Below are 57,671 nucleotides of genomic sequence, written 5' to 3' on the forward strand. Positions count from 1 at the left end.
ACAGTACCCATGAAACCAAGCATCGGCGCAATTGCAATAAATAATGATATCCAAGAAACATTCTTTTCAAGTTGTCCCATTTGCACACCACCGTAGGCAACTACAGCTTTTTCAGCAATATCGATTCCTTCGTGAGCTCTATCTAAACCTTGGTAATAGATTGAAGCAACTGGCCCTTTTGTATTTCTGCACACTTCTTTAGCAGCTTCAATTCCACCGCTGTTAAGAGCATCTTCTACTTCTTGAGCTAATTTTTGGGTGTTGGTAGTTGAAAGATTAAGGTAGATAATTCTTTCAATAGCAATTGCCAATCCTAGAATTAAACACAATAGTACAATCCCCATAAAAGCAGGACCACCTTCCACGAAGCGCTCTTTAAGCTCTTGGTGAAAACCTTTGTCTGCTGCAGCTGGAGCTGTTTCATCTTGAATAAAAGAAACTGTGGCTGCTGTAACCAAAGCTTGTGAACTAGTTGGCATTGTCTGCGCTGTTGAAGCGTTCGCGTTTAATGTGCCTACAAATACCATTGCGGCAACCGCCATAATAGAAAATAATTTTTTCATTGCTATCGACTTAAAGTTTGTTTTTAGTTAAGGGTTTAAAGATATAAAATAATTTAGTTAATCTGCAAGAATATTAATCTACACTCAAAAATGAGTTTTATAATACACTGTATGTTTGTTGCAGAGAGGAAGGGATTCGAACCCTCGATACGCTTGTGGCGTATACACACTTTCCAGGCGTGCGCCTTCGACCACTCGGCCACCTCTCTAAATTTATTTACCACCTTTCGTTTTAAGGGGGCGGTAAAAGAGTATTTCAAAGCAATTCAGAGAAAATGTTACTCTTGCGTAACTCAAGCTAAGCATTTACCTGAAACGAGTGCCAAATATCAAAAAAAAAACAACGCTACAAAATAATTTTGGCGGTTTATTTAGTGCATTTCTCCCCGTAGTGAAGTTTCAAATATGGTTTTGAAGCTTTTAGCCGAAATTTTCTGACCCAACAAATACATCAATTTTGCTAAAGCAGCTTCCGTAGTGCAGTCCTTTCCACTTATAACCCCTATTTTTTTTAGATCCGTGCTGGTTTCATATAGTCCCATATTTACACTTCCGCCAGAGCATTGGGTAATATTTACTACAGGAATTCCTTTATTAATCACTTTTTTAAGTGAATTTATAAACCATTTGGCATTGGTAACGTTGCCTGTTCCATAAGTTTCAATCACCAACCCTTTTAATTCTGGATAGTCAAATAGATATTTAATAGTGGCCTCGTCAATGCCAGGAAACATTTTTACCAAAAGAATATTGCTCTCTAATATTTTATGAACTTTTAGCTTTTTTCGTCGGTTCGGTCTGTAAAGCGCTTCATTATTCACTACTAAATGAACGCCGCTTTGTACTAAATCTGGATAATTAAGCGATGCGAAAGCTTCAAAATGTTCCGCGTTAATTTTAGTGGTCCGGTTGGCGCGGTATAATTTATATTCAAAATACAAACAAACCTCAGCAATTTTTGAAACACCCTTTTCCTGTAATGAAGCAATCTGAATAGAGGTAATTAAATTTTCCTTTGCATCTGTACGCAGATCTCCAATTGGCAATTGCGAGCCAGTAAACACAACCGGCTTGCTCAAATTTTCCAACATAAAACTCAGGGCAGATGCCGTGTAGCTCATCGTATCGCTACCGTGAAGCACCACAAAGCCATCCATCTTTTCGTAATTTTCTTCAATTAGAGTTGCAATATCCACCCAATATTTGGGGCTCATATTAGAACTATCAATTGGTTCTGGAAATGAGGTGGTTGTAATGTTACAATCTAAAAGTTTTAATTCGGGAATATGATTGAGCAATTCATCAAAATTGAAATTACGCAATGCGCCGGTTTCAAAATCTTTAATCATCCCGATTGTTCCGCCGGTATATATAAGGAGTATGTTTGGTTGCGTTTTCATATTGGCATGCATAGTATATTAATAGAATTTCAAGTGCTAAAACCCCAAATCGTAAAGTTCAGCATTTTTGGAATGTGGCACCTTTTCTTTAGTATTTAAATTTTAAACACCGCTTTGGAGTTCTGAGTCGTAATCTGCGCTATTTCTTCTTCAGAAACTCCATAAATCTCCGAAAGCTTTTTACAGACAAACGCTAAATAGCTACTCTCGTTGCGCTTACCGCGAAAGGGCGCCGGAGCAAGATAGGGCGAATCGGTTTCCAAAACGATATGTTTTAAAGGAATTTCATTTAAAAATTTATCAATCTTTCCGTTTTTGAAAGTAACCACGCCACCAATGCCCAATTTCATATTATAGGAAATAGCCTTTTCGGCCTGCTCAAAAGTTCCGGTGAAACAGTGGAATATTCCAAAGAGATCATCACTTTTTTCGGTTTCCAAAACTTCAAAAATTTCATCAAACGCATCACGACAATGGATAACGATAGGCAATTTGTATTTTTTCGCCAATTGAATTTGCCATTTAAACGCTTGCTTTTGAAATTCCAACGTAGAAGTGTCCCAATAAAGATCAATGCCAATTTCGCCAACGGCGTAAAAATTTCGTTTTTTAAACTGCTCTTCAACGTGTGCCAATTCCTCTTTAAAATTTTCCTTTACCGAAGTAGGATGCAATCCCATCATTAAAAAAACTCGGTCGGGATATTCTTTCTCAAGAGCATACATAGCTTCCGTATAACCAGAATCTATAGCGGGAATAAAAAACCGTTTTATTCCGGCATCAAAAGCGCGTTGCATCATTTTAGGCCGGTCGCTGGCAAACGCATCACTGTACAAATGGGTGTGTGTATCTGTTAACATATGTGCAAAGCTACATATTTTTGTTTGCTATCTTTACACAAAAAAAATTGATGCAATTACGCAAATTTATTGAAACCAAAGGGTTTTATCGCGTTCCTTTAAAAAAGCTTGCCACGGGACATTATTTATTTTCTGCAAAAATTAACGGAGTATTGGGCCATTTTATTTTAGATACCGGCGCAAGCACCAGTTGTGTGGGTATAAACAACGCTGCGCATTTTTTACTTATAAGCGAGGACAGCCTTATAAAAGCCGCTGGCGCCGGCGCTACAAACATGGAAACTATGTTTTCGCGTGGCAACTCCTTCACTATTAAAAAATGGCATGTTAATAAGATGGATTTCGTTCTATTTGACCTTTCCCATGTAAATGAAGCTCTATTGCAAGCAAATGAAAATGCAATTCACGGGATCATTGGCGCAGATTTTTTAAAAGAGCACCGTGCTGTTATAGATTATGGCCGAAATTGTTTTTATGTAAAACAGAAGAATTAGTTGTAATGCAAATGTTTGCTATAAATTGAGTACTTTTAACTTCCTCTGAAACAACTCAATTGTGCTGAAAAAAATAATCCTCTTGTTCCTCAGTTTCCCGCTGTTTTTAAACCCTGGGTTCGCACAAGATATTTCGCATTATGAAACTGTAGTAAAAACCACAAAAAGCCATACACAAAAATTAACTGCGTTAGACAGCCTATTAAAGCGTACATTTTCTACTAATACAGAAGCTTTTATAAATTACAGTCGCCAATATATAGAGTTAGCCTTAGCGATGGATAAGGTTGAGCTGGCGGCAAAAAAAGCAATGAACTTACAGTATCCGCTAACCAATTTTGCTAACGATCCGTTAAATGCCATCACTGTTATAAACAGTGTTTTAGCTCGTAAATACAAAATAAAAGACAGCCTTTTATTGGGTGGATTATATCTAAAACGCGGAAGTGCCAACACAAAACTAAACCTTAAAGAAGCAGTTAACGATTATAATCTGGCGCTCGAAAATTTTTCTTCAACTAATTATTTAAATATTGCAGACACCTATTTATTTAGGGGTCAAGCCTATTCACAAATGGGAAAATTTGTACTTGCGAGTGCAGATTTTACCAAAGCATATACCATGTACGAAGAAAAAAAAGAATACAAATATATGGTATATGCCCAGCAAGGCATTATTAATATGTTTAGTATGAACGGTTTTTACGAAAAGGCCAAAGCAGAACGCAATGCCCTTATTGAAAAAATGATACGTTTAAACCTAAATGAATTTCTAGCCAACGAACATTACAACCAAGCTTTGGACTATAAAGAAATGGGCCAAAGCAGTCTGGAATATAAAACACTGCTTTTGGCCGAAGCAAAATTTGATCATAAAAATTCAAACAAAGCTACATATATAGGTATAATTTCAAGAATCATTGAATATTATTGCGACCAAAATCTATTGTACCATGCCCAAGAATACTATAAAAAGCTGGAAGCCTTAGATTTTAATGTTTCAGGAAATTCGGTTGCTGAACTTAACTATTTAAGCGGCAAAGCAAAATACCTTCAAACTATAGGAGAATACGAAGAAGCCTTGGCCCTAACAAAAAGAAAACTGAAGGTTGCCGAAAAGCTCGGAATTGAAGATGAAATTATGCTAACCCATTCCCTTCTATCTGAAATCTACCAAGACACGGGCGACTATAAAAATAGCCTTGAACATCTTAAAACAACCAAAGCCTTAAAAGATTCTATCTACAACCGAACCACCGCAAACGCACTCGCGTATTACCAAACACTTTACGAAACCGAAAAGAAAGAAAAAAAACTTGTAGCAAAATCTACAGATATAAAACTGCTCGAAAAAGACAACGAAAGTTTTAAAAAAGCAATGCTTTTTGGCGGTATTGCCACACTCCTAAGTTTTGGGCTTATATTACTTTATAGAAACCAAAAGTATTTAAAAAACAATAAGATACTTCAAGAAAAATTTAGCCAAGAATTACTTATCTCGCAAGAACGTGAGCGTAGAAGAATTTCAAAAGATCTTCACGATGGTATTGGCCAACAATTATTGGTAATTAAAAATAGGCTCACTTCAAGTGGCGATACAGAAACCAAACAAATGGTAAATAACGCTATTGATGAAGTACGCGCCATATCGCGCGATTTGCATCCCTTTCAACTTCAAGAGTTGGGAATTACCAAAGCTATTGAATACAATATAAATTTTATTGATGAAAATTCAGACTTGTTTATTTCTGCCGAAATAGATAACATAGACAACCTATTTAATAAAGAAGACGAAGTAAATCTTTATAGAATAATCCAGGAAAGCTTGAGCAATATTTTAAAGCATTCAAAAGCCGAAGCAGGCAAGGTTTCAGTAAAAAAATTCACAAACACTATTATAATTTCTATACGTGATAACGGAGTTGGTTTTGATTTTGCCGAAAAACATCAAGACGATAAATCTATTGGGTTAAAAACGCTATTTGAGCGCACCAAGTTTTTAAACGGACAGATGAAAGTAACAACCAAAAAAGACTCCGGCACCGTACTAGAATTTCAATTTCCATTATGAGCAACACAAAACCATCTATTATTATCGCAGACGACCATCCCCTTTTATTAAAAGGATTAAGCGATTTTTTAATTGAAAAAGGATATAACCTTCTAGGAAGCGGTAGCGACGGAAGGGAGGCGTACAACCTTATAACCCAAAAAAATCCGGACATCGCCATTTTAGATATTCAGATGCCATTTATGTCTGGGCTGGAAATTGCCAAGCAATGCAAAGGCGCCCAGATTGAAACTAAAATTGTATTAATTACACTTCATAAAGAAAAGGAGTTATATCAAAAAGCAAAGGAGCTCAATATTTTTGGATATATCTTAAAAGAATTTGCTTTGGAAGAAATAGAAAATTGTATAAAAACCGTAAAAGATGGCGCGCCCTTTTTCAGCGATAGAATAAAGGAACTCATTGGTGTTGTGCCCGTAGAAGTTAGCGAGCTAGACACACTTACACCTTCCGAAAAAAAGATTTTAAAATTAATAGCGCAGGATAAAACAAATAAGGAAATTGCTTCACAACTCTTTATTTCGTACCGAACGGTAGAAAAACACCGAAGTAATATAATTACAAAACTTAAAATTGAACCTAAAACCAATAGCTTGCTTATTTGGGCAAAGGAACATCACGACAAGCTACTTTAGAACCAAATATCCACAAATCAAAAAATTACGTGTTAACACGTATTTTATATTTCTGCTAAATGATGGATATTTACACTATGAAGGATTCAATATATACAGAAAATAGAAGAGGTAACAACCGTACCTTATTCATTGGTAAGAAACCTGCAGTAACAGTGTTAATTGTTTCGATTGTTTTAATTTTATTACTAAACTTAATTAATACAATTCTCTTTAATTGAAAATTGAATACTAGCTAACCAGCAAAAATCCGGCTCTACAGGCCGGATTTTTTTATAGTATTTAATTAAGTTATAATTCCAGCGCGTGTTTAACGTCGTTGTCCATCAATAATTCTTCGGGACTTTCCAGTGCCTCTTTTATCGCTACCAAGAAACCTACAGATTCGCGACCGTCAATAATTCTATGGTCATAAGAAAGTGCAACATACATTACAGGCGCCACTACAATACCCCCATCGCGAACAATTGCGCGCTCAACAATGTTGTGCATTCCTAAAATTGCAGATTGCGGCGGATTAATAATTGGGGTTGAAAGCATGCTTCCAAAAACACCTCCGTTAGAAATGGTAAATGTTCCACCCGTCATTTCATCTACAGTAATCTGTCCATCTCGTGCTCTAATGGCAAGTCTTTTCACTTCGTTTTCAACACCTCTAAAACTTAAATTTTCTGCATTTCTAATTACGGGCACCATCAATCCTTTTGGTCCAGAAACGGCGATAGAAATATCTTTAAAATCGTAGGTAATCATATCATCGCCATCAATCATAGAGTTTACATCTGGATATAGTTCCAGTGCTCGCACCACGGCCAGTGTAAAAAACGACATAAAACCAAGTCCTACTCCGTGCTTTTCTTTAAATTGTTCTTTGTATTGGCTTCGCAATTCAAAGATTGCCGTCATATCTACTTCGTTAAACGTAGTAAGCATGGCAGTTTCATTTTTGGCCGAAACCAAACGTTCTGCAACTTTTCTTCGAAGCATAGAGAGTCTTTTACGCTCGCTGCCACGACTACCTGTTCCGGGGGTTCCCATAGATGGCGCTGCAGCTTTGCTCGCGTCGTCTTTGGTTATACGTCCATCGCGCCCTGAGCCTTTTACATCTTTTGCCGAAATATTCTTTTCGCTGAGAATTTTCTTGGCCGCCGGCGATGGCGTGCCAGAGGCATACGTTTTTTTATCTTGCTCCTGGTTGGGAGTAGAGGGTTTAGACGGTGTTTCTATTTTAGAGTCTGCTTTCTTAGAGGCAGTTTCTTCTTTTTCTTTTGGAGCTTCTGCTTTCTTTTCATCAGTAGCTTCCTTTTTATTGTCACCTGGTTTCTCGGCATCTGTGTCTATCAAGCATACTACTTCGCCAACGGCAACTAAATCTCCCTCTTCGGCCTTTAGCGTAATAATACCACTGGCTTCTGCTGGAAGTTCTAATGTAGCTTTATCGCTATCTACTTCGGCAATTGCCTGATCTTTTTCAACATAATCGCCGTCTTTTACTAGCCAAGATGCTATTTCTACTTCGGTGATAGATTCTCCCGGAGATGGGACTTTCATTTCTAATGCCATATTATTGTTATTTAATATAAACCTAGGTTTACAATTTTCTAATTTAAGTTATTTTGTTTTTCTACTAAAATTTTAGAAAAACTAATCCATATTTTTATCAAAAACGTTTTCAATTACTTTGGCATGACGCGCTTTTGATCTAACCGTACTACCAGCGGCCGGAGCTGCATACATTTTTCTGCTGCAAACTCTAAAGTTTCTGGCTTCTTCAAAATGCATAATAATATGCGAATAGGCGCCCATATTTCTTGGTTCTTCCTGTGCCCAAACTATATCGTCGGCATTTTTGTATTTTTTGAGAATCTTCTTCATGGCATCTATTAGCAACGGAAATAATTGTTCCACACGTACCAAAGCCACGTCATCTCGTTTAAGTTCCTCTCTTTTTTCAAGTAAATCGTAATAAAATTTTCCTGAAACAAAAACCAACGATTTTACCTTTGCCACTTTTGCCTCCGTATCGTCAATTAACAATTGGAAATTACCATTTGCAAATTCTTCCTTAGTTGAAACAACCTTTGGATGGCGCAGCAAACTTTTAGGTGTAAAAACAATTAATGGTTTTCGGTAGTCTGTTTTTAACTGTCTTCTTAAAAGATGAAATAAGTTTGCGGGAGTAGTTACATTGGTTACAAACATATTGTCTGTAGCACATAATTGCAGATAACGTTCCATTCTGGCCGAAGAATGTTCCGCTCCCTGACCTTCATATCCATGTGGTAAAAGCATTACCAATCCGTTTTGCAATTTCCATTTATCCTCTGCTGCCGAAATATATTGGTCTATCATTATCTGGGCACCATTGCTAAAATCGCCAAATTGTGCTTCCCAAATGGTAAGCGAATTTGGACTGGCCATAGCATAGCCATAATCAAAACCAACCACTCCGTATTCTGACAGTAGCGAGTTAAAAATATAAAACTCGCCTTGATCGCCCTGTAAATGATTTAGCAGAACAATTTCTTCTTCACTTTCTTCTACTTTAATAACCGCGTGGCGATGCGAAAAGGTTCCCCGTTCAACATCCTGCCCACTCATACGTACATCGTGCCCTTCGTTGAGTAACGACCCATATGCAAGAAGCTCGCCCATAGCCCAATCTAGCTTATTGTCTTCAAAATACATGGTGCGTCTTGCTTCAACGAGTCTGGTAATTTTTCTGAGAAACTTTTTATCCTCAGGCAATTTTGTTATTGCTTCGGCTATTTTATCCAGCTTTTTTAAGTTGAAAGTAGTATCAACCGGTTGCATCATTTTATCCTCTTCGGCATAATTATAGCCTTCCCATTCGTCTTGCATAAATGGAGTTATAGAAGTTTTATCTTCCTTTCTGGAATCTTCTAGATTTTCTTCTAATTTATCTTTGTATTCTTGCTCCAGCTTGTCTATGTAACCCTCGTCAATTACCCCTTCTTTAATTAATTTTTGGGCATAGATTTTACTTGGGTTATCGTGCTTGGCTATGGCTTTGTAAAGTTTTGGCTGCGTAAATCGCGGTTCGTCTCCCTCATTGTGGCCATATTTTCTATAACCTAACAAGTCGATAAAAACATCGCGACCAAATTCCATTCTAAAATCTAGGGCAAAAATCATTGCATGCACAACAGCCTCTACATCATCGGCATTTACATGAAGAATAGGTGAAAGCGTAACTTTACCCACATCTGTACAGTAAATGGAAGAACGCGCATCTAGGTAATTGGTAGTAAAACCAATTTGATTGTTCACTACTATATGAATGGTTCCTTGGGTTTTATAGCCGTCTAGCTGTGCCATTTGCACAATTTCATATACAATTCCTTGACCGGCAATTGCGGCATCTCCGTGTACGATTATTGGTAAAACCTTATTTGGATTGTCTTTATGATGGTCGTCTTGTTTTGCGCGCGTAATACCTTCAACCACTGCCCCTACTGTTTCCAAGTGTGAAGGGTTTGGAGCAATGTTTAAATTAATTTCTCTTCCAGATTCGGTTTTGCGTTTTGAGGTCCAACCTAAATGATATTTTACATCGCCGTCAAAAATATCCTGTGCATAGTCCTTCCCATCAAATTCGCTAAAGATGTCCTTAGCGCTTTTGCCAAAAATATTAGTCAGGGTACTTAAACGTCCACGGTGAGCCATTCCCATTACAAACTCCTCTACACCTTTTTCGGCGGCACTTTCAATTAAGGTGTCTAATGCTGGAATTAAACTTTCGCCACCTTCTAGTGAAAATCGTTTTTGACCAACGTATTTTGTATGAAGAAAACTCTCAAAAGCTACGGCTTCATTAAGTTTTTTTAGAATGTGCTTTTTATGTTCGTTAGTAAAATTAGGCTGATTATCATGTACATTCAATTTTTGCTGAATCCACTGGATTTCGTTCGGTTTACGAATATACATGTATTCAATTCCGATAGAATCGCAATAAATACTTTCAAGATGTTTTATAATATCTTCGAGTGTAGTATCGCCAATGCCCAATATTTCACCCGCCCTAAATGTTGCTTTTAAATCGTGCTGCGAAAGCCCAAAATTTTCTATAGCTAAAGTAGGTGTATATTTTCTGCGATCTCTAACTGGATTCGTTTTTGTAAAAAGGTGCCCTCGGGTTCTATACCCATCAATTAATTTCACAACCTGAAATTCCTTAATTACATCTGCGCAGATGGCGCCAACATCGTATTCAGGCGTTTCTGCCGGTTCGGTAGTGCCAAAAAATTCGTGTGCACTATTTTCAGAACCGAAATCGAACCCTTGAAAAAATGCTCGCCAACTTGGCTCAACACTGTCTGGGTACTGTAAATATTTTTCGTAGAGTTCTGCGATTTGTGTTGGGTGAATCGCGTTTAAGAAAGAAAATTTATCCATGATAAATGTACAAATGAGTCGTTTTGATAAAACGGTACAAAAATACAACAATTACACAAACTACCCGACTTGATTTTATATATTTATAGCTAGAAAATCTTAAAGTATTCATAATGCGAAAGTCCAAATTGTGGTGTAATGGAAGTTTATGTTTTATAATATTTTTACTTTTTGGAACCTCCTCCATTTTTAGCCAGAACAATAAAAGTGATTTTTGGCAACACGTACGTTTTGGAGGCGGAATTGGGCTTAGTTTCGGCGACGGTTTTTTTAGCGGAACACTTGCTCCGAGTGCTATTTATGAATTTAACGATCAATTTGCTGCCGGCGTGGCGCTAAATGGCACCTATGCCAGTTTAAAAAACAATAACAATGCAACAATTTTAGGAGGAAGCATATTGGCTCTCTATAATGTAATTCCCGAAATTCAACTCTCGGCAGAATTTGAAGAATTAAATGTAAACCGAACCTATAAATATTTGGGCAGCCCAGACGTAACAACCAATTACTGGTATCCCGCCCTATTTCTTGGCGCTGGTTTTAGAAGTAATAACTTTACAATTGGCGTGCGGTACGATGTGCTTTTTGATGCAGATGAAAGCATTTACGCAAGTGCTTTTGCGCCATTTGTACGTGTGTATTTTTAAACCTTCCGTTTCATTAAATCTCTTCCAAATTCGTGAAGTATTTCTTTTTTATCTGCCGAAATATTAATTGTATCTAAAAGCGAATACGCTAATTGACTATATTTTTCTATTTCGGCTTGTGTTGCTTCGGCAGCGCCAGAGGCCAAAAACAGTTCTTTTACGGTATTTATTTTATCAGTTGGATCTTTCGGATTTATGCTGTAAAGATGTTCCAATTCTTCCGATTGCGTTGTAGAACCTTCCCCAACGGCCATTAAATACAAAAATGTTTTTTTATTCGAAATAATATCGCCACCCACCTGTTTTCCGAAGGTTTCTGGATTTCCAAATACATCCAAATAATCGTCCTGCAGTTGAAAAGCTATACCCAAATTTCTACCAAATTCATAAATTTTATCTTTATCGGTTTCCGAAACTTCGGCCACGATAGCACCCATTTTCATCGCCGCCCCCAACAAAACAGCCGTTTTATGGTCTATCATTTTTATATATTCCACCAAGGCTACGTCATCCCGGGTTTCAAAATCCATATCGTGCTGCTGCCCTTCGCAAACCTGCAAGGCAGTTTCGCTAAAGAGTTTTGCCAATTCGTGAAACATTTTAGGTTCGTAGTTTTCAAAAAATCGGTATGCTAAAATTAGCATAGCATCGCCAGAAAGAATGGCGGTGTTCACATCCCATCTTTCGTGTACCGTTTGTTCACCTCTTCGCAATGGAGCATTGTCCATAATATCATCGTGAATTAGCGAAAAATTATGAAACAATTCTACAGCCAACGCAGCGCTTATCGCTTTTTTAAAGTCGGTGCCAAAAAAATCGCACACCATTAATGTTAACGCCGGCCTAATTCGCTTTCCACCCAGCGCAAGTATATAGGCTATAGGGTCGTAAAGTTGGCGTGGCCCCTTTTCGGGAACTGCATTTTTAAGATGGGAATGAAGCGCCGTATTATATTTTTTTAAAATTTCCATGCGTTAAAAATAAATTTTGGCTAAAGTAAAACAAGCTAAGCGAATGCCCACAATTTATGTGGAAAATTAGCAGGCCTGTTAAGTTTCTGTTAATAAAATAAAACTAAGGAAACTATAATTGTTTTTAGAGTTTCCACAACCTACCTTTGCACCCGATTATGAAGAATAAAATTATTGAAAAAGCAACTGAGCTTTTTCTAAAACTTGGTTTTAAAAGTGTTACAATGGACGATATTGCCAACGAAATGGCAATTTCAAAAAAAACCATTTACACGCATTTTAAAAACAAAACAGCTCTTGTAAAGGAATGTACTTGCACTGTCATGCACGGCATTACTGATGGGATAGACGAAATTCGTTCACAAAACCAAAATCCGATTATAGAACTTTTTGAAATAAAGAAGTTTGTAATGTACAAAATTGATAACGACCACTCCTCTCCCCAATTTCAATTACAAAAATATTATCCCGAAATAAGTGGAAACCTTAAGGCAAACCATTTCGAAAAAATGATGGAATACACCCGAAATAATCTTCGCAGAGGTATAGAACAAGGCCTTTATCGAAGCAATATTAATATTGAATTTATAGCGAGATTGTATTTTTTGGGCATTCACGGTATAAAAGATCAAAACCTTTTTCCTCTCGAAAAATTTTCGATCAAATTCGCCAACGAAGAATATCTCGAATATCATTTAAGAGGAATTGTAACATCTGAAGGATTCAACACACTAAATAAATTCATTAAAGCGCATCAAACCAATGACTAAAAAACTTTTATTTTTCAGTTTTGTACTTACTTTTTCTTTAGGCTTTTCGCAGCAAAATAAAGACTACAGTTTTAGTTTACAAGAAGCCATTACCTTTGCGCTAGATAGTAATTACACCTCAATTAATGCACGACGCGATATTGCCAAGGCCATTAAGCAAAAGTGGGAAACCACGGCACAAGGGCTCCCACAAATAGACGGTACTGTTAGCTATCAAAATAATTTAAAACAGCCCGTAACCTTAATTCCCGGCGAGTTTGGCGGCGGCGAACCCGGTACTTTTACGCCGGTAACCTTCGGAACAAAACAAAATGCAAATGCCGTAGCTACCCTAAACCAACTTATTTTTGACGGAAGTTATCTGGTGGGTTTAAAGGCAGCAAAAGCATTTTTGAGATTTTCTGAAAACGCAAACGAAAAAACCCGGCTCGAAGTAAGAAAGGGCGTAATTAACGCCTACGGAAGTGTGCTCTTAGCTCAGGAATTAGTGGCCATTTTCGAAAAAAACAAAACAAATCTTGAAGACAACCTATTTGAAACTAGAAAAATTTTTGAAAATGGTTTAACAGAAGAAGAAAATGTTGAACAGCTCGAAATTACACTACTCGATATTGAAACCCAGCTAAGCAATGCCCGTCGTAGTCAGAAAATTGCAAAGCAAATGTTTAATCTCGCCTTAGGAATTGACGTATTTACCCCGGTAATTTTAACCGACAGTTTGGATGAACTTGCAGATAACAACATTAGCCTAACGCTATTAGATGCCTCTTTAAATATTGAAGACAATGTAGATTATAAAATTGCGTATAATCTTACCGAACAGCGCTTTTTTGAAATGCGTCTTGAAAAAAGTAAATATCTGCCCCGACTTTCGGCCTTTGTAAATTATGGTACTTCTGCCAATAGCAACGATTTTAGTTTTTTTAACGGCGACCAAAAATGGTATCAATCTTCGGTTTTGGGAGTAAGTTTAAACATTCCCATTTTTAGTAGCGGGATGCGCAGCGCCAGCACCCAACGCGCCCAAATTGCTTTAGAGCAAGCAAAAACCGATTTTGAACAGAGCAAACAACAAATAAAATTAGATCTTACCTCAGCCAGAAGCAATTATCAATTCGCGATTGAAAATTATAAAAACTCCAAGAAAAATCTCGCCTTGGCAGAGCGTATTGAAAACAAAAACCAAATTAAATTTACAGAAGGATTAGGTGCCAGTTTCGATTTGCGCCAAGCTCAGACACAGTTATACACGGCCCAACAGCAATATTTTCAATCTATGTTTCAAGTGATAAACGAAAAAGCAAATCTTGAAACTGTTTTAAATATTCCGCAGCTTCGTATAGATTCAGAAACTATTAAAAAACAGTACTAAAACTTTTAAAATTCAACTTAAAGCGAAAATTCAAACTAATGAAAAAAGCACTTCTATCACTACTAATAATCGCCATCTTTGCTTCTTGCGGCAATGACAAGAAATCGGTAGATGCCGTGATTGACTCTGGCAATCTTTCGGCCGTAAAGGCCAAAAGAACCGAACTGAATAAGCAGCAACGCGAACTAAAAAGTGAAATTGACAAGCTGAATGAATATATAGAAACACACGAAAAGAAAGAGCGTCCTGCACTAATAACTGCCGAGGTTATAAAAGATACTATTTTTAAACACTACGTAGAAGTACAAGGAAACGTAGCTACAGACCAAAATGTAGTGCTAAATGCCGAATATTCTGGAGTGCTCACAAACATATATGTGAAGGAAGGCCAAAATGTAACAAAAGGGCAGCGTCTTGCCAAAATTGATGACGGAGGGCTTTCAAGTCAAGTGGCACAACAAGAAGCACAATTGGCCTTGGCAAAAACCACTTTTGAACGCCAACAGCGACTTTGGGAACAGAAAATAGGTTCCGAAATTCAATTTCTACAAGCAAAAACCAATTATGAAGCTGCAAAAAATGTAACCAACCAATTGCGTTCTCAGTTGGGAAAAACAATAATTACAGCGCCATTTAGCGGCATTGTAGATGAAATTATTTCAGATCAGGGTCAAGTAGTAATTCCCGGTCAAAGTCCCATTATTCGCTTGGTGAATTTGAACAATATGTATGTAAAGGCCGCCATTCCGGAAACCTATTTAAAAAACATAAAAAAAGGAACGCAGGTAAAAGTAAAATTAGCTTCAATAAATGCCGAGTTTGAAGGCACCGTTAGCCAAGTGAGCAACTACATTAATCCCAACAACAGAAGTTTTGAAATTCAGGTTGAAATCCCGAATAAAGACGGGTTAGTAAAACCAAACCTTATTGCAGTAGTAAAAGTGAATGATTACAGCGCAGAAAACGCCATAACCGTTCCAGAGAATATTTTGCAGGAAAATGCGGCTGGCGAAACCATAGCATTTTTATACCAACCTATAAATGATACTGTGGGGGTTGCAAAACGTGTATTGCTAGAAACCGGACTTTCTTATGAAAACCACACAGAGGTAAAATCGGGACTTAAAAAAGGCGATACCATTATTAAAGAAGGCGCAAAAACCCTTCGCGATGGCCAGAAAGTAACCATTAAAAACTAAGAAACCTTTGCACCATGAGCAAAAACCCGTATAAAGAATTTAGTATATCGTCTTGGGCCATCGACAATAAAATGACCGTTTATGTAGTAATGGCCATTGTTTTATTTCTGGGTGCCATTGCCTATTACACCATGCCGCGCGAGGCTTTTCCAGAAATTATCGAAACCAAAATTTACGTTTCTTCTGTAAACCCCGGAAACTCCGCAGAAGATGTTGAAAAATTTATCACCGAGCCTTTAGAAGAAGAATTTAAAGACGTAGGCGGTGTAAAGGAAATTACCTCAACTACCCTTCAGGATTATTCTATTATTATTGTTGAATTTGAAGAGTCTGTAGATATTCCAGTAGCAAAACAATTGGTTAAAGACAAGGTAGATCTTGTAAAAGCCGAAACTACTTGGCCTACCCTAACCAATGGCGGAAAGGTAGAACCCAACGTTTTCGACTTAAATTTTTCGGAAGAAATGCCTATCTTAAATATTAACCTTACAGGCGATTATCCTGTACAACAGTTAAAAGACTACGCCGAATATCTTCAAGATAAAATTGAATTACTCCCCCAAATAAAAGAGGCCACCATTCGCGGTGCCGAAGAAAAAGAAGTTGAAGTTGCCGTAGATATTTATAAAATGACGGCTTCGCAAGTTAGTTTCGACAATATTATAAATGCAATAAAGGGAGAGAACAGCACCATTTCTGGCGGAAATATTATCACCAATGGCGTTCAGAAAAACATTCGTATTACCGGCGAAATTAAAAATCCGAAAGAGCTCGAGGATGTGGTGGTTAAAAAAGATGACGGAATTATTTTCCTAAAAGATATAGCCGATATAAAATTTCAAGAAAAAGACCCTACTACCTATGCACGCGAGTACGGGGAACCTGTAGTAATGCTCGATGTAAAAAAACGGGCGGGAAAAAACATGATCGAGGCTGTAGAACAAATTAAAAAAATTGTAGCCGAAGAACAGGAAAATTACTTGCCAAAAAGCCTCGACATTACGCTAACCAACGATCAATCTATTAAAACCGAAAACCAAGTAAACGATTTGGTTAACAACATTATATTCGGAGTAATTTTAGTAGTGTTGGTGCTAATGTTTTTCCTGGGCTTTAGAAATGCATTATTTGTAGGTTTCGCCATTCCGCTATCCATGTTGATGTCGCTGGTTATTCTTTCGGCTTTGGGCTTTACGCTAAATACAATGGTTCTCTTTGGGCTCGTTATGGGGCTGGGAATGCTTGTGGATAACGGAATTGTAGTAGTAGAAAACGTTTATACATTAATGAGTGAAGGCCTATCGCCACGAAAAGCTGCCAAACAAGGAATGGGCGAAATTGCTTGGCCCATTATTGCTTCAACCGCAACTACCTTGGCCGCATTTTTCCCACTTGGTCTTTGGCCAGGCACCATCGGGAAATTTATGATATACTTTCCCATTACCCTCTCGGTAGTGCTTTCGTCTTCGCTTTTTGTGGCACTGATCATTAACTCTATGCTTACTTCGGTTTTTATGAAAACTGAAGAAGAACCTATGACAAAAAAGAAACTTATCCGTTGGAGTTTAATACTGCTAGGGGTTGGTATATTGCTTGTAATTGCTGGTTTTGCAATAGATGTTGCTGCATTCCGCGGTTTTGGAAATTTAGCAATACTCACCGCCATAATGCTCTGGGTTTATAAATATTTTTTAGTTGGAGCCGTAGATTATTTTCAATACAAAGCACTGAAAAAACTAGAGAATTTCTATGAAAAAATTCTAAAATACGCCTTGCGCGGAAAAAAAGCCTATGTGTTTTTCTTCGGCACGGTTATTTTGTTATTTATGTCTTTTATTTTGGTGTATTTAGTTCAACCCAAAGTACTTTTCTTCCCCGAAAACGAACCCAACCAGATTATTACCTATATAGAATATCCACAGGGTACCGATATTGAAAAAACCAACGAGCTCACCAAACGCGTTGAACAACGCGTTTTTGACGCCATTGCCAAATATGAAGACGATGGCTATAATTATATGGTAGAGTCTGCTATTTCGCAGGTGGGCCAAGGGGCCGGAAACCCACAGACCGATGGAGGCCAAAGCAATGAAATGCCGCAAAAAGGAAAGATAACTCTTTCCATGCGCGATTATCAATTGCGTCGTGGCGTAAAAAGTAGTGACGTTTTGGAAGAAGTTCGGGAGGCGGTAAAAGGTTTTCCAGGGGCTTCAATTATTGTAGAAAAGGACGCTGCCGGACCACCCGTAGGCTACCCTATTAATATTGAATTGATTGGCGAAAATTATGAAGAAATGCTTCGCGAAGCCGAAAACCTACGGTCGTATATTGAAGGCTTAGGCATAAGCGGAATTGAAGAATTAAAAATAGACGTTAACAAAAGTAAACCGGAAATGGATGTTACCGTTAACCGCGAAAAAGCAGGACAATTGGGTATTTCTACAGGGCAGATTGGCTTAACCCTTCGTCGTGCTATTTTTGGCGAAGAAGCTTCAACCTATAAAGATGGCGACGACGATTACGAAATAAATGTTCGGCTTTCAGACAAATCTCGTTACGATGAAAGTGCCCTTTTTAACCAACCCATAACCTTTAGAAATAACCAAGGGAAAATTGTGCAGATACCCATATCGGCAATGGTTACAAAAAACAATACTGCCTCTTTCAGCTCAATTAAACGAAAAGACTTAAAACGAACCATAACCGTATATTCAAACGTTATTGGAGGCTATAATGCTACCGAAATTGTAAATGATCTTAAGGTTGAATTGCAAAATTATGATCTGCCAAAAGATATAAATCTTGTATTTACTGGCGAACAAGAAGAGCAAGCAGATAATATGGGCTTTCTCTTATTGGCACTATTTTATGCTATGGGCGGCATTTTGCTTATCCTGGTAGCACAATTTAATAGCCTCTCAAAACCAATGATTATCTTAACATCGGTTATTTTAAGTTTGGCCGGAGTATTTCTTGGTCTGGTAGTTTTTCAAATGGATTTCGTGGTAATTATGACTATGATGGGTATTATTTCACTTGCTGGAATTGTAGTTAATAACGCGATTGTTCTTATAGATTACACCCAAATTCTCATTGACCGTAAAATGTTTGATCTACAAATGGATGAAGACCAAATGCTTACCAAACGCCAGTATTTTCAATTAATAGTTGCAGGAGGAAAGTCGCGTTTGCGCCCTGTTTTGTTAACGGCAATTACAACTGTTTTGGGTCTTATTCCTTTAGCGATTGGGTTTAATATAGATTTCTTCGGGTTATTTACAGATTACAGTCCGAATATTTACATTGGCGGAGACAACGTTATTTTCTGGGGGCCACTCGCGTGGACGGTAATCTTCGGTTTAATATTCGCCACATTCCTAACTTTAATTGTGGTTCCGGTAATGTTTTATCTGGTTAACCGCGCCAAAATAAGGTTTTACAAAAAACGAAGGCTAAAAGAGTTAAAAAAACAAAGAGCAAAAGATGCTACCTATAATAACCGCATAGCGTAATAAACATTTCATCTATATAAAATCCCTTTGTATCAGTAATGCACAAAGGGATTTTTTTGTTTTTTGTTGTAAAGTTTTAAAAATGAAAATGGCAGATTTGAAGTAAAAAGAATAATCCACACGATAAAAAACACCATTAATCGTAACAATTAAAAAAACTTTCAGGCTTTTCTTTTAAAAATATTCGCGTATTCGTGGCAACCCGTGCTCTAAAATAATAATCGCTGCAAAACCACAACAATTCATTTAATACTTACTAAATTTGCCCTCTCAATTTTTTTCAGAATAAAATGTACAGAACGCACAACAACGGCCAGCTTCGCGCGGCAGATATCAACAAAGAAGTAACCCTTGCGGGATGGGTACAAAAAACCCGCGACAAAGGTTTTATGGTGTGGGTTGACCTTCGCGACCGCTATGGCATCACCCAACTTATTTTTGACGAAGAAAGAACTTCAAAAGAAGTAATTGAAAAAGCCACAAAATTAGGTCGTGAGTTCGTAATTCAAGTAAAGGGAACCGTTATTGAGCGCGAATCTAAAAACCCAAACATACCTACCGGCGATGTGGAAATTTTAGTTTCCGAATTAAATATTCTGAATGAGTCTCAAACTCCACCCTTCACCATAGAAGATGAGACCGATGGCGGCGAAGATTTACGAATGAAATATCGCTACCTCGACATTCGCAGAAAGCCGGTGCGCAAAAATTTAATATTCCGCTCAAAAGTTGCCATTGCCGTACGCAATTATTTGGCAAATGAAGGTTTTGTTGAAGTGGAAACGCCGTATTTAATAAAATCTACTCCCGAAGGAGCACGTGATTTTGTGGTGCCTTCACGAATGAATGAAGGTCAGTTTTATGCCTTACCACAGTCGCCCCAAACTTTTAAGCAATTGCTAATGGTTGGCGGTTTGGATAAATATTTCCAAATAGTGAAATGTTTCCGCGACGAAGATCTCCGCGCAGACAGACAGCCAGAATTTACGCAGATAGATTGCGAAATGGCTTTCGTGGAGCAAGAAGATATTCTAAATGCGTTTGAAGGGTTAACAAAACATCTTTTAAAAGAAATAAACGGCGTAGAAATTTCGGAATTCCCTAGAATGACGTACGACGAAGCCATGGCGAAATACGGAAACGACAAACCCGATATACGCTTTGGGATGGAATTTGGCGAGTTAAACGCCGTGGCAAAGCACAAAGATTTTAATGTTTTCAATCAAGCAGAATTAGTAGTAGGAATTGCTGTTCCCGGTGGAAACACTTTTACAAGAAAAGAAATAGACAAATTAATAGACTGGATTAAACGTCCGCAGATTGGCGCTTTAGGAATGGTTTATTCACGTTGTAACGATGACGGAACTTATAAATCTTCCGTAGATAAATTTTACGATCAGGAAGATTTGGCAAAATGGGCTGAAATTACAGGAGCTAAACCTGGCGATTTGGTTTGTGTACTTTCTGGAGATAAAAATAAAGTTCGTACGCAATTAAGCGCATTGCGAATGCATTTAGCCGAAGAACTCGGTCTGCGAAAAAGCGACGAATTTGCACCACTTTGGGTAGTAGATTTCCCATTGCTGGAATGGGATGAGGATACAAATCGCTACCACGCAATGCACCACCCTTTCACCTCTCCAAAACCTGGGCAATTGGAACTTTTAGACACCAATCCCGGTGAAGTTAAGGCTAATGCATACGATTTAGTACTAAACGGAAACGAAATTGGCGGTGGTTCAATTAGAATTCACGATAGAAAAACACAAGCGCTGATGTTCGATTATTTAGGATTTACTCCAGAAGAAGCGAAAGCTCAATTCGGCTTTTTAATGGATGCCTTTCAATACGGTGCGCCACCACACGGCGGAATTGCTTTTGGTTTAGACAGGTTGGTTGCAATTTTAGGTGGGCAGGAAACCATTCGCGACTTTATCGCCTTCCCAAAAAACAATGCGGGCCGCGATGTAATGATTGATGCACCCGCGCCCATAGATAACAAACAACTTGAAGAACTTCATTTAAAAGTTGAAATAAAATCTTAAATAAAAATCCTGCAAATGCAGGATTTTTTGATAGCTTTAGGGATGCCAACGCAAAAACGCAACGTACTAACCCGGTTTTTAATCTGGAGGATTAAACACATACCGCATAAGCAGTTTGTTTTTATTCTAGCTATTGCTGTTGGACTTCTGGCAGGTATTGGAGCGGTAATCTTAAAAAACCTAACCCACCTGATTCAAGATTTATTGCAGGGAAAGCTTATTGCTCATTATCAGACAGCATTCTATTTTATTTTTCCGCTTATCGGACTTACATTGGCATATTTGGCAATGCGCTATATTATTCGCCATAAAGTAAGCCATGGAATTCCGTCAACACTCTATGCTATTTCAAAACGCAAAGGATTTATGCGGCCATTTCAAATGTTTGGAAGTTTAATTACCGCGCCCATTACGGTAGGTTTTGGAGGTTCTGTTGGTCTTGAAGGCCCAACAGTGGCCACAGGTGCTGCAATTAGCTCCAACCTAGCGAGGTTTTTCCATATGAACCAACCTACCCGGACACTATTAATTGGCTGCGCGGGTGCGGGAGCTATGTCTGCTATTTTTAAGGCTCCTATCGCTGCTATTATTTTTGCCGTGGAAGTATTTAGCTTGGACCTCACCCTAATTTCTATGGTGCCTCTCCTTTTGGCATCGGTTTCGGCAATTACTACTTCGTATTTCTTTTTAGGATCAGACGTTTTGTTGCCGTTTAATATTACCGAAAAATTTACAATTAACGATATTCCGTTTTACATATTACTGGGTTTGGTCGCATCTATGGTGTCTATTTACTACACGAAGATGTATTCGAAAATTCAGGATTTTTTCGAAAAAATAGCATCGCCTATTAAGCGATTGTTAATTGGTGGGATTGGCCTTGGCATTCTGGTCTATTTTATTCCTCCATTGTATGGCGAAGGTTTCGATATAATAAACAATTTGGTACAAGGAAACCCAAATGCTGCACTGGAAAACAATTTTTTCAATTTAGATCTTTCCAGTATTTGGGTGGTTATTTTGTTGTTAGCAGGATTGGTTGTGTTTAAAATTATTGCAAGCGCCCTAACTTTTGGCGCAGGAGGTGTTGGGGGTATTTTTGCACCAACGCTATTTATGGGAAGTATTATGGGAAATTGTTTTGCGAAAATTCTCAATAATATTGGCCTATTGAATAATCCCGTTTCAGAAAGCAATTTTACGTTAGTTGGAATGACGGGGCTAATGGCTGGGGTGCTTCATGCACCATTAACAGCTATATTTTTAATTGCCGAAGTTACCGGTGGGTACGAACTGTTTATCCCGCTAATGGTTACGGCTGCCATTTCATTTTCACTGACAAAATTTTTTATTCCACATTCCGTTTATACAATGGAACTCGGACGAAAAGGAGATCTTATTACCCACGACAAAGATCATGCAGTGCTAACCTTAATGGATATTGAAACAGTTATAGAGCGCGATTTTATAGTTATTTATCCCAAAATGACCCTTGGCGAAATGGTACATCAAGCGGTGGTTAAATCTAAAAGAAATCTCTTTCCGGTACTCAGTAAAGATTCCAATACATTGGAAGGTATAATTCTGCTGGACGATCTGCGGCCCATTATGTTCGATCAAAAGTTATACGACAAAATAAGTGCGCGCGAATTAATGCACAATCCACCAGGAGTAATAGATTTGCACAAAGATAAAATGACCGAGGTAATGAAAAAATTTCAAGACACGGGAGCCTGGAACCTACCGGTTATAAATGACGGAAAATATTACGGTTTCGTTTCAAAATCGAAATTACTTACCGCTTATCGCCGAAAACTAATAGATTTTTCAGCTAAATAATTTTGAAAACCATTCTTCTATGAAATACATTCTTATCGTATTATTTTTTGCTGTACTCATTGGTCTAGGCACTGGCTTTTATATTAAATTGAATGACGAGGCCACTGGAAATTTAATTATCGGACTTAGTTTAATGGCCGGATTTTTTTTATTAATGCCACTATTTATTTACCACAGATGGAAAAATAGAAGTGTTAAAGACTATATGCTTACCAAAGAAAATATAAAAAAAATGCAGGATTATCAAAAAGATAAAAAGATATAAATGCATTGTATGTTTCAAAATTTTTTGATTTCGTTAACACTTAAAATCAAAAAATTATACATTTGTACTTAATCAATAATTATTTTTTATTTAAAATGGAAGGAACAGTAAAATTTTTTAACGAATCTAAAGGCTATGGTTTTATCACTAACGATGAAACTGGAAAAGACATTTTTGTACACGTAACCGGCTTAAATGGTGAAGCGCTAAACGAAGGCGACAAAGTAGAATATGTTGAAGAAGAAGGTCGAAAAGGAACTGTTGCGGCTCAAGTTCGCGTTATTCACGATTAAGGAATAACTAAAGATTTGTAAAAAGCCTTTCATTTTCTGGAGGGCTTTTTTGTTGGTACTAAAGCACGATAGCTTGTAACACTTATTTAGATCTTTTTTCTATAAAAAATTGCTTTAACAACTGCGAAGATTCCGCAGCCAAAACTCCTCCCGTCATTACAGTTTTTGGATGTAGCCTCGTATTTAATGCTATACATCCCCGCTGTTCATCCCTAGCCCCATACACAATTTTCGAAATTTGGCTCCAAAACAAAGCTCCTGCACACATTTGGCAGGGCTCAATTGTTACATAAAGCGTGCAATCTAGTAAATACTTACCTCCCAAGTAATTTGCCGCTGCAGTTATAGCTTGCATTTCGGCGTGGGCGGTTACATCATTTAAAGTTTCGGTTAGGTTATGCGAACGGGCAATAATCTGATTGTTTATTACAATTACCGCCCCGATAGGAATTTCGTCTTTTTCATAGGCCATTTCAGCTTCTTGCAAGGCGCGTTTCATAAAATAAGTGTCGTCTAAGGGATCTATTATACTCAAGATTTCAGTTTTTAAATCGGCTTTATAAAAAACGAAATTACGAATTAACAAATTAACGAATTCATCAATTAACAAATTCCCATAAACTGTATCTTTACAGCGTGCGAAAAAACATATTAAATACCATTAATTTTCCAAAAGATCTGCGAAAAATTCCGAAGGAAAATTTACCACAGTTAGCCAAAGAGCTACGTGAATTTATCATAAATATTATTGCTACAAAAGAAGGCCACTTAGGCGCAAGTCTTGGTGTTGTGGAACTTACTATTGCACTTCACTATGTGTTTAACACGCCCGATGATGTTTTGGTGTGGGATGTTGGCCACCAAGCTTACGGACATAAAATTTTAACAGGCAGAAAAGAAATTTTCCACACCAATAGGCAGTTGGGAGGTATTAGCGGTTTCCCAAAAAGAGCCGAAAGCAATTATGATACTTTTGGCGTAGGGCATAGTAGTACTGCAATTTCTGCAGCCTTGGGAATGGCAATTGCCTCGCGATTAAACGGCGAAAATACCCGACAGCATATTGCCGTTGTTGGCGATGCCTCGATTGCTAGCGGCATGGCTTTTGAAGCCTTAAACCACGCAGGGGTTACCGATACAAATCTTTTGGTAATATTAAACGATAACGCTATTGGCATAGATCCCAGCGTAGGTGCGTTAAAGGAATATTTTACCAAGGTGAAAGGCAAGGGAGCAAAAGATGCCGACAATATATTTGAAGCCTTAAATTTTAATTATACCGGACCCATAGATGGCCACAATTTAAATTTAATAATTTCCGAACTGGAAAGATTAAAAGCGGTTTCGGGTCCAAAAGTGCTTCATTTAATTACTACGAAGGGAAAAGGGCTACGGCAAGCCGAAGAAAACCAAGTAGTGTATCACGCGCCCGGTAAATTTGACGCGCTTACTGGCGATCTGGCACCAAAAAGCAAGCAAATGGAGCCGCCAAAATTCCAAGATGTTTTTGGAAAAACTTTGGTGGAACTGGCATCGGAAAATGAAAAAATTATAGGTATAACACCAGCAATGCCAACGGGAAGTTCATTAAAATTTATGATGGATGCATTTCCGAAACGCGCCTTTGACGTAGGAATAGCAGAACAACATGCCGTAACCTTTGCAGCGGGTTTAGCTACGCAAGGTTTTTCAGTATTTTGCAATATTTATTCTACCTTTTTACAACGTGCATACGACCAAGTAATTCACGATGTATGTTTACAAAAAATTCCGGTGATTTTCTGCTTGGATAGAGCTGGAATTGTAGGTGAAGATGGTGCCACCCATCATGGAATATTCGATTTGGCATATTTAAATTGTATTCCGAATCTCATCATTTTTGCGCCCCGCAACGAAATTGAATTGCGGAATATAATGTTTACCGCACAAAAGGGGTTGAAACTACCTATATTTATACGATATCCTCGCGGCAAAGGAACTATTTTAGACTGGAAGAAACCATTTAATAAAATTGAAATAGGACTTGCAACGGTGCTACGAGAAGGCAGTGATATTGTAGTTTTAAGCATAGGTACTATGGCAAACAATGTTGTGCGTGCAATAGATATGCTCCCATCTTCACAACAAAATAAAATTGGCCTAGTTGATATTCGGTTTTTAAAACCATTGGACGAAAACTTGCTTCATAAAATTTTCAAACAATATAAAACAATCCTTACTATTGAAGATGGTACTATTCTTGGCGGTTTAGGAACTACGATTGTAGCTTTTGCTTCAAAACATAACTATAAAAACCCAATAGAAATTTTAGGAATTCCGGATGTTTTTCCGGAACACGGTTCGGTTGCAGAGCTACAAGACCTTTCGGGTATTTCTTCAGAAAAAATACACAAAACTCTCAAAAAGTATATATAAAAAAAAGAGGCTCTTTCGAACCTCTTTTCTTTTTATTAACTAACTAATAATTAGTTGATAATTAATTTAGTTGTCTGTGAACGATCTCCACTTGAAATTTGCATTAAGTAAATACCGGCATTCAACTGGCTTGCATTTACATTAGCAGAAGTGTGAAGTTCAAGTTGCTGTGTAAACACTTTTCTTCCATTCATATCAAAGATAGAAACAGTTGTTTCGCCTACATCTATACGAGACTTAATAGTAATCTCACCATTTGATGGGTTTGGATAAACTATAAAGTTGTTTTCTAAGGTTCCGTTATCAGAAGTACCCAAGATACAATCTACCGGCACATCAAATGCTTCAGTACCGTCGGCTCTACTATTAGAGCTTCCTTGCGTAGCACTTAAACCAAGACCTCTTTTTGCAAAGGCTCTCCAAATAATACATCTGTTAGCACCGCCATTAGCAATTAAATCTGCTTCAAGGATAGCATCACGACCGTCTATAAAACCTGGACTACATGGTTGCAATTTCATACCGTCAAGTATAAGTTGCATAGATATATTGTTTCCGCCTGTTCCGTTGTAAAGATCGGCATCAAAACCGTGTTCATCTATCAAGTCCCAAGTTAAATCCCACAACATTGTGGCCCAAACCGAACCAACACCGTGAGGAACAGATTGTGTTTTAATATCGTCATAGGTAAAATCGTTTACCGCAAAGTCTGAACTGTATGGCTTTGTTCTTAATCCCATACCCGCAACACCTTGTCCCAGTGCATAGGTTCCCGTTCCACGTGCGTCAAATCTGGTATCGCCAGGTTTCATTGTTAAAATAAAACCTAGATAATCGCTCCATCCTTCACCCATTTGTTCTTGATTCTGAAGACAACCGGCAGATAAACGGCCACCCGTTAAACGGTTAGAAACACCGTGTCCATATTCGTGAGCAACAATACCATTATCTAAATCGCCATCGCGTTGAAAGTTATCGGTACCCGATCCATCATCAACCAACGTAGCGTTTATTGTATCTCCGTTTAAAAGCGAAGCAATAAGTGCTTCTCCATCTGTTTTGTAAATCATAAGAGCAGGAATTGTAATTTGTGTACCATTACCGCCCATTACAATAGGATCTGTCGGAACATCGTTAACGATAATTACCGCTATGGCACCTTCGTTTTGTGCATTGAGCACCTTTACGGTAAAGTTACATTCACCTCTTCTAATAACAGCTATTTTTCCTGTTATTGCTCCACCATTCGTAATATTATCACATCCGTCATTTGCATCGGTTGAAGGTCCAGAGTTATCATCCTCTACAACTACAAGATCTGCAGTTATGGGTGTAGTTGTAAGTGGTGGCGCAAAGTTAGAATCCATGGCGTAATACTGTCCAGCCAATGGCCCATTGTTTACTGTTAAAAATGTACCTAATACAGTACCTGGAGCGCTCCATAAATACATCTGCATTCTTGGTGCACCACCGTCTGGAGGAGTTCCAAAGTTTGCGTTATTAATTCCGCTTCCATCTTGTGCATCTGCAAAAACATAATCGCCTGCACCTGGGGCACCGGTATAGTTATTTACCTGGAAATTACCGCTTGCTTCATCAAAACCGTAGTGGTACATAACATCGTGCATCATATTATTCATATAGAATAAATTGGTTATTGCACCATCGGTAAATGCATTCGGGTGTTGAGGAAGATTAAAAGGAAAATCAAAAGTAAGGGTTGGCCCACCTTCTGCTCTTGCACCAGATCCGTTGTTACCATTTTTATCTTCCTGAGCAATTACATTGTTACCACGAGTGTATGTAAATTCTTCTCCAGCAACGCCGTCTATATCGTGCCATCCAAAAGGAGAAGCAACAGCATCTGAAGGGTCATTAATTAGTTGGTCTGGACCATTGTGTGGCCCTAGTTGTGGCAAAGGAAAAACGCGATACGTTGCGTTAGCCAAAGTAGTAATTGGCATGGTGGCTTCACTTTTGGTACCTTCTAATACGCTTCTGGTACTTGCGTGTGAATGTGCTTCCGATCCAAAATTACAACTTACAACCCAGTCCATTGTCTCTAACAATTCGCCAGTCATAGCATCAATGCGTACGCTGTAGTAATGCGAAGCATCTAATAAAGAAATACTTAGATCCCAAGCTAGCTTTAAAGTGCCAGATTCTTCCATTTTTTGATACACCAATTCAACAGGAATATTTTCCAAAGAAATTGATCCATTAGAGAAAATGTAGCTGTGGTCTGTAACAGTTTCTAGCAAATTTAAATTTGTAGGACTCTGTAAACCCAAAGCAGTGGCGGCTTTAGCTATCGCGTTCACCGCAGAAATAGAAGGAGTAGTACTATTTACTTTTGCCGAAATATTTTCGATAAAAGAAACTTTAGCACTGTAAACCGCTCCATCCTTAATTACAAAAGGAGAGGTAGAATTAAAAACTTTTATTCCTTGGTGGCGCTGTTCAACATATACATTATGCGCCTGCATATTTTTTGAAAAACTCTGCGAAGCAATTGTTACATCCGCAATATCCTGCGGTTGTAGCGAATGCATCGATCGATTTTGCTGAAGGTACGTTTTTACCAAATTGTTGTAATCCTGCGCATAGGTTACATTTACAACAAAAATGATAAGTAAGTAAAGAACTTTTTTCATAAGCTTTAAATTAAATTTTAGGTGGTTTTAGTTTAGAAATAATCTTTCTAGAAATGTTGTTAAAATTTCCTCAAATAAAAGGAATGCTAAAAATATCATAAATTGCCAATATATCAGCCCAATCGGCACTATTTAACATTTAACATCGGTCTAAAGAGATACTTAGTGCATCTCTCCTTTTATTTTCTGAAAAATTTGAAGCGCATTGCCATCCGTTAATCGCGAAATATAATTGCAACATTCCATTAAGTAATTATACACAGAAACCGAAGTATCTACTTGAAAATCTATTGTTCGAAGTAAAAGTAAATCGTATTGTCGTTCGCTATTATTGCTCAGATTTTCAAATGCTGTCGTAAAATTTTCCAACAGGGTCGTTAATATATTGTACCCCGCAATTTCCTTTTCGGTAACTTCGGCGCTTTGGTACACTTTTTCAATGCTAATTTTTATGATATCGGCAATTTGCACTTTATATACACTTTTGTCGAGTAACGCTTCAGAAAAAGTGCCTTTTAATATTTCATCCTCATTTTCAATAAAAATTTTTGCTGCTTCTGCAATCAAGGTATTTATGGCAAGTGCCCGTAAATATGCCAATCTATCCTGCGATGTTTTTAACGCCGAATAAACATCTTTCTTTAATGTAGCGCGTACTAAGTTTATTAAATATTCCAAGGCAATGTCTTCATCTATTAGCCCCAGGTTTATTCCGTCTTCAAAATCTATTAAGGTGTAGCAAATATCATCGGCAGCTTCGACCAAGTACGTTAACGGATGGCGTGAATACCTACCGTTTCCTTGATTTAAAAGTCCTAAGTCTGAAACTACTTCCTCAAAGAAAGTAGTGTCGCTTTGAAAAACGCCAAATTTTTTATCGGCAACGTGTGTGGTGGGTTTGTGAGGCAACGATTGTTTTGGGTATTTCATAAATGCGCCCAACGTGGCAAAAGTAAGTCGAAGACCTCCTTCCACTCCATTTTTAGACTGCGTTAAAATTTTAAATCCATTGGCATTGCCTTCAAAAGCAACTAAATCCTGATATTGTTTTTCGGTGAGTTTATCTTTAAAACGTTTGCCGTTTCCGTTTAAAAAGTAATCGCCAATTGCTTTTTCACCACTGTGTCCAAAAGGAGGGTTGCCTATATCATGTGCAAGCGCCGCCGCCGCAACAATGGCTCCAAAATCGTTAAATTGAAACCCGTGCACATTTTGCAATTGGGGATGCTTTTTTAAAATTGCTTTACCCACCGTTCGGCCCAAAGAGCGGCCTACGACCGATACTTCCAAACTATGGGTTAAGCGCGTATGTACAAAGGAGGTTTTAGACAATGGAATAACCTGCGTCTTGTCCTGTAAACTTCGGAATGCCGCCGAAAAAATTACACGGTCGTAGTCTACCTCAAACCCCAACCGAGTTTCGTCTTCTTCAATCCTAAGTCTTTTGTTTTTATCTCCCTGCTTTTTTAGTGAAAGCAGCTGTTCCCATTGCATCATAATATGTAAAAATTTGGTAGGCAAGATACTATTTTCAGGAGGCAATTCAATCATTTTTTTTCAATTGACTTAACATATAGCTAACCCTAACTTGACTAATTGGTAATGGCCAATTAACACAATTTTTACACACGCCTGGTTTCTTTGCACCAACAAATCAAACGACAAAAATGAAAACAATTTTAAAACTAACTTTTTACTTTGTTACCGCAATAACCTTTGCGCAGCAAAATGGAACAATTGCGGGAAAACTTACCGATACGCAATACAATAATGAACCACTACCTTTTGCAAACGTTTTTATAAAAGGAACTACAATAGGCGTAACTTCAGATTTTGACGGCTTATATAAAATTGGGAATTTAAAACCCGGATTTTACAATTTAGTATTTAGCTATGTGGGATACGAAACGGTTGAAATCCCCCATGTAGAAGTTACTGCAAACAATGTTACTAATATAGATGTACCCATGAAAGCGAGTGCCGCTGCCCTCGATGAAGTAGTAATTAAAACGCAGGTACGTAGAGAAAGTGAAGTAGCATTATTGCTTGAGCAAAAGAAAGCTACAACTATTAAAGAAAGTATTGGCGCCGAACAATTGTCTAAACTAGGAGTTTCAAATGCTGCTGGTGCCACAACCAAAATTTCGGGTGTTTCAAAAACCGATGGAAGTGGTGATATTTTTGTACGCGGCCTAGGGGATAGGTATTTATCCACCACTTTAAACGGTCTTCCTATTCCTTCAGATAATATTGAAAGAAAAAACATAAATCTCAACCTTTTTCCTACCCGTTTAATTGAAAGTATTGATATAAGTAAAACTACCTCGCCAAAACTATCGGCAGATCAAGCTTCGGGAAATATTGATATAAATACTAAACAACTTTCAAAACGCTCACTTTTATCGGCCAGCGCAAGCACTTCAATAAATACCAATGTTACAAGCAATGGTGTATTTAACAATTTTAAAGTATCGCCAAATTACCGAGATGTTTCATTTGGTTTTTATAACAAAAATATTGCGACAAGCAGGGCAATTGTAGCACAAAGCTGGAATCCACAAACCGTAGCTTTTCCTGTAAACAAATCGTTTTCTTTAAGTGTTGGGAAGCGGCTTGGCGATAAGCTTAGCGTTTTACTTACCGCAGGACAATCTGAAAGTTTTGAATATAGCGAAGGTGCCTTTGCACAATACCGCTCAAACTTTTTAGACGATATGATTCCCGATGCAATAAATTGGAAAAAAGAAGTAGCAACTTCTGGCTTATTTCACCTTAGGTTTAGAGCAAATGACAACAACAATTTAAAGTTCAACTCACTATTAATTAATAAGATTGAAGACGAAGTTTTTGAGGGTGGCCGCGCTGGCGAAGCCGTAATTTACGAAGAAACCGATCCCGAAGAAGGCCTATCACAATTTATTCGAGACCAAAATTTAAAGAAGACTTTGCTCTCTGTAACGCAACTTAGTGGTGAGCACAACTTTGGTGAAAAAAATGAAGTGCAGTGGGCCGCTGGCTACAATTATTTAAGCGCAGACGAGCCTAACCGTATTAGAAACGAAGTTAATTTTAACGATCAAATTGTCCAACTTGGACGCACCGGTGGTTTTCAACAGCGCAAAAGTGTTCAAAAAATTGAAGATATTGAATACAATGCGCGCTTAAATGGTGTATTTAAAATTATTGACCAAGAAAAAGATCAATTTTATATTAATGCAGGAGCTACTCACAGAAATAAAAGCCGCGATTTTGGTTCGCAATTTTTTGGGGTAGAAGAAACCATCACCAACGCTGTAAACCCTTCATCGATTGATGATATTTCAGAAATTTTTACGTCACAAAACTTCAACAATGGACTTTTAAAACGAAACTCGCTGTCGCCCGATTTTTATCGCGGTGAATTAAATAGCACTGCGGGTTATGCCAATTTTACGGGTGTTCGTGGCAACTTCACCTTACAAGCCGGATTGCGATTTCAGACCGATAATATTTTTGTGAATTGGGATGTAAATAACTACGCAGGACGCATTGGTGATGTATCAAAAGATTACAACCGAATATTTCCATCGTTTAATATAAAATACAATTTGAGCGAAAAGCACAGCATCCGTTTTGCTAATAGCTATACAACTACACTTCCCGAATTTAAAGAAATTGCTCCTTTTGAATATGTTTCGCCAGTTGGGCAAGTTACCCGAGGAAACCCAAATATTGAGGCTTCCTTAAACAGAAACTTCGATTTAAAGTGGGAGTTTTTTCCTTCGCGCGATCAATTGCTGTCACTTACCGGATTTTACAAGTTAATTGAAGACCCTATTAATAAAGTGCAGGACAGAGGTTCGGCAGGAGTATTTTCATATTTCAATGCAGGCGATGAAGCAACTGTGTACGGTTTTGAAGTTGAAAGCCGTATAAATTTAATTTCGGGCGACGAACAACCAAATTTAAAACTAAATGTAAATGCTTCAAGAATGTGGCATAAACAAGATTTAAAAGAAGTGTATGACAACGCAGGTAATTTTGTAAGAACATTTCGGTACAAAGGATTAACTGAAACCGGCCTACAAGGAGCTTCAGATTGGATAGTAAACGGAGCTTTAAATTTTAATACCAATACAAACAATCCCTTTGAGGCAACACTTTCTGCCAATTATGCCTCCGATAGAATTTACGCCTTGGGCGCCCCCGAGTTTCAATCGTCTGGCGATGTAAATTACAACGATGCCATCGTGGAAAATGGCGTTGTAACCCTCGATTTAATTCTGAAGAAAAAACTAACCAAAAATTTAAAAATAGGTGTTTCAGGAAAAAATATTTTAAACCCCCAAATAAAAAGAACCCAACTAATAAAACCGAGTACCACAAATATTGAAACTAAAGAAACGGTTCTCTCTTACACCCGTGGTACGCGCTTAGGCTTAAATATCAACTATACTTTTTAACAACAAATGTCTAATTTAAATTAAAACCAAAAAATGAAAAACTTTAAAAAATTTGCAATTACACTTGCCGCAATAAACGCGCTATTCTTTGTAGGATGTAGCAGTGATGACGATTTTACTCCAATTGAAGAAGAGCCGGTAGAAAACACCGAACTTAATGGCGCTTTAACATCTGATAGAATTTTGGATGCGAACCTTCAATATTCGGTTACTGGACCGTATTTGGTAAAATCTGGCGTTAAACTTACCATTCCTGCCGGAACTGTAATAGTTTCTCAAAATGGAACAGACCGATATATTGCCGTAGAACAAGGAGGAAAGATTGATATTCAAGGCACTTCTTCAAACCCTGTTATTATGCGCTCAGAAGGCAACTCAGCTGGTGACTGGGGCGGATTATTACTTTGCGGAAAAGCAACAACCACCGAAGGCGTAAATGTAACCGCCGAAGTAGGCGGCCTAATTTACGGCGGTACTGATGACACCGATAACTCGGGAAGTATTAACTACTTAATTATTCGTGGCGCGGGTGCTCAAATAAATTCAGAATCGCAATACAACGGGCTTACCCTTTACGCGGTAGGTTCGGGAACTTCAATCTCGAATGTTGCCGTTATTGATGGTGCCGATGACGGAATTGAGTTTTTTGGCGGAACTGTTTCGGCATCGAACCTTTACTTTGAAAACAACGAAGATGACTCAGTAGACTGGACAGAAGGCTGGAATGGCACCATTACCAATACGTATGTAAGCCACACCAAACCATTTTCAACAGCTATTGAAGCCGATGGCGACAACGGCAACCCAAAAGTTATAAACTTTACAGCGGTTTCAACTGTTGACGGAACGGCGCTTCAGTTTAAAAAACAATCTGGTGCAACTTTTACAAATATCCATTTAAGTGGATACTCTAAAAATGTAGATATGAAAGATGATGGCCCGATTGAAAATGTAATTGTAGATAACACACCATTAACTTCGCCAGAAGACGATGTGTTTAACGGTACTCAAGTAGATATTACTGGATGGAATTGGATTAGCAACTAATACTAACGTAGTCTACGTTAACAAAAAGGGTCTCTAAAATTAGAGACCTTTTTTTGTTTATAGCATTCTTAAAATAAGAAAATTTAAAATTAGTTTTCAATTTTAAGGGTGGTAACCTTTGCAATTCGCGAGGCTACAAACGAAACTTCTTGTAAAATATCATCTTGATAAAAAAACCATGTTCCCACTTTTTCCCCATCTTTATAAGTTGCAACTGCTGTTTTATTACCTTGCAAGTCGTAGCTTATCCATTGGCCCGTAGGTTTGTTATCCTTCGTGTAATAGCCAGTTTGTGCCAAACTTCCATCTTGGTTGTAAATTGTAGCCTTTATTAAATTACCGTGAATTACATATTCATTTTTATTTTGAGCAACCACAACAGTTGATATAAATACAACAAGTAATAAACTGATTATCTTTTTCATAGGGTTGAATTTTTACTATTTATAACAATCAAATTTAAAGAATTAACACATAAGAAACAATTTAGAAACATTAACTTAACATTAAAGCTATAACTACTTGATTTTTAGTTGTTTGAAATTAATGGCGTTTAAAAAAATTTTCAATTTAATGATTTGATAAACTTCGCTTCATATACACCCGAAATACATTTATTTTATTTGTAAAAGCCTATTTTTATAGGGTATTTTTGAAATCGTTTAGTTTTTGTCGACTAGATTTTCAAACAAGGCTGTTCAATCTGGACAGCCTTTTTTCATATAAAATAAAATTCGAAATATAGACACGCTTAACATTACGGAAACATTAAATTGCAGTTAAATTAAGTTCTTTGCACCGACAAAAACTATAAACGATTTATTCAATGTTATCAAAAGCTACATTCGTAATTAGCTTATTGTTCGTTGTTTGCGTATCTCAAGCTCAAATTAGCGCCCCAAAATTTGGAGATGGAATGCTCAAATTTGTAGGAAAAGACAGTACATTTAGTGTAAAGTTTGCTCCGCGAATTCAATTTCGAACTATCTCTACCTGGGATTACGAAGGTGATAAATTTGGCAAACCAGAACACGATTTTTTAATCCGCAAAGCACGGTTAAAATTTAGCGGCTTTGCCTACTCGCCAAAACTTCGCTATAAATTGCAAATTGGGCTTTCCAATTCAGACATAGCAGGGGCTTCAGAATTTACTGGCAATGCACCTCGCATCATTTATGACGCAGTAGTCATGTGGGAAGTTTACAATAATGTAGAACTTTGGGCAGGACAAACCAAACTACCCGGTAATCGTGAAGACGCTACCTCATCGGCCAAATTACAATTTGTTGATCGCTCAAAACTTTCAAAAGTATTTAACTTGGGTAGAGAAATAGGACTTCAACTGCGTCATGAATTTCAACCCTTCAATAACTTCATTATTAGAGAGGCATTTGCAGTTTCGCAAGGCGAAGGTAGAAATGTAATTACAGGAAACCTTGGCGGGATAGAATATACTGGCCGAGTTGAGGTTTTGCCTTTTGGAGCATTCACAAAAAAAGGTGATTATATGGGCGGCGACCTCTATCGCGAAGAAAAACCAAAGCTATCTATTGGCGCTACCTACGATTTAAATGTAGACGCAGTAAAAACACGGAGTAACCAAGGTAGTTACATGCGCAACGACCTTGGGTTTTACAAGACTAATATAAGTACTGTTTTGGTAGATGCATTGTTTAAATACAACGGATTTTCACTAATGGGTGAATACAGTTATCGCGATGCCAAAAATCCAATTGCCACAAATAGCGATGGCTCAACTACCGACTACGAGGTGTATACAGGAGAAGGTATAAATTTTCAAGGTGGTTATGTTTTTCCTTCCAAATGGGAAATAGCTGGAAGATTTACAACCATCAAACCTTCTACGACGTTATCGTTAAATGAAACTCATAATTTTTACACAATTGGTGGGTCTAAATATATTGTAAATCACAATTTAAAAATACAAACAGATTTAACGTATGCAACCGAAGGAAGTAACCGCGATTTTATAGAATATCGATTGGGTTTCGACCTTCATTTTTAAGCTAATTACAGATAACAATTTGGTAACATTAAATCCTATTTTATGTAGGAAATTTGCACCAACTTAATTTAAAATTAAAATGGAAAATCTATATTTATTAATGATAGTTGCGCTAGTGGCACTGGCCATAGCAGATCTAGTAGTTGGCGTAAGCAACGATGCCGTAAATTTTTTAAACTCCGCCATTGGTTCAAAGGCAATTCCGTTTAAAGGTATTTTAATAATTGCCAGTTTGGGTATTTTTATAGGAGCCGTTTTTTCCAGCGGAATGATGGAGGTAGCCCGAAAGGGCATCTTTGTTCCCAGCGAATTTTACTTCGATGAAATTATGATAATTTTTATGGCGGTAATGATAACCGATATCTTACTGCTTGACTTTTTCAATACTATTGGCTTACCTACTTCTACTACTGTATCTATAGTTTTTGAACTTTTAGGTGCCGCCGTAATTATGGCATTAATAAAAATTAGCCACACCGATGGCGAAACATTTTCGGCACTAACTAAATATATAAATACCGAAAAAGCAGTTGAAATTATTATAGGAATTATTCTCTCGGTCGTCATCGCCTTTACAATTGGGGCCATTGTACAATATCTGTCCCGACTTATTTTCACCTTTCATATTGAGCAAAAGATGAAATATTTCGGCGCTATTTTTGGCGGGCTTGCGCTTACTGCAATAAGTTATTTCATATTCATGAAAGGATTAAAAGGCACCCCATTCTACGGAAGTTTTAAGGGAATTGTAGATAACAACACCTGGTATTTAGTAGGAAGTAGTTTTGTTGTGTGGACAATATTTTCGCAATTGTTTATGATGATCTTTAAAAAGAGCATTTTAATAATAGTAATTGCAGTGGGAAGTTTTAGTTTGGCACTGGCCTTTGCCGGAAACGACTTGGTGAATTTTATAGGTGTGCCAATGGCAGCCTATCACAGTTATATAGACTGGTCTGCCTCTGGTGTTGCCGCAACCCAATACAGTATGGCTAGCCTCGAAAACGCAGTGCCCGCCGAGCCCTACTTACTCTTTGCAGCAGGAGCTATTATGGTACTTACATTGTGGTTTTCTAAAAAAGCAAGAACCGTGTCTGATACAGAAATAGATTTAGCGCGTCAAGGCGAAGGCCACGAAAAGTTCAGCCCAAATATGCTGTCTCGTTTTCTGGTAAAATCCAGCACACAAGTAGCAACGTATTTTGAGTTTGTTCTTCCAAAATCGCTCCAAGAGAAAATAGACAAACGTTTTGAAAAGCCGGTTATTGATCTTCCAAAACACAAAACATACGAGCTACCCGCTTTTGATATGATTAGAGCTTCCATAAACCTCGTAGTAGCAGGTATATTAATTGCTTCGGCAACTTCTATGAAATTGCCGCTTTCTACCACATATGTTACGTTTATGGTAGCCATGGGTACGTCTTTAGCCGATAGAGCTTGGGGCCGCGAAAGCGCCGTTTACAGAGTGGCGGGCGTACTTAATGTAATTGGCGGATGGTTCTTTACAGCCTTTGTAGCCTTTGCAGCTGCCGGTACTCTAACCTATTTAATTTACATAGGAAGAGGCGCAATGATAGCTGTGCTTTTATTGTTAGCAATTTTATTATTGGTTAGAAATTATGTTTCGCATAAAAATAAAGTTAAGCTAAAAATGGATAAAAGCGGCTTAAAGAAAACCGAGAGTAAAACCGTACAAGGTATTATTCAGGAAAGTGCTGAAAATATTAGCAATGTAGTTTCACGATCAAATAAAATATATACCGACATGCTCCGTGGTCTTGCAAAACAGGATACCAAAAAATTAAAAAAGAGCAAAAAAGGAGTTAAAAAACTGAACGATGAAGTTGAAGAACTGCGCGATAATATTTTCTATTTTATTAAAAATCTTGATGATACCAGTGTTCGCGGAAGCAACTTCTACATTGTAATTCTGGGGTATTTAACAGATGTAGTGCAATCGTTGGAATTTATTTCAAAAGCTAGTTATAAGCACGTAAACAACAATCACAAAGCACTTCGATTTAATCAAATTAAAGATTTACAGGAAATAGATAGGCACTTGGAACAATTCCTTAATGAAATTGAAGACATATTCAATAAAAAAGAATTTGAACGAATTGGAAGTGTAATTGAAAATAAGGATGAAATCTTTGAAAGCCTTTCCAATAAAATTGAAAAGCAAATAGCCCGTACGCGAACCGAAGAATCCAGTCCTAAAAATACCACATTGTATTTTAGCCTGTTGTTGGAAACTAAAGATTTAGTAAAAGCCTTGATGAGTTTAATGGAGGAATATTACAACAGTTATAAAAAGAAATAGTAAAAACACAAACCCGTTGTAAACAACAAACCCCAAAGATCTTAAAAATCTTTGGGGTTTTTATTTTAAGTGAAATTAAACCGCAGATACACGGCACATAAATTAGTCTATAAAATCGAAGCCGCAATACGGAACCAACACTTCCGGTACTTTAATACCGTCTGCAGTTTGGTAGTTTTCCAATATTCCCGCTAAAACTCTTGGTAGTGCTAAGGCACTTCCGTTTAAGGTGTGCACAAGTTTATTTTTCCCGTCTGTATCTTTAAAGCGAAGTTTTAACCGATTGGCTTGAAAAGTCTCAAAATTTGATACTGAAGAAATTTCCAACCAACGATCCTGCGCTGTTGAAAACACTTCAAAATCATAGGTTAACGCCGAAGTAAAACCTAAATCGCCCCCGCAAAGACGCAGAATTCGGTACGGCAATTTTAATTCGCCTAAAATATCTTTAACATGTTCTACCATGCCGTCCAGCGCTTTGTAAGAATTTTCGGGATGCTCAATACGAACTATTTCCACTTTGTCAAATTGATGCAAACGGTTAAGTCCGCGAACATGCGCGCCATAACTACCAGCTTCTCTTCTAAAACAGGGTGTGTATCCGGTGCAAGTAATAGGCAGATCGGCGTTGTTTAACAATTCGCCCCGAAACATATTTGTAATAGGAACCTCAGCAGTTGGAATCAAGTAAAGATCATCAACTCCCACATGGTACATTTGCCCTTCTTTATCAGGCAATTGTCCTGTTCCGTAACCCGAAGCTTCATTTACCAAAAGTGGCACCTGAAATTCGGTATAGCCAGCGGAGATATTTTTATCTAAAAAATACGTAATAAGTGCGCGTTGCAATCTTGCGCCTTTTCCTTTATAAACCGGAAATCCAGCTCCCGTAACCTTTACACCTAATTCAAAATCTATGAGGTCGTATTTTTTAGCTAGCTCCCAATGCGGCATAGCGCCATCAATAAGTTTGGGAATTTCACCAACTTTTAAAACTTCCTCATTATCATTTTCGTCGGTTCCGGCAGGCACCAAATCATTCGGAATGTTAGGAAGTGTGTAAAGCAATTGCTGCAATTTGTCGGCAGCAGCAAGCATTTGCTCATTTAGTTGTTTAGATGCTTCTTTTAATTCAACTGTTTTTTCCTTTAACTCGTTTGCTTTTTGAACTTCTCCGGATTTAAAAAGTTTCCCAATTTCCTTTGAATAGGAATTGCTCTGCGCCAAAACTTCATCTAATTGTGCCTGAGAAGCGCGACGTTCTTCATCTGCTTTTAAAACTTCTTCCAAAGTAGAATCAGCGTTTATGCCACGTTTGGCTAAGGCTTTACTGTATTTTTCTTTGTTTTCACGGATGTCGGTTACTTGTAGCATTTGCTTAATTTTTTTGAAGCCGCTAAGTTACAAAAAAAGGACACACAGGTTTTAAGTTTCCACTGCCGGAATACTGTCATAATCAAACAATTTTTAACTATCAGTATAGCAATTAGCATTGCTAGCCCTTTTCTTTGTGCTAAAATTTTTGTATCTTATTGATATGTTGAGATTTAGACACATATTTATAATTTTTTCAATATTTCTGATAATTGGATGTCAAACCAATAAAAAGTCTCAAAAAGAAATGACGTCCTTAACCGTTACGGCAACGGCCTACAATGCAGTAGAACATCAAACTAAAAAGGGGAATAGCCGCAGAGCTGCTTGGGGCGATTTATTGGAAGACGGTATAAAATCCGTTGCTGTATCGCGAGACTTAATTGCGATGGGGCTAGACCACAACGAGGAAATACAAATTGAGGGATTGGAAGGCATCTATATTGTAAAAGATAAGATGAATGGTCGCTGGCGAAGGAAAATAGATATTTTTATGGGGCTGGATGAACAGGCTGCAAAACAATTTGGCAAGCGCGATGTAAAAATTTATTTCAACAAAAAAGATAAGCCCACCGATAAATTTTCAATACAAGCCAAATAAAATTTTAATTCAACTTTAAATTAATCTTTTAAAGGGCGGTGCAAATCTTTGGGCGATGGCAAGATCCACTCGCTGTGTTTAAAGGGATGCCACTTCTCGGCTGCCAGATCTATTTCAGGATTGGTAAAAGGATAGAATTTTCCGCGGTTAACCCGCACCTTTGCTTCCATGTAAACAGCAACATCACGACCTTTTTCTGCTTCAATGGCTTTAATTTTTTGTGCGAGCTGCCACATAATATCTGGCTTAGTAGCAACGGAACCTTGTTGCTTGCGACCTAATAATACACTGTAATTGTAAAATTCTTTTGCGCCGTCTTTTTTGTCGGCAACATAAACCGTTAACGAACCGCTTTTTGCACGGAGCATCATTCGCCAACTTAAACGGTGGCCTTCTTCGGTCCATAGCACATCGTCTTTAAAAAACCAATGCCGCAGTGGAAGTGCCAGTTGAAATGCAAAATAAATTGAAAACGCTCCAAGGAGTAAATTTTTATACTTCGGAACAACCACATCGTTGCCAATATAAAGTTCCTTCTTTGGAAGAAAACGTTTTTGAAGAATTTGTGGAGAAAAGAAAAAAAGCGCAAAGGCGATTGACATATATGGAAAAATGCCAATTTGAAAAACAATAGAATTAAACAAATGAAAAAATACGGAAATCACAAAACCAATTACGCGAGTGCGCTTCCAAAGCATTAAGGGCACAATTAACAAATCGAATAAAATACCCGTATAGGCAATGGCCCAATGCACCCAGTTTTCCTGTAGCAAACTGCCAATTAACCAATAGTGTTTGCGGCCTTCCATTAATAGTGCCGCCATAGAGGCGTCGAGCCAATCTGGATAAAATTTTGCCACCGAGGCGTACGTGTAAACAATCCAAACCTGAAAAATTAACACCAAAAGCACCCATCGGGGCATAGCCGGATTTTTGAGTTCGGGATTTATTTTAGCATCCAAGGAAAACCAGCGATTGGCCGGTAACAGAGCCATAATCCAACACAGTAACATCATTAAATAATAATGATTGTTGTAGCTAGATTTCTGCATTAAATACACGGCAGTCCACATAATAGCATACGCAATCATGCTAAAGCGATATTTGTATCCAAGCATCACAAAAATGCCAAAGATGCCCATGACCACAAAATAATAGTACATAAAATCTCCTTGCAAATACTGCAAAAAGTCGAAACCTATAAAATTAAAAGTAAAGGGTGGCTCTACGAGGGTGCGGCGTAACCAGCCCGTAAAAATTGCACCAAAAGCCTCTGTAGCAATCAAAAAGCCAAATACCGCCCTAAAAAGAACAAGCCCTATATTGTCTATTTGCCTAAACAGAAATTTATTCACGTTGCTTTAAATATGCTTTTGCGAAATTTTCATCTTTTAAAATTTCCTGTCGAAGCAATTCCAAAGAATCAAAAGTTGCTTCGTCGCGAATAAATTTTAAAAATTCAATAGTAATTTGGGTTCCGTATAAATCTTGGTTAAAATCGAGAAAATGTGTTTCAATAGTTTTCTCCTTTCCGCCAACGGTTGGGTTTGTACCTATACTTGTAATTCCAAAATACCTCGTACCATCAATTATTGATTGTATTATATAAACGCCGTTTTTTGGAACCAATTTGTACTTTTCGGCCAATTTTAAATTTGCCGTAGGATAATTTATGGTTCGGCCAATGGCCTTTCCTTTAATTACTTCGCCAGTAATCATAAAATTATAACCCAAATAGGTATTAGCTGTTTCAATGTCGCCGTGGTCTAAAGCCCTTCTAATTTTTGTGGAACTAACCGCTACATCGTCAATTTCCTTTGCCGAGATTTCTACTACTTCAAAATTATACGTTTTTCCGTATTCTTTTAAATCTTCAATATCGGCATTTCTATTTCTGCCAAAACGATGGTCATAACCAATAATTATAATTTTCGCCTTTAAGCTATTCACTAAAATATCGCGTACATATTCCAGAGCTGTTAACCGCGAAAATGCATGCGTAAACGGATGTATTACTAAATTATTTAACCCCGTATTTTCTAGCAGTTGCGTGCGTTCTTCAATAGTGTTTAGCAGTTTGATATTTAAATTTTGCTGTAATACCATTCGCGGGTGCGGAAAAAATGTGAGCACGGTAGCATCCAGATTTTCATTTTTGGCAGTTGCTACAAGTCGTTTTAAAATAGCGTTATGGCCAATATGGACCCCGTCAAAAGCGCCAATGGTAACCACACTTTGGCGGTCATTTTTATAGGTGGAAGCTGCCGAAAATTTCTTCAAAATTATTTACCGTTAAATGTATTCATAGTAATGTTCATTCCCGCAAGCGCGAAAGATTCAATAATATTACAAGATATTTTTAAACGTTCGGGCATGTTTTTTTCTTCCTCCATTTCCCACTCACCCAAGACGTAATCTACTTGCCGTCCTTTTGAAAAAGCGTCGCTTATTCCAAATCGGAATCTATTGTAATTTGTGGTTTGCAGGGTATTTTGTATATCCTTTAACCCATTGTGACCACCATCGCTACCTTTAGTTTTTATTCGAATTGTACCGAAAGACAAATTTAAATCGTCTGTAATTACAAGTAAATTTTCCAACGGAATTTTTTCTTTTTCCAGCCAGTAATTTACAGCCTTTCCGCTTAAATTCATATACGTACTGGGTTTGAGAAAAATAAAAGTTCTGCCCTTTACTTTATGCGAAGTAACATCACCCAATTTGGCTGTTTGCCACGTAAGTGAGTTTTGTTCGGCATAAAAATCTAGAATTTTAAAACCAATATTATGACGGGTATTCGCATATTTTGGACCTATATTTCCAAGTCCTACTATAAGAAATTTTTTCATTGGATCTTTTTCTTCTGAAATAACCTTGACCGTTTTTGCAGAAAACAGCTTATTAAAAAATGAAAACATATTACGTTGAATCTTCGGTAAAAATAAAAAAAGCACCCTGAATTAACAGGATGCTTTATACTTATCTTTAAAAAGAAATTATTCTTTTACTGCAGCAACATCATCTGTTTCTGTAGCTGGAACTTCTTCTCCTTCTGCGCCTTCAGCTGTTTCAGCATCTTCATCAACTTCGTCCACAATAGCGGTACGTGAAGTTCTAACCTGACAGATAACTGTATTTTCTGGGTGCATGATTTTAAATTTGTCGCTTTCCACAGACTTGGTGTACTTTTTATTACCAATTTTCATTTCGGTAATATCTACCTCAATAAAGTCTGGAAGGTTTTCTGGCAATGCCTTTACGCGAAGTTTACGCGTAACTATACGCAAAGTACCACCGTTACGAACGCCACGGGAATTACCTGTAGTACGTACAGGAATTTCCATTGTTACTTCTTTATCATCAAAAATTTGGTAAAAATCAATGTGAAGAATACGATCAGTAACTGGATGGAATTGAATATCCTGAAGAATGGCATTTACTTTTGTGCCGCCAAGGTTAATTACAACTGTGTGTACATCTGGAGTGTAAACCAAGTCTTTAAATGCAATTTCTTCTGCTGAAAAACTAATTGGCTCATCCCCTCCGTAAACTACGCAAGGAACCATTCCAGCATTACGTAGGGCCTTCGTTGCCTTTTTGCCCACGCTTTCTCTTTGTGATCCTTTAATTGTAATAGATTTCATTTTGTTTGAATTGTTTATTTATTAAAAAACTCCCTAAAAAGCTGTTTTTTAGGGAGTGCAAAGATAAATTTTATTTTGGATTATCGGTTTAGGAAAATTGATTTTTTATTTTGAAATAAATCTACATTAAAAACTTCCCGCTAATAGACTTATTGGCGTTAACGCTCAGCATAACATCGGCAAACAAGTTTGCGCAGCTAATTACCCGAATTTTTTTACTGGGTTTTGTAGGAATTGAATCTGAAACAATAAGTTCTAACATTTGCGATTTTTCTATGCGCTCATAAGCATTTCCGGAAAGTAGTGGATGTGTACAAACTGCACGAACACTTAAGGCGCCACGCTCTATCATTAAATCTGCTGCCGTGGTAAGGGTTCCGGCGGTATCAACCATATCATCTACCAACACGACGTTTTTTCCTTTTACGTCGCCAATTAGTTCCATATGCGAAATAACGTTCGCTTTTTCTCGCTGCTTATAGCAAATAACAACATCGCTTTCCAAAAATTTTGAATAAGCATACGCGCGTTTTGAACCGCCCATATCTGGCGAAGCGATGGTAAGATTCTCAAGATTTAGACTGCGTAAATACGGCAAAAAGATCGTGGAAGCAAAAAGATGATCCACAGGTTTTTCAAAAAACCCTTGAATTTGATCTGCGTGCAAATCCATTGTAATTATACGTGTTGCGCCTGCCGTTTCCAGCATTTTTGCCACCAATTTTGCAGCAATAGGTACCCGAGGCTTATCTTTTCTGTCCTGTCTAGCCCATCCAAAATATGGCAATACAGCTGTAATATGGCGGGCGGAAGCCCTTTTCGCGGCATCAATCATTAACAGTAGCTCCATTAAATGGTCGCTATTTGGAAAAGTTGAGCCAATGAGAAAAACGCGGCTTCCCCGGACAGATTCTTCAAAAGAAGGTTGAAACTCGCCATCGCTATAATGGGAAGTTATTACTTTTCCCAAGGGAATTCCGAAGGCATCAGCAATATCTTTTGCTAAGGCTTCACTTTGTTTACAGGCAAAAATCTTTGGGTCTGGTGCGAGAGATGGCATTTGTTTTTGGTTTTGTTTGAATAGGCTACAAAGGTAAAAATAATAGTTAGCGATATTTAAAAAAATAGCCTTATAAATTTTCAAGTAATTTCCAATTATTTGTTTATTTTTGCCTCCCGTTTGCTCGAGTGGCGGAATTGGTAGACGCGCTGGATTCAAAATCCAGTTCTTTCGGGAGTGTGGGTTCGATTCCCACCTCGAGTACAAAATCCCCTAACAATATTTGTTGGGGGATTTTTTTATGTGTGATAGACGCCCTGGGCTCAAAATCCAGTTCTTTCAACAAGTGGGTTCCCCCGAGGATTCGGGGCCACCTCGAGTACAAAATCCCCTAACAATTTTTGTTGGGGGATTTTTTTATGTGTGACGCCCTGGGCTCAAAATCCAGTTCTTTCAACAGGCGGGTTCCCCCGAGGATTCGGGGCCACCTCTAGTACAAAAAGCCTTAACAGAAATGTTGGAGCTTTATTTTTTTACTATTAATTACTATATGCCTTAAAATGAAACCGAAAGCAATTCCTGCCCAAGTTCGTGTATTGCTTTTTCTATTTTTTTAGTTTGGTCTTCAGAGGCGTTAGCTTTTCCCGTTTTGTATTGACGAAGCAACGAAGAATTGATTTTTGCTTTTTCGGCAATTGAGCCAATCTTTACCTCTGGTATAAGATTGAAAAAACCCTCCAAATCCATTTTATACTCAAATTCTACTCCGTTTTCATACTTGGCAACCCAGTCTTCTTCTAATTCTCGCGCAACTTCCAAATGTTCATCAAAAACTTTTTGCAGATCCATTTTTAATTCAGAAAGTGAATTCCCATAAACGGAAACTATGCCTTCCAAATTTTCTGTTGTACCCCAATAGGTCCCATCCTGCGCCTTTTCGACATAAATTTTCACTTTTACCATAATTCAAGGTTTCTATTTCTACTTTTTTCTCAACGCTATAATAAACTTAGTCTTTAAGCCCCGCCTGTTTTAATATTGAATTTACTGTTCCTGGAGGTACATCCTTTTTTGGATGTGGAATAGTAACCAATCCTTTTTTCACTGGATGTTTGAAATGATGATGGCTACCTTTTGTCCTAACGATATACCAACCATCTTTTTCAATCATCGTTATCAATGAGCTGGATTTCATAAAGTAAATGTATAACAAATATGTTATATGGCAAAATTGCTATATTATTTTGGTTTTCGATTTTCTTCGTATAATTGAAATAATTAAGAAAACAGCATAGTTTTCCCTGATACCTCGGGTATAAAGAAAAACCTAAACTGAGATGTTGGGGCTTTATTTTTTTATAAACTTTACTACGCTTCTATGACCTTCGGAAGTTGTAAATTCAAGAAAATACATTCCTTTTGCTAGTGAAGTAATATCTAGAGCGCCTTCAATTGGTTCGCCTTCTAAAATTCTTTTCCCTGATATGGAATAAACTATTGTTTTTGTAATTTGAGCGTCTTCGGATTTTATAAACAGCCGATCGGTAGCTGGGTTTGGGTAGAGTTTGAATTTTTCGGAATTATAGTCTTGAATGGATAGTGGTTCTCCAGCAATAAAGTCCAGCACTAAACCAAAAGGATTATTTGTGTAATGCATATGCTGTAAGCCATCTGATGAGTCAATAAAAATATTGTACCAGTAATCATCTTCAGTTGAAAAAAAATCGAAGTAATAAAATTCAAAGTCGTTCCATATCTGGTGTTCACAGGTTTCCGTGGTCTGCGTGTAATTAATGGGTCTCAATTCCTCAGAATTGCCCATAAGAATGAAGTTTCCCGAAAAGGAATTACAAGCTCCAAAACCTTCGAACGAAAGATTGTAATTTACCGTTAAATACGGTCTAATGGGAGGGTCTATTTCTGAAATAATTGCCGGATGGCCAAAATCTGGAATAATACTATAAAGCTGCCACGTTTTAAAAAGTTCAGGATCGGGATCTTGACCAAAGCTTTGAAATGCCAATATAAGTGTAACTAATAATATTGTAAATTTCTTCATAATCGAATTCTTTAGAAACTCAATTAAAGGTACAAAATCTTCGCCATAAAAAAATCCCCAGAGATTTTCTGAGGATTTTTTACACTGTTTACTTAAGGTTTTTAGAAAATTTATTTCTTAATAATCTTCTTTGTAATCGTTCCTTCGGCAGTATTAATTTTCAAAATATAAACTCCAGCCGAAAGGTTAGCTGCATTTACTGTTGAAACTGTATTGCTTAAAATTCCTTTAGAAATTAGCGCGCCGGTGTAGCTGTAAATGCTATAAGATTGTAATCCCAAAGTAGAAGCAACCGAAAAAGTAGTGTCAAAAATAGTTGGATAAACTTTTACCGCAGTAGCATCAAAAGAGTTGTTTTCTACTCCTAGTACAAAATTTAAAACCGGGTAACCATCATTAACGCTTGAATCTATAGACCAAGGTGCCTCGGTTGAACCTGCGTTTAGTAAATCTACAGTTTCGGTAGATTTCATTTCGGTAGTTGTTAAAGCTGTAATATCTGGAGTAACCGGAGGCCCTTGAACAACACCTACACCTTCGGTCATTCCTGAAGTTTCGGTATCGAAATATAAGTTTTCGGCATTAATCATTCCCCATAAACCTATAACAGCACCAGCACTATCAGGAGCAGTTACCGTACCGGTAGCATATGAATTTTTAATAAGTAACGCATTGTCTCCATTACCAATTAACCCCCCTGCACGGTCCATTAATGAAACAACATTAGCACGAGAATAGCTATTGTCTACAACACTTTCGCCTGCAAAAGCAAATGGAAATGAACCAATTAAGCCACCAGTTAATGCATCGGCAGTTACGGTACCTTCAGAATAACATTCAGCAACTATTACATTGTCCCAACCTGTACCGGCTAGACCTCCTACTTGGGCAAAACCAGTTACATTACCAATTGCGTGACTTTTAGTAATAGTAGAGTTTGTTAAAAAACCACCAACCAATCCGCCAGTTGTATATTGTCCGGTAACATCTACATTTATAGCGCTACAGTTTTCAATAGAACCGTTATTATAAAGGTTTGCTATTAAAGCACCTGTATTATCATCGCCAATAACATTGGCAGTGTCTAGATGCAAGTTTGAAAAAGAAGCGCTCTCGGTATGACCAAAAAGACCCGCCATTCCAGTTGTAGGCATATTTACCCATAAATTGCTTATTACGTAATCGTTACCATTCACAGTACCTGAAAAAGGAATATTGAATTCTACACCTATAGGGCTCCATAAATTGCCATCGAGGTCTATATCGCCTCCAATTAAAATAGTTTTACCTGCAAATGAATTGCCATCGGCAACCAATTGTGCCAGGCCAGCCAAGGTTTCGGCAGTTGAGAGGGTAAATTCGTCTTGGCCGGCATCGTACCAACTTGTGTCGGCAAGATCGCTCCAAGATGTTGTGGGGAAAGTTTGTGCTTGAGTCATCGTTACAGATACCAAAAGCAATACTAAATAGATTTGTAATTTTTTCATCATTATGTTTTAGAGATTTTCCGCAAATATATTAAACAACTTTACCCGTGCAAAGGGATTTAAATGCCCCAATACTAAGCAAATAATTGGCTTTTTAATTTATTTAATACCGTTTCTATGATGTTGATAAATTAGCTGTTAAAGATGAAGCAAAATGACAATAATACTTCAAAATAAAAATGAAAAACACATGACATCTTTTTTGTAATTATTTTTTTGAACAACGCTTTTAAATATCTAATTATGTGTTATTTACGCTATATAATTAACATGCCAATTTTTTAAAATATTTAAACAACTATTTTAGAAATAATTAAAAACCACCTCATTGGCAAAGTTTTCGATCCTTGGCCAAATTCATTGATATCTTCCCCACAAAAATGTATATTTGACAAACTTTACAAACTACTCCCCTTCATGACTGATTTCTGGTTGTATTTTAATCTTGGCCTGCACCATGTATTGGATTGGAAAGCCTACGATCATATTCTATTTTTAATAGTTTTATGCGCTGCCTATAATTTCTCTTCGTGGAAAAAATTACTAATTTTAGTTACCATGTTTACCATTGGGCACACGCTATCGCTGCTTTTGGCAGCCTATAATGTAGTGAGTGTTTCGGGAAAGGTAATTGAGTTTTTAATACCCGTAACTATTTTGGTTACGGCGCTATTTAACCTTTTTACCGCGGGAAAAGAGAAAAAGTTCGAAAAAATTGGCATGCTCTACATTGTTACTATTTTCTTCGGAATCATTCACGGTTTGGGATTTGCCTCTTTCTTTACCGCATTAGACAGCGGCAGGGAATTGCTACCATTACTGGAATTTGCCCTCGGTATTGAAACTGCCCAAATTATAGTTGTTATCGTTTTTTTAATTATTGCTTTTATCTTTCAAACTATATTCCGTTTCAACAAAAGAGATTGGGTTTTGGTAGTTTCTTCATTGGTAATAGGAATGGTTATACCAATGCTCATCAATAATTGGATTTTTTAAACTGTAACAGCTCATAATAACACCAATAGGCTTCGATTTTAAAAATATCTTCCTTTGCAAAAACTGGTACAACTACAAGCAAGTTTTTTCTTTGGCAAGAAGTTAACAACATTTTTTTTGGCAGTGGCGTAACTTCAAAGTAATTTCGTTGTCTATTTAAAAGTATGAAGGACAGCAAACAACGCAAATACGATATTGCCTATCTACGGATGGCCCAAGAATGGAGCAAACTCTCCTATTGTAAAAGAAAACAGGTTGGCGCGCTTATTGTAAAAGATAAAATGATAATAAGCGACGGGTACAACGGCACCCCTACAGGTTTTGAAAACATTTGTGAAGACGATCAAGGATACACAAAGTGGTATGTGCTACACGCCGAAGCAAATGCAATACTAAAAGTAGCCTCCAGCACACAGGCCTGCCAAGGTGCCACATTATATATTACAATGTCGCCTTGTAAGGAGTGTAGCAAATTAATTCACCAAGCAGGTATAAAGAGAATGGTTTACCTCAATGAATATAAAGACAACTCTGGAATCGCTTTTCTTGAAAAAGCAGGAGTGAGCGTGCAGCATATTTCAGATTTGGAATCGGTATAATGAAAAATAAAACTTCGACAACACTTAACAAGCAAAAAAAATACTTGCCGCTGTGGATTGGATTGGCTCTGGCCATAGGCGTTTTTATTGGTTCGAAGCTAAATTTTAATGACAATACCGAAAAAATTTTTGCGACCAGTTCCAAAAAAGATAAGCTCAATAGGCTTATAGACTATATAGATTATGAATACGTAGATAAAGTAAACACAGACAGTATTGTAGATGTAACCGTTTACGGAATCCTTTCCAACTTAGACCCCCATTCGGTTTATATTCCCAAAAAAGAATATCAACACAGTGCAGACGACATGCGCGGCGCCTTTATTGGTATAGGCGTAAGTTTTTATATTTATAAAGATTCCATTGCCGTTATTCGCACTATTGAAGGTGGTCCCGCAGAGCAAGCCGGAATAAAAGGTGGCGACAGAATAATTTATGCCGACGGTAAAAAACTTTTTGGCGAATTGGTGCAGCGCGACAGCATTTCCAATTATTTAAAAGGCGAAATAAACAGTAAAGTTGCACTAGATGTTTATAGACCGAGCGAAAACAAAACCTTAGAATTTAAAGTGCGAAGAAAGCAGGTGCCCCTGGTAAGTGTTGACGCTTCGTATATGATTGAAGAAGAATTGGGCTACATAAAAATAAATCGCTTCTCAGAAACTACGTTTAGGGAGTTTGAATCGGCGCTGGAAAAACTAAAAGACCAAGGAGCCACTAAATTGGTCTTAGACCTCCGCGATAATCCGGGTGGTTATATTTCTACTGCCGAACGTATTGTTGATGAGTTTTTAGAAAACAACAAACTCGTGTTAATCACAAAAAACAAAAGTGGCGAAATAAATAAAACCTATGCCACGCGCCGCGGCGATTTTGAACACGGAAAACTCTATGTGCTAATTAATGAAAACTCAGCTTCGGCAAGCGAAATTGTAGCTGGCGCACTGCAGGACAACGACAAAGGCACAATAATTGGCCGTCGTTCGTTCGGAAAAGGTCTGGTGCAGCGCGAAATGTCGCTCGGAGATGGCAGTGCGGTCCGCCTTACCATTGCCAGGTATTACACTCCCACCGGCCGTTCTATCCAGCGCCCATACGGTAATGGGAACGACACCTATTACAATGAGTACGAAAAACGCTATCGCAACGGCGAATTATTACACGCAGATAGCATAAAAGTAGCAGACTCATTAAAATACACCACGCCCAAAGGAAAAGTGGTTTACGGTGGCGGCGGAATAATTCCAGACGTATTTGTGGCGAAAGACACGAGTGTAGAAAACGAAACACTTCAATACGTTTCGCGAAGCGGATTTATGAGCTATTTTATATTTGAATATCTCGAAAAAAACCGAGCCCTATTTAAAGATATGAATTTTGAAGACTTTAGAAAAAACTATAAAATTGATAAGAGCCTTTCAGAAGAATTTATAGAATATGCCAAGTTTAATGAAGCGCAAATAGATCTTTCAAATTACACCGAAGAATTAAGAAGAACCCTAAAAGCCAATATCGCCCAACAGCTATTCGGCCCCAATGCTTACGAGATTATATTAAACGAAAACGATCCCATGATTCTAAAAGTTCTAGAACTGGAGGCCAATAATGCTATCGGCAATAACTAAAATCCTCACTTTTTGGTCTGCGCTGCAATTCTTTTGGAAATAAGCAGAATAGTTAATAGTAATATTGCACAAAACCCCGCTAATATACAGATGAAAGCAACGCCGCTGTCGCCATTTAACAGGTTTTCAAAGTTTAATTTGGTAGCGTTAAATACAACCAATATTGCAGCGAGGGCAATCATTATATAAATTACAGTTTTCATAATATCAATGGTTAAATAATTCTTGAATGTTTGAGGTGAATAGCTTCACAGCAATTGCAAGCAAAATTACACCAAATATTTTTTGAATTACTGCAATTCCATTTTTTCCTAAAAAACGCTGCAATTTCCCCGAAGTTTTTAAAACCACATATATTACTATAATATTTACAATTATAGCAACAATTATATTTTGAAGCTGATATTCGGCACGTAAGGACAGTAGCGTAGTTAAACTTCCCGGACCGGCTAACAGCGGAAAAGCCAATGGAAAAATAGAAGCCAAATCAGGGCTCGTATCGCCTTCTTTAAAAAGGGTAACGCCCAAAATCATTTCCAAAGCAATAAAGAAAAGTATCAACGAACCTGCTACGGCAAATTCATTTACGTTTACTCCAATGAGATTTAAAATACTTTCTCCTAAAAAAAGAAAGACAATCATCACTACTGCTGCTATAATAGAGGCTTTGCCAGAATTAATATGGCCAGCCTTTTCACGCAACCCAATAATAATAGGAATACTTCCTACAATATCTATTACTGCAAAAAGCACCATTGTGGCCGTTGCTATTTCTTTGAAATTTAAAGTCATACCCTTTTTTTTGAGGCGGCAAAATTATAAAATATAATTGGTTGCCACAGAATTTTATGTGGTTAATAAAAGCATAAATTTTACTATGCCCAAATTACAAAACAACTATCTTTGCCGCATGTTTCAACTGGGAAAAACGATCGTTTCTGAAGATATAATCGAAAAAGATTTTGTTTGCAACCTCCATGCGTGCAAAGGTGCATGCTGTATTGAGGGCGAAGCAGGCGCGCCCATCACCCCAAAAGAAGTGTCTATCCTTAAAGAAATTTACCCGAAAGTAAAACCATTTCTACGGCCAGAAGGCATTGAGGCAATTGAAAAACAAGGCACTCACATTAAAACCACACAAGGCGAATTAGAAACTCCCTTGGTAGATGGAAAAGAATGTGCCTACGTAACCTTTAACGACCGTGGTATTGCAAGTTGTGGCATTGAAGACGCCCATAATGCTGGCGCAATTGACTCCATAGCTCCAGGATTTATAAAACCAATTTCTTGCCATTTATACCCAGTGCGCGTACAGGAATACAGCGAGTTTTCGGCAGTTAACTATCATCGCTGGCCAATTTGCGACGACGCCTGTACTCTGGGAAAAGAACTAAAAGTACCGGTTTACAAATTTGTAAAAACAGCCCTTATCCGAAAATTTGGCGAAAATTGGTACACCCAATTAGAAAAAGTAGCTTCGGAAATGTAGCCATCTTTCACTTTAAATTGTCTTATCTTATTCATATTGATTACCTTAGTATTTTAATTAAATTTATTTACTAACTAAAATTTTCAAATATGAAGAAGTATGTATTAGCCCTATTGGTTCTTGCAGCTTTTGCGAGCTGTAAAGACAATCCAGTGAGCAAGAAAATCAAGGAAACGAAAGATGCTGTTTCCAACACTACAAATGCGGTAAAAGAAATGACCAATATGCAGGATGATATAAAAGAACTGCAGGACATTACTCCACTTACCAATGAAGAATTAAAATCTTGGATGCCAGAAGAGGTAAACGGAATGAAACGCATAAGCTATAAAGCTGGCCAAGCAGGAATGATGAATATCTCGTCAATTGAAGCTACATATGCTAACGAAGACAAGTCGAAAAAGTTTTCAATAAACATAATTGATGGTGCAGGACAAGTAGGAGCAGCAGCGACAATGGGTATGCGCATGGTCATGTCTCAAGATTTTGAAGAAGAAGACGAGCACGGCTCCCGACGTACTGTTACCAAAAATGGCAAAAAAGCCATTGAAGAATATCGTACTGGCAACAATAGAAGCACCATCCAACTTATGGAAGGAAACCGTTTTTACCTAGAAGCAAAAGGCACCAATATGGATATAGACGAAACTTGGGATGCCATTGACGAATTAGATTTAGAAGAACTAGGTTAAAATAATATTTCCCACTGCACAAAGGCTGTTTAAAATGTAAGATTTAAAGCTTGTTTCAGCGAAAGCCTCAACGGCAAGATGTTGCAAACCAATTTTGTTTGCACTCAAGCAAGCAAAATTGTACAAATCTTACGCTTTATACAGCCTCTTTTCTTTTACTAGGATGCCAACAAAATAAGATTGCACACCTATTTCATTCGTGGCTTTGTTTTTGATAATTTTTACAAGTTACCTTTAGCTATCGGGCTATTTACGTATATTTACGGCATGCGCAGAATTCTATGTATAGTACTCATTTTTACCGCTACGGCAAGCTTTTCACAGAGCGATGCTTTGGCAAAAAATTATTTCGAACAAGGAGAGTTCGAAAAATCATTGCGTATTTATGAAAAACTGAACAAGGAAAATCCATACCGACTCGATTATTTTATGGGTGTGGTACAGAGCAATCAACAGCTCGAAAATTTCACAGAAGCCGAGCAACTTATTAAGGAAAAATTGGGCAGCGGACGAAACTTTCCGCAGCTATTCGTAGAGTTAGGCCACAATTACACCCTTCAAAACAAAACCGAACTGGCTACTTTAAGTTATAACAAAGCCATCGAAATAATTGACGAAAACCCAAATTTCTCCTACATTATTGGCAACACATTTCAAAAATACAGCTTGTTGGACGAAGCGGTAACGGCTTACGAAAAAGCAATGGCGCTAAGCGACAAATTAGATTTTAACATGCAATTGGCGCAAATTTATGGCGAGCAGGGCAAATTGGAAAAAATGTTCGATAGCTATTTGGGGCTGGTAGAAAAAAACAATTCATATAAGGGAAATGCGCAGCGATATTTCAGTCTTTATACCACCGAAGATCCAAATAACGAAGCAAATTTATTGCTAAAAAAAATACTTTTGCAACGGTTGCAGCAAAATCCGGATGTTCTTTACAACCAATTGTTAAGCTGGTTATTTATTCAACAAAAAGAATATAAAAAAGCCTTTACACAAGAAAAAGCAATTTACAAACGCCTAGGCGACAATCTCAGCGGAATTACAAACCTAGCCTATATAGCTATCGCCGATGAAGATTACGAGGCCGGCAGGGAAATAGTAAACTACATTATTGAAAATTCGTTTACGCCACAAAGTAAATTGCAAGGCAATCAAATTCTTATGAAAATGGAGGTGAAAACCGCCACAGCCAAGCAATATCCTGAGGTAGCAAATAAATTTAAAAACCTTTTAGACGAATTCGGCCGCAATCGCGAAACCTATTCTTTACAAGTAGATTACAATCAATTTTTAGCCTTTCAGGCAAATAATAAAGAATTGGCAATTGAAAATTTAAAGTCGCTGGCAAAGCAAAATCTAACGCCCTATCAGGAAGCTCACGTAAAAATGGCGCTCGCAGATATTTTGGTCTTCGATGAAAAGTTTAACGAAGCCCTTATTTATTATTCACAAATTCAGAAAAAAGTACAGAACGACGTTTTGGCACAAGAAGCCCGTTTTAAAGTTGCACGCACCAGTTATTTTAAAGGCGATTTTGAATGGGCACAGGTACAATTAGATGTCCTAAAAAAATCTACGTCGCAATTAATTGCCAACGACGCCATGGAACTCAGTTTATTAATTCGCGATAACTCACTGGAAGACTCCACACAAACCGCACTTAAAAAATACGCCCGTGCCGATCTGCTGGCTTTTCAAGACAGAAACACCGAAGCCATTGCTGTTTTGGATGATATTTTAACCAATCATAAAGGCGAAAAAATTGAAGACGAAGCACTCTATAAACAGGGGCTGGTTTATGAAAAACTTCACGAATACACCAAAGCCGAAAGCAACTATTTAAAAATTACCGAATTTTATAGCGACGATATCCTAGCAGACAATGCCCATTATAGGCTCGCCCAGATTTACGAAGAAAAACTAAACCAACCGCAAAAAGCAAAAGCGCAATACGAAGCTATAATCTTTAACTACGCAGATAGCATTTATTTTGTTGAAGCGCGGAAAAAGTATCGTTCTTTGCGTGGCGATGCTATAAATTAAAGCCTAACACTAAAGATTTTTAAACCCACTAGGTTTCCTTTTATTTGTAATTTTGCACACAAAATTTTAAATTTTACAAAATATGTACATCTATAATGTAACGATAAATGTAGATCAAGCCATACACGACACCTGGCTTAACTGGATGAAAACAGTACACATTCCCGCTATGCTAGCCACCGGAAAATTTAAAAAAGCCTTACTAACGCGCGTAGTTATAGAAGAAGAAATGGGCGGCACAACCTATTCCGTGCAATACACCACAGATAGTAAAGAAACGCTCGAAAAATATTATTCCGAAAATGCCGATAAGCTCCGCGCGCAAAGCAATCCTTTTGAAGGAAAATTTGTAGCCTTCCGAACCGAGCTCGAAGTTATTGGCGAAGCCCACAACGAAATTTTTAATCAATAGCCAAGGTACCCTCCGTACGTTGCAAATACCCTTGTGTACAAATCCGAAAAAACTTTGCAAATTTTTTAATGAAAAAGGAAAACCGAGACAAAGCCAGAGAAAATTCAAATTCAGAAACGGTACGCGCTAAAAAACACCTTGGCCAACATTTTTTGAAGGATGAAGCAATAGCCAAAAAAATTGGCGACACACTCTCGCTTCAAGGTTACAAAAATGTGCTGGAGATTGGCCCCGGAATGGGTGTGCTTACCAAGTATTTAGTTGAAAAGGATGTGGCGGTAATTGCAATGGATCTCGACACCGAATCTATCGTTTTCTTAAATAAAAATTATCCCAACAAGAATTTAAAAGTTATTGAAGCAGATTTTTTGAAATATGATCTTTCGCAACTTTTTGGAGCGGAACAATTCGGTATTACGGGTAATTTTCCATATAATATTTCAACACAAATTGTTTTTAAAATGTTGGAATGGAAAGCACAAATCCCAGAATTTACAGGAATGTTTCAAAAAGAAGTAGCACAGCGCATTTGCGAAAAAGAAGGCAGCAAAGCCTATGGCATACTTTCAGTTTTAACACAAGCCTTTTATGAAGCAGAATATCTCTTTACCGTTCCTCCTACAGTTTTTAATCCACCGCCAAAAGTAGATAGCGGCGTACTTAGGCTTAAACGCAAAGAAAACTTTACCCTTGCTTGCAACGAAAAAATGCTTTATAAAGTTGTAAAAACTGCCTTCCAACAACGTAGAAAAACCCTTCGCAATAGTTTAAAATCTTTTAATCTTTCAGATAAAATAAAAGAAGATACTATCTTTGGCCAACGTCCGGAACAGCTTTCCGTATCGCAATTTATAGCACTCACCCAAAAACTAGAAAATGATGCAATTTCAACTGACAGATGAATTTATCGAGCAGGTTGAACAGCTCATTGAAAATAACGATGGCCCTGCACTAACAGCGCTTTTAGAAGAATTTCACTTTGCTGATATTGCCGAACTGCTGCACGAACTCAATACTGAAGAGGCCACATATATTGTAAAACTGCTGGACAGCGAAGTAACCAGTGAAGTTTTAATAGAGCTAGACGACGATTTTAGAGAGCGAATTCTAGACAAGCTTACCCCTTCCGAAATAGCCGATGAGCTAGATGAAATGGACACCGATGACGCTGCAGATATTATTGCAGAATTGGATGACGATGTTCAAAAACAAGTAATTGGGCACATAGAAGACGAAGTACACGCCGCAGATATTGTAGATCTTTTGCGTTATGATGAAGATACTGCGGGTGGTTTAATGGCAAAAGAACTTGTGCGAGTAAAAGAAAGTTGGACCGTCGCTGGCTGTGTACGCGAAATGCGCCGGCAAGCCGAAAACGTTACGCG

At 37.6% G+C, this 57,671-nt stretch carries 49 protein-coding genes and 2 tRNA genes (2 of these 51 running past the window's edge); 28 read left to right on the plus strand and 23 right to left on the minus strand.

Features of this window, described 5'->3' with window-relative positions; all coding sequences use genetic code 11:
- From VZD24_RS02910 to VZD24_RS02925, 4 genes are all read right to left on the minus strand, one after another.
- Positions 1-563, minus strand: partial view of a MotA/TolQ/ExbB proton channel family protein gene (locus VZD24_RS02910; RefSeq protein ID WP_279449873.1) — the 5' portion only. 244 nt of this gene lie to the left of the window's left edge; 563 of the gene's 807 nt are visible here — the first part of the coding sequence; its start codon is at positions 561-563; its stop codon lies off the left edge, out of view.
- Positions 564-684: 121 nt separating this feature from the next.
- Positions 685-772: transfer RNA gene (locus tag VZD24_RS02915), tRNA-Ser, on the minus strand.
- A 162-nt stretch (positions 773-934) separates the two neighbouring features.
- Positions 935-1,963, minus strand: coding sequence for an asparaginase (locus VZD24_RS02920; RefSeq protein ID WP_342686911.1), 1,029 nt, complete (start codon positions 1,961-1,963; stop codon positions 935-937).
- Between the two features lie 95 nt (positions 1,964-2,058).
- Entirely contained in the window at positions 2,059-2,823 is a 765-nt protein-coding gene (locus VZD24_RS02925) for a TatD family hydrolase (RefSeq protein ID WP_342686910.1), read from the minus strand.
- Positions 2,824-2,873: 50 nt separating this feature from the next.
- On the opposite strand from VZD24_RS02925, the gene VZD24_RS02930 reads away from it, so the two are divergent.
- The 3 genes from VZD24_RS02930 to VZD24_RS02940 all read left to right on the plus strand — a co-directional run bounded on the left by VZD24_RS02930 (position 2,874) and on the right by VZD24_RS02940 (position 6,023).
- The gene (locus VZD24_RS02930; RefSeq protein ID WP_279449870.1) at positions 2,874-3,317 is read left to right on the plus strand and encodes a retropepsin-like aspartic protease family protein; all 444 of its coding nucleotides are present in this window, start codon (positions 2,874-2,876) and stop codon (positions 3,315-3,317) included.
- Between the two features lie 61 nt (positions 3,318-3,378).
- Positions 3,379-5,388, plus strand: a complete 2,010-nt coding sequence (locus VZD24_RS02935) for an ATP-binding protein (RefSeq protein ID WP_279449869.1) — start codon at positions 3,379-3,381, stop codon at positions 5,386-5,388.
- Positions 5,385-6,023 (plus strand): response regulator, encoded by a 639-nt coding sequence (locus VZD24_RS02940; RefSeq protein ID WP_279449868.1) that lies wholly within the window; start codon positions 5,385-5,387, stop codon positions 6,021-6,023. The genes VZD24_RS02935 and VZD24_RS02940 overlap by 4 nt, the downstream gene beginning before the upstream one ends.
- A 291-nt stretch (positions 6,024-6,314) precedes the next feature.
- On the opposite strand, the gene odhB is transcribed toward VZD24_RS02940, so the two are convergent.
- Both odhB and VZD24_RS02950 read right to left on the minus strand, forming a co-directional pair.
- The gene (odhB, locus tag VZD24_RS02945) at positions 6,315-7,586 is read right to left on the minus strand and encodes a 2-oxoglutarate dehydrogenase complex dihydrolipoyllysine-residue succinyltransferase (RefSeq protein WP_279449867.1); all 1,272 of its coding nucleotides are present in this window, start codon (positions 7,584-7,586) and stop codon (positions 6,315-6,317) included.
- An 81-nt stretch (positions 7,587-7,667) separates the two neighbouring features.
- The gene (locus tag VZD24_RS02950; protein ID WP_342686909.1) at positions 7,668-10,439 is read right to left on the minus strand and encodes a 2-oxoglutarate dehydrogenase E1 component; all 2,772 of its coding nucleotides are present in this window, start codon (positions 10,437-10,439) and stop codon (positions 7,668-7,670) included.
- A gap of 113 nt (positions 10,440-10,552) precedes the next feature.
- Between VZD24_RS02950 and VZD24_RS02955 the strand changes: the two genes are divergently transcribed.
- Entirely contained in the window at positions 10,553-11,086 is a 534-nt protein-coding gene (locus VZD24_RS02955; RefSeq protein WP_342686908.1) for an alpha-ketoglutarate decarboxylase, read from the plus strand.
- Here VZD24_RS02955 and VZD24_RS02960 read toward each other — a convergent pair.
- Entirely contained in the window at positions 11,083-12,057 is a 975-nt protein-coding gene (locus VZD24_RS02960) for a polyprenyl synthetase family protein (protein WP_342686907.1), read from the minus strand. The genes VZD24_RS02955 and VZD24_RS02960 overlap by 4 nt on opposite strands.
- A 158-nt stretch (positions 12,058-12,215) precedes the next feature.
- Between VZD24_RS02960 and VZD24_RS02965 the strand changes: the two genes are divergently transcribed.
- The 8 genes from VZD24_RS02965 (at position 12,216) to VZD24_RS03000 (ending at position 23,352) form a co-directional block, all read left to right on the plus strand.
- Complete coding sequence (locus VZD24_RS02965; protein WP_279449863.1) at positions 12,216-12,827, plus strand: TetR/AcrR family transcriptional regulator; 612 nt, start codon at positions 12,216-12,218, stop codon at positions 12,825-12,827.
- A complete protein-coding gene (locus VZD24_RS02970) occupies positions 12,820-14,199 on the plus strand; it encodes a TolC family protein (protein WP_342686906.1) in 1,380 nt (459 codons plus the stop codon). The genes VZD24_RS02965 and VZD24_RS02970 overlap by 8 nt, the downstream gene beginning before the upstream one ends.
- Before the next feature lie 38 nt (positions 14,200-14,237).
- Positions 14,238-15,398, plus strand: coding sequence for an efflux RND transporter periplasmic adaptor subunit (locus VZD24_RS02975; protein WP_279449861.1), 1,161 nt, complete (start codon positions 14,238-14,240; stop codon positions 15,396-15,398).
- Positions 15,399-15,412: 14 nt separating this feature from the next.
- Complete coding sequence (locus VZD24_RS02980; protein WP_342686905.1) at positions 15,413-18,910, plus strand: efflux RND transporter permease subunit; 3,498 nt, start codon at positions 15,413-15,415, stop codon at positions 18,908-18,910.
- Between the two features lie 290 nt (positions 18,911-19,200).
- Positions 19,201-20,955, plus strand: a complete 1,755-nt coding sequence (aspS, locus tag VZD24_RS02985; protein ID WP_342686904.1) for an aspartate--tRNA ligase — start codon at positions 19,201-19,203, stop codon at positions 20,953-20,955.
- A gap of 42 nt (positions 20,956-20,997) precedes the next feature.
- Positions 20,998-22,794 (plus strand): chloride channel protein, encoded by a 1,797-nt coding sequence (locus VZD24_RS02990; RefSeq protein WP_342686964.1) that lies wholly within the window; start codon positions 20,998-21,000, stop codon positions 22,792-22,794.
- Positions 22,795-22,813: 19 nt separating this feature from the next.
- Positions 22,814-23,059, plus strand: a complete 246-nt coding sequence (locus VZD24_RS02995; RefSeq protein WP_279449858.1) for a hypothetical protein — start codon at positions 22,814-22,816, stop codon at positions 23,057-23,059.
- A gap of 95 nt (positions 23,060-23,154) precedes the next feature.
- Positions 23,155-23,352: a cold-shock protein gene (locus VZD24_RS03000; RefSeq protein ID WP_279449857.1), complete on the plus strand. Its 198-nt coding sequence runs from the start codon at positions 23,155-23,157 to the stop codon at positions 23,350-23,352.
- Between the two features lie 82 nt (positions 23,353-23,434).
- Here the strand turns inward: VZD24_RS03000 and VZD24_RS03005 are convergent, their stop codons facing one another.
- On the minus strand, positions 23,435-23,881 hold the full coding sequence (locus tag VZD24_RS03005; RefSeq protein ID WP_279450238.1) for a nucleoside deaminase: 447 nt from the start codon (positions 23,879-23,881) through the stop codon (positions 23,435-23,437).
- Between the two features lie 107 nt (positions 23,882-23,988).
- On the opposite strand from VZD24_RS03005, the gene VZD24_RS03010 reads away from it, so the two are divergent.
- On the plus strand, positions 23,989-25,767 hold the full coding sequence (locus VZD24_RS03010) for a 1-deoxy-D-xylulose-5-phosphate synthase (RefSeq protein WP_342686903.1): 1,779 nt from the start codon (positions 23,989-23,991) through the stop codon (positions 25,765-25,767).
- Positions 25,768-25,817: 50 nt separating this feature from the next.
- On the opposite strand, the gene VZD24_RS03015 is transcribed toward VZD24_RS03010, so the two are convergent.
- Positions 25,818-28,421: a T9SS-dependent M36 family metallopeptidase gene (locus tag VZD24_RS03015; RefSeq protein ID WP_342686902.1), complete on the minus strand. Its 2,604-nt coding sequence runs from the start codon at positions 28,419-28,421 to the stop codon at positions 25,818-25,820.
- 162 nt (positions 28,422-28,583) lie between these two features.
- The gene (locus VZD24_RS03020) at positions 28,584-29,915 is read right to left on the minus strand and encodes a deoxyguanosinetriphosphate triphosphohydrolase (RefSeq protein ID WP_342686963.1); all 1,332 of its coding nucleotides are present in this window, start codon (positions 29,913-29,915) and stop codon (positions 28,584-28,586) included.
- 173 nt (positions 29,916-30,088) lie between these two features.
- Between VZD24_RS03020 and VZD24_RS03025 the strand changes: the two genes are divergently transcribed.
- Positions 30,089-32,863, plus strand: a complete 2,775-nt coding sequence (locus VZD24_RS03025; RefSeq protein ID WP_342686901.1) for a TonB-dependent receptor — start codon at positions 30,089-30,091, stop codon at positions 32,861-32,863.
- Between the two features lie 33 nt (positions 32,864-32,896).
- The gene (locus VZD24_RS03030) at positions 32,897-33,910 is read left to right on the plus strand and encodes a beta-helix domain-containing protein (protein WP_342686900.1); all 1,014 of its coding nucleotides are present in this window, start codon (positions 32,897-32,899) and stop codon (positions 33,908-33,910) included.
- 89 nt (positions 33,911-33,999) lie between these two features.
- On the opposite strand, the gene VZD24_RS03035 is transcribed toward VZD24_RS03030, so the two are convergent.
- Entirely contained in the window at positions 34,000-34,335 is a 336-nt protein-coding gene (locus tag VZD24_RS03035) for a toxin-antitoxin system YwqK family antitoxin (protein WP_279449852.1), read from the minus strand.
- A gap of 491 nt (positions 34,336-34,826) precedes the next feature.
- On the opposite strand from VZD24_RS03035, the gene VZD24_RS03040 reads away from it, so the two are divergent.
- Positions 34,827-35,936: a porin gene (locus VZD24_RS03040; RefSeq protein ID WP_279449851.1), complete on the plus strand. Its 1,110-nt coding sequence runs from the start codon at positions 34,827-34,829 to the stop codon at positions 35,934-35,936.
- A gap of 79 nt (positions 35,937-36,015) precedes the next feature.
- Entirely contained in the window at positions 36,016-38,259 is a 2,244-nt protein-coding gene (locus VZD24_RS03045) for an inorganic phosphate transporter (protein WP_342686899.1), read from the plus strand.
- A gap of 102 nt (positions 38,260-38,361) precedes the next feature.
- Here VZD24_RS03045 and serS read toward each other — a convergent pair whose 3' ends face one another.
- On the minus strand, positions 38,362-39,633 hold the full coding sequence (gene serS, locus VZD24_RS03050; protein ID WP_279449849.1) for a serine--tRNA ligase: 1,272 nt from the start codon (positions 39,631-39,633) through the stop codon (positions 38,362-38,364).
- Positions 39,634-39,880: 247 nt separating this feature from the next.
- On the opposite strand from serS, the gene VZD24_RS03055 reads away from it, so the two are divergent.
- On the plus strand, positions 39,881-40,234 hold the full coding sequence (locus VZD24_RS03055) for a 3D domain-containing protein (RefSeq protein WP_342686898.1): 354 nt from the start codon (positions 39,881-39,883) through the stop codon (positions 40,232-40,234).
- Positions 40,235-40,254: 20 nt separating this feature from the next.
- Here the strand turns inward: VZD24_RS03055 and VZD24_RS03060 are convergent, their stop codons facing one another.
- From VZD24_RS03060 to VZD24_RS03080, 5 genes are all read right to left on the minus strand, one after another.
- The gene (locus VZD24_RS03060; RefSeq protein WP_279449847.1) at positions 40,255-41,589 is read right to left on the minus strand and encodes an HTTM domain-containing protein; all 1,335 of its coding nucleotides are present in this window, start codon (positions 41,587-41,589) and stop codon (positions 40,255-40,257) included.
- Positions 41,582-42,514 (minus strand): bifunctional riboflavin kinase/FAD synthetase, encoded by a 933-nt coding sequence (locus tag VZD24_RS03065; RefSeq protein ID WP_279449846.1) that lies wholly within the window; start codon positions 42,512-42,514, stop codon positions 41,582-41,584. Before VZD24_RS03065 ends, VZD24_RS03060 begins: the two co-directional genes overlap by 8 nt.
- A 2-nt stretch (positions 42,515-42,516) precedes the next feature.
- On the minus strand, positions 42,517-43,152 hold the full coding sequence (gene pth, locus VZD24_RS03070; protein ID WP_279449845.1) for an aminoacyl-tRNA hydrolase: 636 nt from the start codon (positions 43,150-43,152) through the stop codon (positions 42,517-42,519).
- A gap of 78 nt (positions 43,153-43,230) precedes the next feature.
- Positions 43,231-43,878 carry a 50S ribosomal protein L25/general stress protein Ctc gene (locus tag VZD24_RS03075; protein ID WP_279449844.1) on the minus strand — a complete coding sequence of 216 codons (648 nt, stop codon included), beginning with the start codon at positions 43,876-43,878 and terminating at the stop codon, positions 43,231-43,233.
- Positions 43,879-43,999: 121 nt separating this feature from the next.
- Positions 44,000-44,938 carry a ribose-phosphate pyrophosphokinase gene (locus VZD24_RS03080; protein WP_279449843.1) on the minus strand — a complete coding sequence of 313 codons (939 nt, stop codon included), beginning with the start codon at positions 44,936-44,938 and terminating at the stop codon, positions 44,000-44,002.
- Between the two features lie 122 nt (positions 44,939-45,060).
- On the opposite strand from VZD24_RS03080, the gene VZD24_RS03085 reads away from it, so the two are divergent.
- Positions 45,061-45,142 (plus strand) — tRNA-Leu (locus tag VZD24_RS03085).
- A 291-nt stretch (positions 45,143-45,433) separates the two neighbouring features.
- Here the strand turns inward: VZD24_RS03085 and VZD24_RS03090 are convergent.
- The 4 genes from VZD24_RS03090 to VZD24_RS03105 form a co-directional block, all read right to left on the minus strand.
- Entirely contained in the window at positions 45,434-45,841 is a 408-nt protein-coding gene (locus VZD24_RS03090) for a type II toxin-antitoxin system HicB family antitoxin (RefSeq protein WP_279449842.1), read from the minus strand.
- A 46-nt stretch (positions 45,842-45,887) separates the two neighbouring features.
- Positions 45,888-46,073, minus strand: a complete 186-nt coding sequence (locus VZD24_RS03095; RefSeq protein ID WP_279449841.1) for a type II toxin-antitoxin system HicA family toxin — start codon at positions 46,071-46,073, stop codon at positions 45,888-45,890.
- Positions 46,074-46,226: 153 nt separating this feature from the next.
- Positions 46,227-46,937 carry a T9SS type A sorting domain-containing protein gene (locus VZD24_RS03100; RefSeq protein WP_342686897.1) on the minus strand — a complete coding sequence of 237 codons (711 nt, stop codon included), beginning with the start codon at positions 46,935-46,937 and terminating at the stop codon, positions 46,227-46,229.
- A gap of 110 nt (positions 46,938-47,047) precedes the next feature.
- Entirely contained in the window at positions 47,048-48,427 is a 1,380-nt protein-coding gene (locus tag VZD24_RS03105) for a T9SS type A sorting domain-containing protein (protein ID WP_342688763.1), read from the minus strand.
- Between the two features lie 414 nt (positions 48,428-48,841).
- Between VZD24_RS03105 and VZD24_RS03110 the strand changes: the two genes are divergently transcribed.
- The 3 genes from VZD24_RS03110 to VZD24_RS03120 all read left to right on the plus strand — a co-directional run bounded on the left by VZD24_RS03110 (position 48,842) and on the right by VZD24_RS03120 (position 51,644).
- Entirely contained in the window at positions 48,842-49,420 is a 579-nt protein-coding gene (locus VZD24_RS03110) for a HupE/UreJ family protein (protein WP_279449838.1), read from the plus strand.
- Positions 49,421-49,584: 164 nt separating this feature from the next.
- Positions 49,585-50,019: a deoxycytidylate deaminase gene (locus VZD24_RS03115; RefSeq protein WP_279449837.1), complete on the plus strand. Its 435-nt coding sequence runs from the start codon at positions 49,585-49,587 to the stop codon at positions 50,017-50,019.
- Positions 50,019-51,644 (plus strand): S41 family peptidase, encoded by a 1,626-nt coding sequence (locus VZD24_RS03120; RefSeq protein ID WP_279449836.1) that lies wholly within the window; start codon positions 50,019-50,021, stop codon positions 51,642-51,644. Before VZD24_RS03115 ends, VZD24_RS03120 begins: the two co-directional genes overlap by 1 nt.
- A 5-nt stretch (positions 51,645-51,649) precedes the next feature.
- Here the strand turns inward: VZD24_RS03120 and VZD24_RS03125 are convergent, their stop codons facing one another.
- A complete protein-coding gene (locus VZD24_RS03125; RefSeq protein ID WP_279449835.1) occupies positions 51,650-51,847 on the minus strand; it encodes a hypothetical protein in 198 nt (65 codons plus the stop codon).
- 4 nt (positions 51,848-51,851) lie between these two features.
- Positions 51,852-52,436, minus strand: a complete 585-nt coding sequence (locus VZD24_RS03130) for a MarC family protein (protein WP_279449834.1) — start codon at positions 52,434-52,436, stop codon at positions 51,852-51,854.
- 118 nt (positions 52,437-52,554) lie between these two features.
- Between VZD24_RS03130 and VZD24_RS03135 the strand changes: the two genes are divergently transcribed.
- From VZD24_RS03135 to mgtE, 6 genes are all read left to right on the plus strand, one after another.
- Positions 52,555-53,133, plus strand: a complete 579-nt coding sequence (locus VZD24_RS03135; protein WP_342686962.1) for a DUF3109 family protein — start codon at positions 52,555-52,557, stop codon at positions 53,131-53,133.
- 89 nt (positions 53,134-53,222) lie between these two features.
- Complete coding sequence (locus VZD24_RS03140; RefSeq protein ID WP_279449833.1) at positions 53,223-53,825, plus strand: hypothetical protein; 603 nt, start codon at positions 53,223-53,225, stop codon at positions 53,823-53,825.
- Positions 53,826-54,005: 180 nt separating this feature from the next.
- Positions 54,006-55,874, plus strand: a complete 1,869-nt coding sequence (locus tag VZD24_RS03145; RefSeq protein WP_342686895.1) for a tetratricopeptide repeat protein — start codon at positions 54,006-54,008, stop codon at positions 55,872-55,874.
- Positions 55,875-55,956: 82 nt separating this feature from the next.
- Positions 55,957-56,286, plus strand: coding sequence for a DUF4286 family protein (locus tag VZD24_RS03150; protein WP_279449832.1), 330 nt, complete (start codon positions 55,957-55,959; stop codon positions 56,284-56,286).
- 68 nt (positions 56,287-56,354) lie between these two features.
- A complete protein-coding gene (rsmA, locus tag VZD24_RS03155) occupies positions 56,355-57,188 on the plus strand; it encodes a 16S rRNA (adenine(1518)-N(6)/adenine(1519)-N(6))-dimethyltransferase RsmA (protein ID WP_279449831.1) in 834 nt (277 codons plus the stop codon).
- Positions 57,163-57,671, plus strand: the beginning of a protein-coding gene (mgtE, locus tag VZD24_RS03160; protein ID WP_279449830.1) for a magnesium transporter. 847 nt of this gene lie beyond the right edge of the window; the window shows 509 of its 1,356 coding nt (coding positions 1-509); its start codon is at positions 57,163-57,165; the stop codon falls past the right edge of the window. The genes rsmA and mgtE overlap by 26 nt, the downstream gene beginning before the upstream one ends.

Origin of the sequence: Aequorivita flava (genome assembly GCF_038742595.1) — a bacterium.
In the GTDB taxonomy this organism is placed as follows: Bacteria; Bacteroidota; Bacteroidia; order Flavobacteriales; family Flavobacteriaceae; genus Aequorivita; species Aequorivita marisscotiae.

Bases quoted from the DNA above. Each gene is read 5' to 3' on its own strand.
- VZD24_RS02920 (WP_342686911.1), bottom strand. From the start codon at position 1,963: ATGAAAACGCAACCAAACATACTCCTTATATATACCGGCGGAACAATC.
- VZD24_RS02925 (WP_342686910.1), bottom strand. From the start codon at position 2,823: ATGTTAACAGATACACACACCCATTTGTACAGTGATGCGTTTGCCAGC.
- VZD24_RS02930 (WP_279449870.1), top strand. From the start codon at position 2,874: ATGCAATTACGCAAATTTATTGAAACCAAAGGGTTTTATCGCGTTCCT.
- VZD24_RS02940 (WP_279449868.1), top strand. From the start codon at position 5,385: ATGAGCAACACAAAACCATCTATTATTATCGCAGACGACCATCCCCTT.
- odhB (WP_279449867.1), bottom strand. From the start codon at position 7,586: ATGGCATTAGAAATGAAAGTCCCATCTCCGGGAGAATCTATCACCGAA.
- VZD24_RS02950 (WP_342686909.1), bottom strand. From the start codon at position 10,439: ATGGATAAATTTTCTTTCTTAAACGCGATTCACCCAACACAAATCGCA.
- VZD24_RS02955 (WP_342686908.1), top strand. From the start codon at position 10,553: ATGCGAAAGTCCAAATTGTGGTGTAATGGAAGTTTATGTTTTATAATA.
- VZD24_RS02960 (WP_342686907.1), bottom strand. From the start codon at position 12,057: ATGGAAATTTTAAAAAAATATAATACGGCGCTTCATTCCCATCTTAAA.
- VZD24_RS02965 (WP_279449863.1), top strand. From the start codon at position 12,216: ATGAAGAATAAAATTATTGAAAAAGCAACTGAGCTTTTTCTAAAACTT.
- VZD24_RS02970 (WP_342686906.1), top strand. From the start codon at position 12,820: ATGACTAAAAAACTTTTATTTTTCAGTTTTGTACTTACTTTTTCTTTA.
- VZD24_RS02975 (WP_279449861.1), top strand. From the start codon at position 14,238: ATGAAAAAAGCACTTCTATCACTACTAATAATCGCCATCTTTGCTTCT.
- VZD24_RS02980 (WP_342686905.1), top strand. From the start codon at position 15,413: ATGAGCAAAAACCCGTATAAAGAATTTAGTATATCGTCTTGGGCCATC.
- aspS (WP_342686904.1), top strand. From the start codon at position 19,201: ATGTACAGAACGCACAACAACGGCCAGCTTCGCGCGGCAGATATCAAC.
- VZD24_RS02990 (WP_342686964.1), top strand. From the start codon at position 20,998: ATGCCAACGCAAAAACGCAACGTACTAACCCGGTTTTTAATCTGGAGG.
- VZD24_RS02995 (WP_279449858.1), top strand. From the start codon at position 22,814: ATGAAATACATTCTTATCGTATTATTTTTTGCTGTACTCATTGGTCTA.
- VZD24_RS03000 (WP_279449857.1), top strand. From the start codon at position 23,155: ATGGAAGGAACAGTAAAATTTTTTAACGAATCTAAAGGCTATGGTTTT.
- VZD24_RS03015 (WP_342686902.1), bottom strand. From the start codon at position 28,421: ATGAAAAAAGTTCTTTACTTACTTATCATTTTTGTTGTAAATGTAACC.
- VZD24_RS03020 (WP_342686963.1), bottom strand. From the start codon at position 29,915: ATGCAATGGGAACAGCTGCTTTCACTAAAAAAGCAGGGAGATAAAAAC.
- VZD24_RS03025 (WP_342686901.1), top strand. From the start codon at position 30,089: ATGAAAACAATTTTAAAACTAACTTTTTACTTTGTTACCGCAATAACC.
- VZD24_RS03030 (WP_342686900.1), top strand. From the start codon at position 32,897: ATGAAAAACTTTAAAAAATTTGCAATTACACTTGCCGCAATAAACGCG.
- VZD24_RS03035 (WP_279449852.1), bottom strand. From the start codon at position 34,335: ATGAAAAAGATAATCAGTTTATTACTTGTTGTATTTATATCAACTGTT.
- VZD24_RS03040 (WP_279449851.1), top strand. From the start codon at position 34,827: ATGCTCAAATTTGTAGGAAAAGACAGTACATTTAGTGTAAAGTTTGCT.
- VZD24_RS03045 (WP_342686899.1), top strand. From the start codon at position 36,016: ATGGAAAATCTATATTTATTAATGATAGTTGCGCTAGTGGCACTGGCC.
- serS (WP_279449849.1), bottom strand. From the start codon at position 39,633: ATGCTACAAGTAACCGACATCCGTGAAAACAAAGAAAAATACAGTAAA.
- VZD24_RS03055 (WP_342686898.1), top strand. From the start codon at position 39,881: ATGACGTCCTTAACCGTTACGGCAACGGCCTACAATGCAGTAGAACAT.
- pth (WP_279449845.1), bottom strand. From the start codon at position 43,152: ATGTTTTCATTTTTTAATAAGCTGTTTTCTGCAAAAACGGTCAAGGTT.
- VZD24_RS03075 (WP_279449844.1), bottom strand. From the start codon at position 43,878: ATGAAATCTATTACAATTAAAGGATCACAAAGAGAAAGCGTGGGCAAA.
- VZD24_RS03080 (WP_279449843.1), bottom strand. From the start codon at position 44,938: ATGCCATCTCTCGCACCAGACCCAAAGATTTTTGCCTGTAAACAAAGT.
- VZD24_RS03090 (WP_279449842.1), bottom strand. From the start codon at position 45,841: ATGGTAAAAGTGAAAATTTATGTCGAAAAGGCGCAGGATGGGACCTAT.
- VZD24_RS03095 (WP_279449841.1), bottom strand. From the start codon at position 46,073: ATGAAATCCAGCTCATTGATAACGATGATTGAAAAAGATGGTTGGTAT.
- VZD24_RS03100 (WP_342686897.1), bottom strand. From the start codon at position 46,937: ATGAAGAAATTTACAATATTATTAGTTACACTTATATTGGCATTTCAA.
- VZD24_RS03105 (WP_342688763.1), bottom strand. From the start codon at position 48,427: ATGATGAAAAAATTACAAATCTATTTAGTATTGCTTTTGGTATCTGTA.
- VZD24_RS03110 (WP_279449838.1), top strand. From the start codon at position 48,842: ATGACTGATTTCTGGTTGTATTTTAATCTTGGCCTGCACCATGTATTG.
- VZD24_RS03115 (WP_279449837.1), top strand. From the start codon at position 49,585: ATGAAGGACAGCAAACAACGCAAATACGATATTGCCTATCTACGGATG.
- VZD24_RS03120 (WP_279449836.1), top strand. From the start codon at position 50,019: ATGAAAAATAAAACTTCGACAACACTTAACAAGCAAAAAAAATACTTG.
- VZD24_RS03125 (WP_279449835.1), bottom strand. From the start codon at position 51,847: ATGAAAACTGTAATTTATATAATGATTGCCCTCGCTGCAATATTGGTT.
- VZD24_RS03130 (WP_279449834.1), bottom strand. From the start codon at position 52,436: ATGACTTTAAATTTCAAAGAAATAGCAACGGCCACAATGGTGCTTTTT.
- VZD24_RS03135 (WP_342686962.1), top strand. From the start codon at position 52,555: ATGTTTCAACTGGGAAAAACGATCGTTTCTGAAGATATAATCGAAAAA.
- VZD24_RS03140 (WP_279449833.1), top strand. From the start codon at position 53,223: ATGAAGAAGTATGTATTAGCCCTATTGGTTCTTGCAGCTTTTGCGAGC.
- VZD24_RS03150 (WP_279449832.1), top strand. From the start codon at position 55,957: ATGTACATCTATAATGTAACGATAAATGTAGATCAAGCCATACACGAC.
- rsmA (WP_279449831.1), top strand. From the start codon at position 56,355: ATGAAAAAGGAAAACCGAGACAAAGCCAGAGAAAATTCAAATTCAGAA.